The organism is Rothia sp. L_38, from assembly GCF_050689125.1.
GTDB lineage: Bacteria > Actinomycetota > Actinomycetes > Actinomycetales > Micrococcaceae > Rothia.
The window spans coordinates 54,564-110,758 of sequence record NZ_JBOEQD010000005.1; the positions used below are offsets into that span (position 1 = coordinate 54,564).

General features: G+C 60.9%; 56 protein-coding genes, 1 tRNA gene and 1 riboswitch (2 of these 58 cut by a window edge). Of the genes, 31 read left to right on the forward strand and 26 right to left on the reverse strand.

The annotated features are described in order from the left end of the window. From ACRCJM_RS04995 to ACRCJM_RS05020, 6 genes are all read right to left on the reverse strand, one after another. Positions 1-43, reverse strand: partial view of a hypothetical protein gene (locus ACRCJM_RS04995; RefSeq protein WP_431464038.1) — the 5' end (the start) only. It extends 974 nt beyond the left edge of the window; the window shows 43 of its 1,017 coding nt (coding positions 1-43); the start codon lies at positions 41-43; the stop codon falls past the left edge of the window. Continuing rightward, positions 33-1,256 carry an ATP-binding protein gene (locus ACRCJM_RS05000; protein WP_431464039.1) on the reverse strand — a complete coding sequence of 408 codons (1,224 nt, stop codon included), beginning with the start codon at positions 1,254-1,256 and terminating at the stop codon, positions 33-35. The genes ACRCJM_RS04995 and ACRCJM_RS05000 overlap by 11 nt, the downstream gene beginning before the upstream one ends. Positions 1,257-1,403: 147 nt before the next feature. Further along, the gene (locus tag ACRCJM_RS05005) at positions 1,404-2,117 is read right to left on the reverse strand and encodes a response regulator transcription factor (protein ID WP_237196459.1); all 714 of its coding nucleotides are present in this window, start codon (positions 2,115-2,117) and stop codon (positions 1,404-1,406) included. A gap of 180 nt (positions 2,118-2,297) precedes the next feature. Further along, on the reverse strand, positions 2,298-3,161 hold the full coding sequence (locus tag ACRCJM_RS05010) for a hypothetical protein (protein WP_431464040.1): 864 nt from the start codon (positions 3,159-3,161) through the stop codon (positions 2,298-2,300). A 27-nt stretch (positions 3,162-3,188) separates the two neighbouring features. Beyond that, the gene (locus tag ACRCJM_RS05015; protein WP_431464041.1) at positions 3,189-3,830 is read right to left on the reverse strand and encodes a sugar O-acetyltransferase; all 642 of its coding nucleotides are present in this window, start codon (positions 3,828-3,830) and stop codon (positions 3,189-3,191) included. A gap of 1 nt (position 3,831) precedes the next feature. Continuing rightward, positions 3,832-3,981, reverse strand: coding sequence for a hypothetical protein (locus tag ACRCJM_RS05020; RefSeq protein ID WP_237222181.1), 150 nt, complete (start codon positions 3,979-3,981; stop codon positions 3,832-3,834). A 47-nt stretch (positions 3,982-4,028) separates the two neighbouring features. Between ACRCJM_RS05020 and ACRCJM_RS05025 the strand changes: the two genes are divergently transcribed. Further along, a complete protein-coding gene (locus tag ACRCJM_RS05025; RefSeq protein ID WP_431464042.1) occupies positions 4,029-5,750 on the forward strand; it encodes a long-chain-fatty-acid--CoA ligase in 1,722 nt (573 codons plus the stop codon). A gap of 3 nt (positions 5,751-5,753) precedes the next feature. On the opposite strand, the gene ACRCJM_RS05030 is transcribed toward ACRCJM_RS05025, so the two are convergent. Continuing rightward, entirely contained in the window at positions 5,754-6,884 is a 1,131-nt protein-coding gene (locus ACRCJM_RS05030) for an N-acetylglucosamine-6-phosphate deacetylase (RefSeq protein ID WP_431464043.1), read from the reverse strand. Positions 6,885-6,957: 73 nt separating this feature from the next. Between ACRCJM_RS05030 and nagB the strand changes: the two genes are divergently transcribed. Continuing rightward, the gene (gene nagB / locus ACRCJM_RS05035; protein ID WP_431464044.1) at positions 6,958-7,767 is read left to right on the forward strand and encodes a glucosamine-6-phosphate deaminase; all 810 of its coding nucleotides are present in this window, start codon (positions 6,958-6,960) and stop codon (positions 7,765-7,767) included. Positions 7,768-7,904: 137 nt separating this feature from the next. Here nagB and ACRCJM_RS05040 read toward each other — a convergent pair whose 3' ends face one another. From ACRCJM_RS05040 to ACRCJM_RS05070, 7 genes are all read right to left on the reverse strand, one after another. Further along, positions 7,905-8,591: an N-acetylmannosamine-6-phosphate 2-epimerase gene (locus ACRCJM_RS05040; protein WP_431464045.1), complete on the reverse strand. Its 687-nt coding sequence runs from the start codon at positions 8,589-8,591 to the stop codon at positions 7,905-7,907. Between the two features lie 9 nt (positions 8,592-8,600). Then, positions 8,601-9,536, reverse strand: a complete 936-nt coding sequence (locus ACRCJM_RS05045) for an ROK family protein (RefSeq protein WP_431464046.1) — start codon at positions 9,534-9,536, stop codon at positions 8,601-8,603. Between the two features lie 28 nt (positions 9,537-9,564). Continuing rightward, on the reverse strand, positions 9,565-10,485 hold the full coding sequence (locus ACRCJM_RS05050; RefSeq protein WP_431464047.1) for a dihydrodipicolinate synthase family protein: 921 nt from the start codon (positions 10,483-10,485) through the stop codon (positions 9,565-9,567). 71 nt (positions 10,486-10,556) lie between these two features. Continuing rightward, complete coding sequence (locus ACRCJM_RS05055; RefSeq protein ID WP_431464048.1) at positions 10,557-11,423, reverse strand: ATP-binding cassette domain-containing protein; 867 nt, start codon at positions 11,421-11,423, stop codon at positions 10,557-10,559. Continuing rightward, positions 11,420-13,513 carry a dipeptide/oligopeptide/nickel ABC transporter permease/ATP-binding protein gene (locus ACRCJM_RS05060; protein ID WP_431464049.1) on the reverse strand — a complete coding sequence of 698 codons (2,094 nt, stop codon included), beginning with the start codon at positions 13,511-13,513 and terminating at the stop codon, positions 11,420-11,422. Before ACRCJM_RS05060 ends, ACRCJM_RS05055 begins: the two co-directional genes overlap by 4 nt. Positions 13,514-13,515: 2 nt before the next feature. Beyond that, positions 13,516-14,469 carry an ABC transporter permease gene (locus ACRCJM_RS05065; protein WP_431464050.1) on the reverse strand — a complete coding sequence of 318 codons (954 nt, stop codon included), beginning with the start codon at positions 14,467-14,469 and terminating at the stop codon, positions 13,516-13,518. A 226-nt stretch (positions 14,470-14,695) separates the two neighbouring features. Next, complete coding sequence (locus ACRCJM_RS05070) at positions 14,696-16,306, reverse strand: ABC transporter substrate-binding protein (RefSeq protein ID WP_431464051.1); 1,611 nt, start codon at positions 16,304-16,306, stop codon at positions 14,696-14,698. A gap of 146 nt (positions 16,307-16,452) precedes the next feature. On the opposite strand from ACRCJM_RS05070, the gene ACRCJM_RS05075 reads away from it, so the two are divergent. The 4 genes from ACRCJM_RS05075 to ACRCJM_RS05090 all read left to right on the forward strand — a co-directional run bounded on the left by ACRCJM_RS05075 (position 16,453) and on the right by ACRCJM_RS05090 (position 20,246). Then, a complete protein-coding gene (locus ACRCJM_RS05075; RefSeq protein WP_431464052.1) occupies positions 16,453-17,259 on the forward strand; it encodes a FadR/GntR family transcriptional regulator in 807 nt (268 codons plus the stop codon). Positions 17,260-17,490: 231 nt separating this feature from the next. Further along, positions 17,491-18,345, forward strand: a complete 855-nt coding sequence (locus tag ACRCJM_RS05080; protein ID WP_431464053.1) for a MetQ/NlpA family ABC transporter substrate-binding protein — start codon at positions 17,491-17,493, stop codon at positions 18,343-18,345. Positions 18,346-18,534: 189 nt separating this feature from the next. Then, the gene (locus ACRCJM_RS05085; protein ID WP_431464054.1) at positions 18,535-19,587 is read left to right on the forward strand and encodes a methionine ABC transporter ATP-binding protein; all 1,053 of its coding nucleotides are present in this window, start codon (positions 18,535-18,537) and stop codon (positions 19,585-19,587) included. A gap of 59 nt (positions 19,588-19,646) precedes the next feature. Further along, a complete protein-coding gene (locus tag ACRCJM_RS05090; protein ID WP_185174719.1) occupies positions 19,647-20,246 on the forward strand; it encodes a methionine ABC transporter permease in 600 nt (199 codons plus the stop codon). Between the two features lie 190 nt (positions 20,247-20,436). Here ACRCJM_RS05090 and relB read toward each other — a convergent pair whose 3' ends face one another. The 3 genes from relB to ACRCJM_RS05105 all read right to left on the reverse strand — a co-directional run bounded on the left by relB (position 20,437) and on the right by ACRCJM_RS05105 (position 22,126). Further along, positions 20,437-20,673, reverse strand: a complete 237-nt coding sequence (relB, locus tag ACRCJM_RS05095) for a type II toxin-antitoxin system RelB family antitoxin (protein ID WP_237188943.1) — start codon at positions 20,671-20,673, stop codon at positions 20,437-20,439. An 85-nt stretch (positions 20,674-20,758) separates the two neighbouring features. Next, positions 20,759-21,358, reverse strand: coding sequence for a hypothetical protein (locus ACRCJM_RS05100; protein WP_431464055.1), 600 nt, complete (start codon positions 21,356-21,358; stop codon positions 20,759-20,761). Positions 21,359-21,385: 27 nt separating this feature from the next. Further along, complete coding sequence (locus ACRCJM_RS05105) at positions 21,386-22,126, reverse strand: HAD family hydrolase (protein ID WP_431464056.1); 741 nt, start codon at positions 22,124-22,126, stop codon at positions 21,386-21,388. Positions 22,127-22,281: 155 nt separating this feature from the next. Between ACRCJM_RS05105 and ACRCJM_RS05110 the strand changes: the two genes are divergently transcribed. The 11 genes from ACRCJM_RS05110 to ACRCJM_RS05160 all read left to right on the forward strand — a co-directional run bounded on the left by ACRCJM_RS05110 (position 22,282) and on the right by ACRCJM_RS05160 (position 34,872). Further along, complete coding sequence (locus tag ACRCJM_RS05110; protein ID WP_431464057.1) at positions 22,282-23,397, forward strand: histidine phosphatase family protein; 1,116 nt, start codon at positions 22,282-22,284, stop codon at positions 23,395-23,397. Next, entirely contained in the window at positions 23,397-23,837 is a 441-nt protein-coding gene (locus ACRCJM_RS05115; RefSeq protein ID WP_431464058.1) for a VanZ family protein, read from the forward strand. Before ACRCJM_RS05110 ends, ACRCJM_RS05115 begins: the two co-directional genes overlap by 1 nt. 99 nt (positions 23,838-23,936) lie before the next feature. After that, a complete protein-coding gene (locus ACRCJM_RS05120; protein ID WP_237195130.1) occupies positions 23,937-24,728 on the forward strand; it encodes a DeoR/GlpR family DNA-binding transcription regulator in 792 nt (263 codons plus the stop codon). Beyond that, positions 24,725-25,687: a 1-phosphofructokinase family hexose kinase gene (locus tag ACRCJM_RS05125; RefSeq protein ID WP_283490284.1), complete on the forward strand. Its 963-nt coding sequence runs from the start codon at positions 24,725-24,727 to the stop codon at positions 25,685-25,687. The genes ACRCJM_RS05120 and ACRCJM_RS05125 overlap by 4 nt, the downstream gene beginning before the upstream one ends. A gap of 54 nt (positions 25,688-25,741) precedes the next feature. Next, positions 25,742-27,739 carry a PTS fructose transporter subunit IIABC gene (locus ACRCJM_RS05130; RefSeq protein WP_431464059.1) on the forward strand — a complete coding sequence of 666 codons (1,998 nt, stop codon included), beginning with the start codon at positions 25,742-25,744 and terminating at the stop codon, positions 27,737-27,739. A gap of 30 nt (positions 27,740-27,769) precedes the next feature. After that, on the forward strand, positions 27,770-29,467 hold the full coding sequence (gene ptsP, locus ACRCJM_RS05135) for a phosphoenolpyruvate--protein phosphotransferase (RefSeq protein WP_431464060.1): 1,698 nt from the start codon (positions 27,770-27,772) through the stop codon (positions 29,465-29,467). Positions 29,468-29,590: 123 nt separating this feature from the next. Beyond that, complete coding sequence (locus tag ACRCJM_RS05140; protein ID WP_135013272.1) at positions 29,591-29,869, forward strand: HPr family phosphocarrier protein; 279 nt, start codon at positions 29,591-29,593, stop codon at positions 29,867-29,869. A gap of 226 nt (positions 29,870-30,095) precedes the next feature. Next, a complete protein-coding gene (locus tag ACRCJM_RS05145) occupies positions 30,096-31,196 on the forward strand; it encodes a lipid II:glycine glycyltransferase FemX (protein WP_135013271.1) in 1,101 nt (366 codons plus the stop codon). Between the two features lie 82 nt (positions 31,197-31,278). Next, positions 31,279-33,405: a threonine/serine exporter family protein gene (locus tag ACRCJM_RS05150; RefSeq protein ID WP_431464061.1), complete on the forward strand. Its 2,127-nt coding sequence runs from the start codon at positions 31,279-31,281 to the stop codon at positions 33,403-33,405. After that, positions 33,395-33,823 carry a threonine/serine exporter family protein gene (locus tag ACRCJM_RS05155; protein WP_431464062.1) on the forward strand — a complete coding sequence of 143 codons (429 nt, stop codon included), beginning with the start codon at positions 33,395-33,397 and terminating at the stop codon, positions 33,821-33,823. The genes ACRCJM_RS05150 and ACRCJM_RS05155 overlap by 11 nt, the downstream gene beginning before the upstream one ends. Beyond that, complete coding sequence (locus ACRCJM_RS05160; protein ID WP_431464063.1) at positions 33,796-34,872, forward strand: threonine/serine ThrE exporter family protein; 1,077 nt, start codon at positions 33,796-33,798, stop codon at positions 34,870-34,872. Before ACRCJM_RS05155 ends, ACRCJM_RS05160 begins: the two co-directional genes overlap by 28 nt. A 28-nt stretch (positions 34,873-34,900) precedes the next feature. Here ACRCJM_RS05160 and ACRCJM_RS05165 read toward each other — a convergent pair whose 3' ends face one another. Next, on the reverse strand, positions 34,901-35,581 hold the full coding sequence (locus ACRCJM_RS05165; protein ID WP_431464064.1) for a uracil-DNA glycosylase: 681 nt from the start codon (positions 35,579-35,581) through the stop codon (positions 34,901-34,903). A 62-nt stretch (positions 35,582-35,643) separates the two neighbouring features. Here ACRCJM_RS05165 and ACRCJM_RS05170 point away from each other — a divergent pair, with 62 nt between their 5' ends. The 6 genes from ACRCJM_RS05170 (at position 35,644) to ACRCJM_RS05195 (ending at position 41,519) form a co-directional block, all read left to right on the forward strand. Continuing rightward, positions 35,644-35,886 carry a DUF3263 domain-containing protein gene (locus ACRCJM_RS05170; protein ID WP_431464065.1) on the forward strand — a complete coding sequence of 81 codons (243 nt, stop codon included), beginning with the start codon at positions 35,644-35,646 and terminating at the stop codon, positions 35,884-35,886. 99 nt (positions 35,887-35,985) lie between these two features. Next, positions 35,986-36,732: a LytR C-terminal domain-containing protein gene (locus ACRCJM_RS05175; protein ID WP_431464066.1), complete on the forward strand. Its 747-nt coding sequence runs from the start codon at positions 35,986-35,988 to the stop codon at positions 36,730-36,732. Positions 36,733-37,059: 327 nt separating this feature from the next. Next, the gene (gene groL, locus ACRCJM_RS05180) at positions 37,060-38,685 is read left to right on the forward strand and encodes a chaperonin GroEL (protein ID WP_135013265.1); all 1,626 of its coding nucleotides are present in this window, start codon (positions 37,060-37,062) and stop codon (positions 38,683-38,685) included. Positions 38,686-38,915: 230 nt separating this feature from the next. Continuing rightward, positions 38,916-39,077, forward strand: a complete 162-nt coding sequence (locus ACRCJM_RS05185) for a hypothetical protein (protein ID WP_237185134.1) — start codon at positions 38,916-38,918, stop codon at positions 39,075-39,077. Positions 39,078-39,195: 118 nt separating this feature from the next. Further along, complete coding sequence (gene rlmC / locus ACRCJM_RS05190; RefSeq protein ID WP_431464067.1) at positions 39,196-40,332, forward strand: 23S rRNA (uracil(747)-C(5))-methyltransferase RlmC; 1,137 nt, start codon at positions 39,196-39,198, stop codon at positions 40,330-40,332. A 92-nt stretch (positions 40,333-40,424) separates the two neighbouring features. Continuing rightward, positions 40,425-41,519, forward strand: a complete 1,095-nt coding sequence (locus ACRCJM_RS05195) for an isochorismate synthase (protein ID WP_431464068.1) — start codon at positions 40,425-40,427, stop codon at positions 41,517-41,519. Here the strand turns inward: ACRCJM_RS05195 and ACRCJM_RS05200 are convergent. Next, a complete protein-coding gene (locus ACRCJM_RS05200; protein ID WP_431464069.1) occupies positions 41,516-42,325 on the reverse strand; it encodes a 4'-phosphopantetheinyl transferase family protein in 810 nt (269 codons plus the stop codon). The two genes, ACRCJM_RS05195 and ACRCJM_RS05200, sit on opposite strands and share 4 nt — an antisense overlap. Positions 42,326-42,405: 80 nt before the next feature. On the opposite strand from ACRCJM_RS05200, the gene ACRCJM_RS05205 reads away from it, so the two are divergent. Next, positions 42,406-43,326, forward strand: coding sequence for an RNase H family protein (locus ACRCJM_RS05205; protein ID WP_431464070.1), 921 nt, complete (start codon positions 42,406-42,408; stop codon positions 43,324-43,326). On the opposite strand, the gene ACRCJM_RS05210 is transcribed toward ACRCJM_RS05205, so the two are convergent. The 4 genes from ACRCJM_RS05210 to ACRCJM_RS05225 form a co-directional block, all read right to left on the reverse strand. Beyond that, positions 43,323-43,613, reverse strand: a complete 291-nt coding sequence (locus tag ACRCJM_RS05210) for a WXG100 family type VII secretion target (protein ID WP_377126680.1) — start codon at positions 43,611-43,613, stop codon at positions 43,323-43,325. The two genes, ACRCJM_RS05205 and ACRCJM_RS05210, sit on opposite strands and share 4 nt — an antisense overlap. Positions 43,614-43,878: 265 nt before the next feature. Continuing rightward, a complete protein-coding gene (locus tag ACRCJM_RS05215) occupies positions 43,879-45,294 on the reverse strand; it encodes an ATP-binding protein (RefSeq protein ID WP_431464143.1) in 1,416 nt (471 codons plus the stop codon). 84 nt (positions 45,295-45,378) lie between these two features. After that, on the reverse strand, positions 45,379-46,089 hold the full coding sequence (locus ACRCJM_RS05220) for a response regulator transcription factor (RefSeq protein ID WP_431464071.1): 711 nt from the start codon (positions 46,087-46,089) through the stop codon (positions 45,379-45,381). A gap of 126 nt (positions 46,090-46,215) precedes the next feature. Next, positions 46,216-46,461, reverse strand: a complete 246-nt coding sequence (locus ACRCJM_RS05225; protein WP_431464072.1) for a hypothetical protein — start codon at positions 46,459-46,461, stop codon at positions 46,216-46,218. Between the two features lie 106 nt (positions 46,462-46,567). Here ACRCJM_RS05225 and ACRCJM_RS05230 point away from each other — a divergent pair, with 106 nt between their 5' ends. Then, complete coding sequence (locus ACRCJM_RS05230) at positions 46,568-47,143, forward strand: DUF3027 domain-containing protein (RefSeq protein ID WP_431464073.1); 576 nt, start codon at positions 46,568-46,570, stop codon at positions 47,141-47,143. Then, positions 47,140-48,510 (forward strand): MFS transporter, encoded by a 1,371-nt coding sequence (locus ACRCJM_RS05235; RefSeq protein ID WP_431464074.1) that lies wholly within the window; start codon positions 47,140-47,142, stop codon positions 48,508-48,510. The genes ACRCJM_RS05230 and ACRCJM_RS05235 overlap by 4 nt, the downstream gene beginning before the upstream one ends. An 89-nt stretch (positions 48,511-48,599) precedes the next feature. Here the strand turns inward: ACRCJM_RS05235 and serC are convergent, their stop codons facing one another. After that, entirely contained in the window at positions 48,600-49,742 is a 1,143-nt protein-coding gene (serC, locus tag ACRCJM_RS05240) for a phosphoserine transaminase (protein WP_431464075.1), read from the reverse strand. Positions 49,743-50,084: 342 nt separating this feature from the next. On the opposite strand from serC, the gene ACRCJM_RS05245 reads away from it, so the two are divergent. The 3 genes from ACRCJM_RS05245 (at position 50,085) to ACRCJM_RS05255 (ending at position 52,496) form a co-directional block, all read left to right on the forward strand. Then, positions 50,085-50,777 carry a metal-dependent transcriptional regulator gene (locus ACRCJM_RS05245; protein ID WP_237185124.1) on the forward strand — a complete coding sequence of 231 codons (693 nt, stop codon included), beginning with the start codon at positions 50,085-50,087 and terminating at the stop codon, positions 50,775-50,777. A 486-nt stretch (positions 50,778-51,263) separates the two neighbouring features. Further along, a riboswitch (cyclic di-AMP (ydaO/yuaA leader) is annotated at positions 51,264-51,408 on the forward strand. A 4-nt stretch (positions 51,409-51,412) separates the two neighbouring features. Next, entirely contained in the window at positions 51,413-52,027 is a 615-nt protein-coding gene (locus ACRCJM_RS05250) for a C40 family peptidase (protein WP_431464076.1), read from the forward strand. Between the two features lie 229 nt (positions 52,028-52,256). Next, positions 52,257-52,496, forward strand: a complete 240-nt coding sequence (locus ACRCJM_RS05255) for a hypothetical protein (RefSeq protein ID WP_431464077.1) — start codon at positions 52,257-52,259, stop codon at positions 52,494-52,496. A gap of 71 nt (positions 52,497-52,567) precedes the next feature. Here the strand turns inward: ACRCJM_RS05255 and ACRCJM_RS05260 are convergent. Then, a tRNA-Arg gene (locus ACRCJM_RS05260) sits at positions 52,568-52,640 on the reverse strand. A gap of 251 nt (positions 52,641-52,891) precedes the next feature. Here ACRCJM_RS05260 and ACRCJM_RS05265 point away from each other — a divergent pair. Further along, positions 52,892-53,725, forward strand: a complete 834-nt coding sequence (locus ACRCJM_RS05265; protein ID WP_431464078.1) for an endonuclease domain-containing protein — start codon at positions 52,892-52,894, stop codon at positions 53,723-53,725. An 82-nt stretch (positions 53,726-53,807) separates the two neighbouring features. Here ACRCJM_RS05265 and ACRCJM_RS05270 read toward each other — a convergent pair whose 3' ends face one another. Continuing rightward, positions 53,808-54,512 carry a hypothetical protein gene (locus ACRCJM_RS05270; protein ID WP_431464079.1) on the reverse strand — a complete coding sequence of 235 codons (705 nt, stop codon included), beginning with the start codon at positions 54,510-54,512 and terminating at the stop codon, positions 53,808-53,810. 94 nt (positions 54,513-54,606) lie between these two features. Between ACRCJM_RS05270 and pcrA the strand changes: the two genes are divergently transcribed. Further along, positions 54,607-56,195, forward strand: the 5' portion of a protein-coding gene (pcrA, locus tag ACRCJM_RS05275) for a DNA helicase PcrA (protein WP_431464080.1). It continues 1,111 nt past the right edge of the window; 1,589 of the gene's 2,700 nt are visible here — the first part of the coding sequence; the start codon lies at positions 54,607-54,609; its stop codon lies off the right edge, out of view.

Genomic DNA, 56,195 nt, shown 5'->3' on the forward strand with positions numbered 1-56,195 from the left:
GAATGAGGGTGAGGATGCGGGAGCGATAGTACTTAGCCAGCATTGGGTTCCTCATGGGGCCACTGGACGACGACGCGGGTGCCCTTCTCCGGTGCCGAGGTAATGGTGACCATACCACCGGCGTCCTCCATCGATCGAATCATCGACACGCGCACGCCCAGGCGGCGGAAATCGATATCGCTCATCGAGAAGCCCTGGCCCTTGTCTGAGATGGTGCAGAGAATGTAGGGGCGCACCTCGTCGGAGCGGGTGGAGTTGAAGGGGCGGCGCATCTCGGTACGAATCGAGATCTGGGTGGTGCGGGTGCCCGAGTGGCGGGCAGAGTTAGATACCGCCTCGGTGACGGCGTGGGTGAAGGCCCTTGCTGCGGTGTAGGGCAGGGTGGAATCGGGGCTGGCGAGCGGGTGCTTTTCGATGGAGTCGGAGACAAAGCGCAGGCGCTGGTTCCAGGGCTCCACGCCCTCTGCAATCTGCTCGGTTAGAGCCTGGAAGGTGATGGGACGCTGGGGCTGGGACTTGAGAGCCTCTTCTTCGAGCACGCCGATGGCGCGGCGGGCTAGCAGTCGGGTGCGCTGGGGTAGCTCGCCGGGGTTACGGCTGGCGTCGAGCAGGGCTGCCATCACGTTATCGTGGACCAGCTTATCGAAGTCTTGCAGCTCCTTGGCGTAGTCGCGGGAGCGGTTGAGCAGAAGCTGGGCAGAGAGGGTCTCGTAGTAGGTCTTATCTGATTCGCGGACGGCGTTGAGGGCAAAGCGGGCCAGGCCGGCCAGCAGGGCGCAACAGAAGCCTAGATAGGCCACACGAATGAGAAGCTCGGTGGCGTCGAGGGGGGAGCCTTTGATCACGTGGGCAGACACCGAGCTGATGACCAGTAGCACCGGGAAAACGATGCTGTGAATGATGCTCTCTCGCGGGCTTTCTTCGAAGACCGGAACCAGCATGGCATAGATGCCAAAGAGCCAAGACCAGGGAATTGCGGAGTGTTCAGCCCCTACCGTGAAGGGCCACAGAAGGTAAGAGCCGTAGGCGATCGCCAGCATAAAGCTCACAACCTTAGCAGAGACCTCCTTGCGAATGCCGTTGAACATCAGCAGGGCAGCGTGGGCTACTAGTAAGGGAATGATCGCCAGATACCAGTAGGAGTCACCCCCGCGAATCTCAGAGATGTTGGCAAGCGACTGGAATAGCAGACCTACAGCGATGAGGGAGTAGATGATTTCCAGGGTGCAGTAGAGGCCGAAGGAGCTCGGCCCCATGAGTCGCTGCTGCCCTGTGGTGAGGGAGAGTGACTTGAAGGAGAAAGAACGGATGCGGTCTGCCCGCGACGGTTGTAGCGCGTGGGCTAGGTCCCGGGAGGCGCCGCCGGTGGTGGTAGACAGGGTGCGTCCTTAGGTCTTCGCGTCTTAGAGGTTGCGGTCTGCGGTTGAGGTGTCTTCCATGGAATCAACCAGGCCGTCTTCGATGGCACGAATACGCAGGTCAATCTTGGTGGGGGCGGGGCGCCCTACGCGGGCGTACTTCTCGCGGATGCGGTCGATATTGGTCTTAACAGCGGACTGCTTGATGCCCATGCGGCGGGCTACCTGCACCTGGGCGAAGCCCGAGGCGTAGAGGCGCAGGGTTTCCTGCTCACGGGGTGAGAGATTGGCACGGGAGAACTCGTGGTCACCGTCGATTGCTGCCGCTAGTTCCTTAGTGACAACGGCCCTACCTTCGGCGATGTTCTTAGCTTCTGCCAGTGCGTGTTCCAGGGGCTCTGATTTGCGAACCAGACCAAGGGCACCTGCTTTGAGGGCTTCACGAATGAGGCCGGGGTTCTCGCCGATACTGAAGATGAGCACCTTAATACCGGCGCGCTGCAGGATATCGACGTTTTCTGAGGGGCGGGACTTATCTTGCAGGGAGAGGTCGAGCAGCACAACGTCGCAGTCGCGCTTGAGCTTGCCCAGGTCTGCTGAGGAAGGGTCGGAAAGGCTGCGACCCAGTGCAACGAGAAGATCTGCGGCGGTGGGTGCTGCGGCAACCAGTTCGATCTCGCTGGCGCCTGCTGCGACGGCTCGCATGCCCTCACGGACAACTTCGTGGTCATCGACAATGCCTACGCGTACTACGCTCATGTTCCCTACTTACCTCGTGTGCTGGTGCAACCTTCACCTGTGGGTGGTGGCTGCTCGTCGGTTGCCCTGTAACTGGAGTGCGGTGAGCAGACTGGGGTGTTTTTTCTTACGAAAATATTTTACAGGCAAAGTGTGGTTCGTGGGCTGAACTGTGGGCGCTGTGACGCGCCTTCACGTCTGCTAGCTGGCGCGGGCGTCCGCACCGGTCAGAGCACGGTGGTAGCGTAGACCAAGCCCGGCCCCGGCGAGGGCCGCAAGAAGAGCTAGGAGACCGGCCGCCAGGGCTGTGAGGGCACCGATTGCCACATCTGGGGATAGGAGCGGTTGCAGGGCGTAGCTGGGGGCCAGCGGATGGGCTAGCTGGGCCGTGGCCCAGGTGAGAAGCGTGGCGAGCAGGCTGCCGAGGGCGCTGACCGCCAGGACGCCCACAGCCTGCTTACCGGGGGCTAGTGCCGTCATGCGCGTAGCAGCGTAGCCGCCAAGCCCGAAGGCAAGGGAGAGAACAAGCGCAACCGTGATGAGCCAGGGTAAGGCCTGGGCGCGGCTGGCGGGTGTAGTAACAGCTAGAACCGTTTCGGTGAGGCTGCTGTAGGTAGATACTCCCAGCAGCCCCATGAGAGTTCGAGCTAGGGCCAGGCCCCCGGTGGCCAAACCGTAGGCAACCAGCGCACCACAGAAAGCCGGGATGAACTGCACCCGTTTGAGGGCAGCAGCGGGCATCGTCGCACCCAGATTCGCTGCCGGGCGGGCGGACGCCGGTACCGCCTGCAGGGGCTGGGCAGGAGTTGCCGGTTCAGCAGAATAAACCTGCTGCGTGGGCTGGGGCTGCGCCTGGGGCGGTGCGGTCTGCTGGTGGTTCTGCTCTGCGGGCCGGACGCGCTGGTAGCGGGTAGCCGAAACCCCGGCGTCCGCTGGTGTAGAACCCTGGCTGCCGCGGGCGTCCTGCCCAAAGGTACGCGGATCGAGAACCCGGGTGGGGTCGGAGTCTTCAAAGACGGCATCCCACTCATCAAAGTCGCGGCGGTTCTGGGACGGCTCGGTCACCGGTACCCCTTTCTGTAGTGGAAATACTTAGGCTAGCCCCAGAGCCTGGGGGCTGTACTGGTGGGCCGGGTCGGCGGGGCGCTCATCGGCATTCACATACTTAATGACCCGTGCGGGGTTGCCGACAGCCACAGCATTGGCCGGAACATCCTTGGTCACCACAGCGCCAGCGCCAATCACGGCATTCTCGCCCACCGTGACGCCGGGGCAGAGGATAGCCCCGCCGCCAATCCAGACGTTGCGGCCCACCGTAATCGGCAGACCACCTTCCCACAGGGCCTCGCGGTCTACCGGATTCAACGGGTGGGTGGGCGTCAAGAACTGTACATTGGGACCCACCAGGACGGCATCGCCAAAGGTAATGGGGGCAACGTCCAGAAAAACACAGCCAAAGTTAAAGAAACACCCCGCCCCGATATGGGTGTTCACTCCATAGTCAAAGGAGACCGAAGGGCGGATCATCGACCCCTCACCAAGCGACCCCACAATCTGGGCCAGCACCTCCTGTTTGCGCTTATCGCGGGCCCGGTACAGTCGGGTGTACTCCTCAACCAGCTCCACCACCCGGTAATGGGTATCGGCGCACTCCTGGTCGGGGCGGTAGGCAAAGCCCGCCGTCATCTGTTCAAAGACGCTCTTACCGGCGCGCAGTTCATCCCAGTTCGTCATGCTAGCTCCCATACATCAGGGTCATTAGAGCAATAATCGCCAGACCAACCCCGATTGCAATGAGACCGGCAATAATCATGCGCTTGTTAATCTCTCGCATGAGCTCCCGGAATTCTTCGGGGCTAATATCGTCATTTCTACGTCGAGCCATACCCCTAAGTATGTCAGCTCCACCGCCCCTGTGGCACAATCGTGTGTATGCAGTCAGCCGAAAATTCACCCCAGACCGACACCGACTTCCCCTTGGCCCACCGCCCCTGGGTCAAGAACTACAGGCCAGAAAGCAACAGAGACGTTGCCCTACCTGAAACCTCACTGAGCCACCTCATGGCAGAAGCAGTGCGTACCGTACCGCAGAAAATCGCCCTTGAATTCTTCGGCGCTACCACCACCTACGGCGAACTGGGCGACCAGATTCTGCGTGTTGCCGAAGGCCTGCGCAAAGCCGGTATCCAGCACGGCGACCGCGTCGCCCTGGTGCTACCTAACTGCCCCCAGCACATCGTAGCCTTCTACGCGATCCTGCGCCTGGGTGCTGTCGTTGTAGAACACAACCCCCTCTACACCTCCTCCGAACTACGCCACATGTTCGAAGACCACGGCGCGAAGGCCGCCATCGTCTGGGACAAGATTGCAGACAACATCACCTCCCTGCCCACCGATATTCGCCCCAAGAACATCTACGCGGTCAACATGATTGAAGAAATGCCCTTCACCATGCGCACCGCCCTCAAGCTGCCCATCGGCAAGCTCAAGGAATCCCGCGAAAAGCTCGAAGGTACTGCTCGCGGCACCACCCCCTGGCGCCAGTTCATGAAGAACCAGCCCCTGGCCGCCGACCACCACCGTCCTACCGCCCACGACCTGGCGCTACTGCAATACACTTCGGGCACCACCGGCCTGCCCAAGGGCGTCATGCTCACCCACCGCAACCTCGAATCAAACGGCCGCATGGGTGAAGAGTGGATCCAGCCCGGCAACGACGAGGTCATCTACGCCGTCCTGCCCCTCTTCCACGCCTACGGCATGACCCTGGGGCAGACCATCGCGGCAGTATGTAAGGCACGCCTGGTGCTCTTCCCCACCGTAGACATGGACCTGATCTTCCGGGCCATGAAGCGCACCACCCCCACCATTTTGCCCGCAGTTCCCCCGGTCTACCGCCGCATGCTTGAAGAAGCCAAGAAACGCAACGTCTCTTTGCAGGGTATCCGTTATGCGGTCTCTGGTGCTATGCACCTGCCCACCGAACTCGTCGCAGAATGGGAAGAAGCCACCGGGGGCCTGCTCGTAGAGGGCTACGGGCTCTCAGAATGCTCCCCCCTCGTCTCCTGCAACCCCCTGAACTCCACCCGCCGAGCCGGTTCTATTGGCGTGCCCTTCCCCTCAACCGATATCCGCGTCGTTGATCCCGAAACCCTCCAGGACGTCCCCGACGGGGCTGAGGGGGAACTGCTGGTACGCGGCCCCCAGGTCATGCGCGGCTACTGGAAGCGCGGCGAAGACACCAGCAAGACCCTGCTCCCCGGAAGCTGGCTACGCACCGGAGACATTGTGCGCCTGGACCACGACTACTTCATCGAAATCGTCGACCGCATCAAGGAAGTCATTATCACCGGCGGCTTCAACGTCTCACCCACCGAGGTTGAAAACGTGCTCAAACAGCACGACTCGGTAGCGGACTGCGCCGTTGTCGGCCTGCCCGATGGCTCAGGCGGTGAAAAGGTTACCGCAGCAATCATCCCTGCCGAGGGCCACGCCATCGACCCCGAAGAGCTCAAACAGCACTGCTACGAGCGCCTGACCCGCTACAAGGTGCCCAAGAACTACTACGAGGTCGAGGAGCTGCCCCGCTCCATGCTGGGCAAGACCCTGCGCCGTAAGGTACGTGAAAGCCTCGAAGCTAAGTACAGCAAATAAGAACTAACCTCGCAGCACGCCCTGCAGAGAGCCGTCCGGCCCCAGCAGGGCGTAGCTGTGTGTGTCCTGCGCTAGGCCAAGGGCAGCAGCGGGGACGCCGGTGGCAGCCCGGGCTGCTTCTGCTAGGGGAACCCCGAAAGCGACAGCCTGCTCCACTGCCCGCGCCAGGGTGAGCGTACTACCGGCAATCGTCTCGGTGCCCTTGATTCGGGCAACAGAATCCTGCACCTCTACCGCTAAAGAACCCAGCCGGTAGGGGCCGTCCGCGCACCCGGCGGCAGCCATCGCGTCCGTCACCAGGGCTACCCGACCGGGGGCAAGCGAGAAGGCTGCCCGCACCATAGGCCCGTGCACATGAACCCCATCGCAAATAAGCTCCAGGGTCACGTGCGGGCTATCAGCTGCGGCGGCAACCGGGCCAGGCTGACGATGGTGTAGAGGGCGCATGGCGTTGTAGGTGTGGGTCAGCAGAGAGGCACCCTCATCGAAAGCGGCCTTGGCCTGTTCATAGGTGGCGTCCGTATGCCCTACAGCAACCCGGATGCCCAGCTCCACACAGCGCCGCAGAGTAGCTAGACCGGGGTCGGTCTCAGGGGCCAGGGTGATCTGTAGGAGCCTACCTTCAGAGGCCTCCCAGAGCTGCTCAAGGGCGTCGGGCGTGGGCACCCGGAGAGTCTCGGGGGCGTGGGCCCCCTTATGGGCGGGGGAGATAAAGGGCCCCTCAGCGTGAAACCCGTGCAAGGTAGCCTGCCCCGGCACCTGCTGACCCATCAAGGGGAGCAGAGCCTTCATCGTGGCCTGCATCTGCTCCAGGGGGTTAGAGACCAGGGACGCTACCAGGGCGGACGTACCCGCCTGCCCGTGCACGCTCAAGGCGGCAGCTACATCGAGGGCATCCTCAAAAGCTGTGCCGCCCCCGCCATGGCAATGGATATCGGTGAAGCCCGGGGCTAGGAGCCAGCCTCCCGCCTCGCGCACCTCAGCCTGGGCTAGCTGGGCGGCACTTAGCTGCTGCTTCCATGTTGCACCCTCACCGGCAGCCAGCAGGCGCTCGCCTTCTACTAGGGCCCAGCCGGTGGGGCTGGCCGGTGAGGTGAGGCGGGTCAGGGAATGAAAAAGAATAGTGCGCGGCATAGGGACCCCTTATCAATACGTCATATTTTTGTGCTGGTGGGTATTTATACATATATTTTCGTACTATATTCTTATGGAAATAATTATATGTGATTCAAAGGATCAAGCGGGAGCTTATGCTGCCTCCCTTATTGCTATGGTGACCGAGCGAAATAATCAGCGCGAGGCCTCAACCGTGTGGGGGGTGGCAACCGGTTCGTCACCCGAGAGCACCTATGAGCATCTTGCTGCCCGGGTCCAAGCTGGTCTCGATGTGAGCGCAGTGAGCGCTTTTGCTCTCGATGAGTATGTGGGTCTTGACCCTGCCCACCCGGAGTCCTACCACAGTGTCATTGATGACCAGGTGGTGCAGAAGGTGGGCCTGAGTGCCGAACGCGTGCATGTGCTCAATGGTATGGCCGAAGATATTCCGGCTGAGTGCGCCGCCTACGAGGCCGCCATGAAGGACGAAGGTGGAGTTGACGTGCAGATTCTTGGTATAGGCGCTAACGGGCATATAGGCTTTAACGAGCCTGGGTCCTCCCTAGCATCTCGTACCCGCATCAAGACTCTGGCTCCCAAGACCGTGGCAGATAATGCCCGCTTCTTCAATGGTGATACCTCAAAGGTGCCGGTTCACTGCCTCACTCAGGGCATCGGTACCATCATGGAGGCCCGCAAAATCGTGCTGGTAGCGGACGGCGAGAACAAGGCTACGGCAATTGCTGGTATGGCAGAAGGGCCTATTACTGCTTCCTGCCCAGGTTCGATTCTGCAGCTGCACCCCGATGTCACGGTGGTCATCGATGAAGCTGCTGCATCCCAGCTAAAAAATGCAGAATATTATCGTTTTGCTCAAAGTAATATCCCCTTCTTTCAGAAGCCGGAAAATATTGGGGCATAAAAATATATAAAACTGGGGGTGTCGCTATGTAGATAGTCGCACCCCAGTTTTATATTTATTGAGTTATTTTTTTGAGGTTTATGTATAAGAAAGGCGGAGCAGGCTCACAGCGAGCGCGAGTCTGCGAAGCCTTTCTGTTATTGAGTCATCGCGTCCTTAAACCAGCCCGTAATAGAAATGGGGTGGGTGATGGCGGTGCCGACGACGACGGCGTGGGCGCCAGCATCGAGAGCAGCTCGGGCCTGAGCGGGAGTGTGCACACGTCCTTCTGCGATGAGGGGGCGACCAAGGTTACGGGCGGCGATGGCTTCGAGGAGTTCCAGGTCAGGGCCGTCAGTTTTGGGGCGGGCACCGGTGTAGCCTGCCAGGGTGGTTCCGATGAAATCGGCACCGGCCTCTGCCGCGGCAAGAGCAGAATCGAGGGAGTCGCAGTCTGCCATGACCAGGGCATTTGACCCCTCATGAACCCCGCGCACAACCTCAGCCAGGCTCAGACCATCAGGCCGGTCGCGCAGGGTACCGTCGAGGGCGACGATGTGGGCTCCTGCCTGGGCAACGGCGAGGGCGTGGTGCAGGGTGGGGGTGATGAAGATGCCGTCGTGGCCGTCCTTCCAGAGCCCGATGACGGGTACCTCCACGGCAGTGCGGGTGAACTGGATATCTGCTAGGCCTTGCACGCGTACGGCGGCGGCTCCACCGAGGACGGCGGAGGCGGCGACCTGGCCGGTAGTTCGTGGGTCGCGCATGGGTTCGCCGGGGTAGGCCTGGGCAGAGACGATGAGCTGGCCTGCGAGGAGGTCGGTGAGCTGGTTGGGAGTGAACACGGTGTTTTCCTAGCGGGTGACGAAGTCGGGGATGAGGGTGGCGGCTCCGAGTAGGGGTGCGTCGGAGCCGAGGGTGGCGCGGACGATGGTGGTTTCGGCAGCCTGCCCCAGGGCGGCGCCGAGGTAGGCGGCAGCCATGTCGTTCCACCAGCGTTTGCCGAGGTTAACGACACCCCCGGAGACGACGATGAGGTGGGGGTCGAGGATGGTGGCTAGGTCCCCGAGGGCGATACCGGCGGCGCGGGCTCCAAGGGCGATGGCGTCACAGGCGATAGGGTCACCTGCATCGGCCAGGTGTTCGAGGTCGAAGAGGTTGGCGGCGGGGCTTTCGCCGCCGAGGCGGTGGTAGCTGGAGACGATGCCGGTGCCGGAGGCAACGGCTTCTACATGGCCTGTTCCGCCGCAGGTGCAGGTGATGCCGACTGCCCAGGGGGAGGAGAAATGGCCCACGTGCCCGGCTAGGGAATGGGCCCCTCTCATCTGGGTACCACCGCTGATGTAGGAGCCGCCAACGCCGGTACCGAAGGCCACCATGAGGCTGGTTTCGGCGGTGGAGGTGGCACCCTGCCAGGCTTCGCCCAGGGCGTGGGCGTGGACGTCATTGACGGCGAAGGCCGGCAGGCCGGTGCGGTCGGTGACGATGGCTGCCAGCGGGGTGCCACTCCAATCGTGGATGAGGTTGGCCGCGGTAATGACCTGCCCTTCTTCACCGATGACGCCTGCGGATCCGATACCGATGCCGACCGGCTGGTAGCCGCGGCTGCGGGCCAGCTCGGCGAGGTCGGCTAAGGCGGACGCGGTGTGCTCGGCGAGTTTGGTTCCTCCGGCCTGGGCCTGGGTGGGGATTTTATCCCGGTGCAGGACGTCGCCGGTGGGGGAGATGATGCCGAGGGCGGTTTTGGTGCCGCCGAGATCTGCGGTGAGTGCTACGGGCTGGTGGGTCATGAGGGCGTCCCTTTCTCAGGTGGAGGGGCTAGATGAGCCCGACTGATTCGACGATAGAGCGGATACGCTGGGTTTCGGTGTCGCCGAGGGTTTCCATGGGCTGGGACATGGTGTTGGAGTCAAGGACTCCCATGACCTGCAGGGCGGTTTTGAAGGCGCCAAGGCCTGCTGCGCCGCCGGAGACGCTGGGGGTTTCGACAAAGACGATGTCGAAGAGTTTAGCCAGGCGGTCCTGTTCAGTGCGGGCGGTTTCCCAGTCGCCTGCGCGGGCTGCTTCGTAGAGGCGCTTGTAGCCTGCGGGATCAACGTTGCCGAGACCGGGGACCAGGCCTGCGGCGCCTGAGAGCATGGCGCCGTCGCAGACAACTTCGTGGCCGGTGAAAGCGGCGAAGCCGTCGAGGTCGCGGGTAGCGAGGGTGAGCTGGCGGAAGGAGACGTCGTCACCGGATGAATCTTTAACGCCTGCAATGACGCCCTCGCGGGCTAGCTTGGTGAGCAGGGGCAGAGGGAGCTTCTGCTTGGTGCGGACCGGTACGTCGTAGGCGAAAACGGGGACGTCGACGGCATCGGCGATGGCGCGGAAGTGGCGTTCTTCTTCGAAGGCATTGTCGATGGCGTAGAACTGGCTGGTAACGACGATGGCCTCACCGCCGATGGCCAGCAGGCGCTTGGCTTCGTCGATGACGCGGGCGGTGGTCATGTCGTTGATGCCAACGATGAGGGGGACCCTGCCGGCGATGGCGTCCACGCAGGTTTTGAGTACGGTTTCACGTTCTTCGTTGGTCAGGTAGAGCACCTCGGAAGAAGAACCCAGGGCGAAGATGCCGTCTACTCCACCGTCGATGAGGTGGTCAATGAGGCGGCGCAGGGAGGGGATGTCGAGGGCACCGTCTGCGGTGCGGGGAGTGAGCAGGGGCGGGATGACGCCGGAGAAAACGGGAGCGGTCATGGGGTGTTCTCCTTGGTGGGGTTGGGGTGGCGCGGTACTCGGCGGTGAGCTGCGCCGCCCGGGTGGTTAGTTTAGACGTGGAGCAGGGTGGGGGCTGCCCCGAGCAGGGTGCGGGTGTAGTCCTGGCTGGGGGTGTCGAAGACCTGCTCGGCGCTGCCTTCTTCGACAATCTTTCCCTTATTCATTACGCAGATACGGTCGGAGACGTAGCGGACGGTTTGAATATCGTGGGAGATGAAGACCATGCCGAGGAAGAGTTCTTCCTTGAGGTCTGAGAGCAGGTTGAGCACCTGGGCGCGGACGGAGACGTCGAGGGCGCTGGTGGGTTCGTCGGCCACAATCACTTTGGGTTCCAGGGCCAGGGCGCGGGCGATGGCGACGCGCTGGCGCTGGCCGCCAGAGATCTGGGAGGGGAGGGCGTCCGCTGCTGAGGCGGGCAGGCCCACCAGGTGCAGGAGCTCACGGACGCGGCGGTCGCGCCCGGCTTTATCACCGATGCCGTGTACATCCAGGGGGTCCTTGAGGATGTCTTGCACGGTCATACGGGGATTGAGGGCGGTGGAGGGGTCCTGGAAGACGATGGAGACGTCCGAACCGAATTCCTTACGCAGGGCGGCATTGCGTTTGAGGGCGCTCTTGCCCTTGAAGAGCACGTCGCCCCCGGTGGGCTTTTGCAGCCCCACGATGATGGAGGCCAGGGTGGACTTGCCACAGCCCGATTCGCCGACCAGGCCGATGGTTTCGCCGCGGCGGACGGCCAGGTTTACCCCGTCCACAGCTTTGACAATGTTGGGTTTGAAGATACCGCCGGTGCGGGCCCGGTAGTGTACCTGCACGTCTTTGAGCTCGATGATGGGTTCGCTGACGCGGCGGACGGCGGCACGGCCGGTGGTGTTGAGCAGGTTTTCTGCTGCGGGGGTCACAGGCTGGGTGTTCATGCTGTCTCCTGTGAAGTAGTGGCGGGGGCCAGGTGGGAGGCCCAATGGTGGTCGGTATCGCCAGGGACGGGGGTGAAGACCAGCTTCTGCTCGGGGTCAGCATCGGGGCGCTGGGAGCGGGGGGCGAAGCGGTCGCCGGTGGCGAAGTCGGAGGGGGAGGGCACGGTGCCGGGAATCTGGTAGAGACGCTCGGAGCCGGACTCGATGGAGAGCACGGAGCCGAGTAGGCCTCGGGTGTATTCGTGCATGGGGTTGGTCAGAAGCTGGCTGGTGGAGCCTGCCTCTACAATCTGACCGGCGTACATGACCGAGATACGGTGGGCCACTTGGGCTACCAGGGCCAGGTCATGCGATACGAAGATCATGGCGAAGCCCAGCTGTTCCCGCAGTTCGTTGAGGAGTTTGATCACTTCGGCCTGCACGGTGACGTCCAGGGCGGTGGTGGGCTCATCGGCAATAACCAGCTTGGGGGAGCGGGAGAGGGTCATGGCGATCAGGACGCGCTGACGCTGACCACCGGAGAGCTCGTGGGGGTAGGAGGCCAGGGTACGCTCGGGGTCGAGCTTGACCAGGCGCAGGAGCTCTTCGGGGCTCTTGCGGCCGCCACGGCGGGTCAGCTGCTTCATCTGGTCCTTGATGAGCATGGAGGGGTTCAGGGAGCTGAGGGCATCCTGGTAGACCATGGAAATCACGGAGCCACGCAGCTTCTGGAACTCGGCTTCTGAGGCCCCTACCAGTTCCTGGCCTTCAAAGAGTACGGAGCCGGTAATCTTGGCCTTCTTATCGAGCAGGCCGATAATTGCCAGGGAGGTAATGGACTTACCGGAACCCGATTCACCGACCAGGCCCATAGTCTGGCCCTCGGTGACGGTGAAGGAGACACGATCAACCACGGGGGTGTCGCCGAAGCGTTCGGGGAAGTAGATGGAGAGGTCCTTGACTTCCAGAATGACGCGGGCAGACGCGTCCGCCTGTAGGCGGTCGGTACGGCGGGTTTCTGCGCTCTTGAGTTCCTCCAGCACCCCTGCCAGGTTGGCTGCGGCGACAGCGTCCCTCTCGGTTGCCGGGCGGGCGCCGGCGTGCTTGACGGGTTCACCCCAGGGGGCTACGTCCTGCTCCTGGGCCTCGGGGGAGGCAGCTGCGATGGACTTGTCATCTGCGGTAGAGGGTGCTGCGGTGAGGGCACCGGCGGTGGTACCAGCAACCACGGAGGAGTCGTCGATCTTGACCTTGCGGCGCAGCTTGGGGTTAACCATAGCGTCGGTCATGCCCTCAGAGAGTACGTTGAGGGCCAGGACGGTCAGCAGGATGATGGCACCTGCGAAGGTGGTCGCCCACCAGCCCCCTGCCAGTACCAGGGCACGGCCGTCGGCGATGACGTTACCCCAGGAGGGATTAGGCGGGCGCACACCGGCGGAGAGGAAGCTGAGGGAGGCTTCGAGGATGATAGCGTCGGCGACCATGACCGTGGCGAAGACCAGCACGGGGGCGATGGTGTTGCGGACAACGTGCTTGAGCAGGATGTAGAAGCGAGGTGCTCCCATGACGCGCTCAGCACGGACGTAGTCCTCGTCCCAGGCAGCTAGCACCTGGGCACGGACCACACGGGCTAGCTGCGGGGTGTAGACCACGGCGATAGTGAAGATGATGGTGCCGACCGAGTTGCCGAGGGAGGCCAGCAGGACGGCTGCCAGGGCGATACCAGGGAAGGCCATGAGCACGTCCATGACGCGCATAATCAGTTCGGAGACGAACTTGGAGCTGGTGGCTGCCAGGGCGCCGAGAATACCGCCCATGATGAGGGCTAGGGCCACAGCGCCTAGGCCAACCTGTAGGGAGGCGCGGGCACCGTACATGAGGCGGGAGAGGATGTCTCGGCCCTGACGGTCGGTACCGAAGAGGTACTCGGAGTTGGGGGCCCCGATGGGGGCACCGGTGGAGGCCAGCGGGTCGTGGGGTGCTAGCCAGGGGGCAAAAATCGCAACCAGGGCGATGACGGCGATGAAGCTGAGGGCGATTTTAGAGCCGGTGGGGAGCGCCCTGAATCGGATGCCTGGCGCTGAGAGGCGTTCTGCTAGTCCGCTACGCATGGTTAGACGCTCCTGATACGGGGGTTGATGAGTAGGTAGAGCAGGTCAACGATGATGTTGACGAGCACGAAGGTGACGGCGATGGTGAGGACGACGCCCTGAACCAGGTTGATGTCGTTACCGGTGATGCCGATGAAGATGAGGTTGCCCATGCCGTTGAGGGAGAAGATCATTTCGATGACCACAGCACCGCCGAGCAGGTAGCCAATACGCAGGCCGAGCACGGTGACCGGGGTGATGAGGGCGTTGCGGAGCACATTCTTGGTGATGACCTCGCGACGGGGTACACCGTTGCCGATGGCGGTGCGCACGTAGTCCTTGTCGAGTTCTTCAACCATGGAGGTGCGGACGGTGCGGGTCAGGGAGGCGCTCACCGGGATAGCGAGGGCCACGGCGGGCAGGAACATGTGGGAGAGCCAGGTGCCAAAACCGCTGCCGGGAGGGGCTGAGCCGCCGGTGGGGAACCAGCCCAGGGCGAGGGCGAAGTACTGGATCATCAGAATACCCAGCCAGAAGGAGGGGGTAGCGATGGAGGCCATGGAGAGCACACGGATAATCTGATCAGGCCAGCGGTCGCGGTAGAGAGCTGCAATGACGCCGAGAATCAGGGACGCTACCGCAGCAATGAGCACGCCCAGGAAGGTCAGCTGCAAGGTGGTGGGGAAGGCTACCTTAATCTGGTCGATAACGGGCTGAGCCGGAGGAGTGGTCATGCCCAGGTCGAACCGGACAAGCCGGGAAAGGAAGGCGAAGTACTGGACGATGAGCGGGTCGTTGAGGCCCCGTGACTCTCGGTAGGCTTCTTTGGCTTCTTCTGAGGCACCCTCACCCAGGGCGATAGTTGCCGGGTCGCCGGGGGTGAATTGCAGGATGACGAAGACCAAGATGGTGACGCCCAGAATCATGATGGGCAGGGCGATAAGGCGCCTGCCAAGCAGTCTGAGAAAGTTTGACACGGGTCTGGCTCCCTAAAGTTTTTAGGACGGAGCCGGGGCAGCTCGGGGGTGTGATGGGCTGCCCCGGTGGGGTAAGAGGTCTTGTGCGGGCTCGGCACCTGCCCAAGCGTGGGCGGGCAGGTGCCGAGCGGGGTGTGAAAAGGGGATGTGATGTGTGGAAATGGGATTACCTTTTCACGGGGTACCGGGTAAACCAGCTGGGGGAGGCCGGTGCCGGTGGAACCACCTAGGCCTGGGTTGTACCTACGTTCTGGAAGGACAGGCCGGTGGTGGGAATGGGGGCGAAATCGGTAAGGGTATCAGCCGACCAAGCGGTAGGCAGCTTGCGGTGGAAGAGGGGGTAGAGGGGGACGTTCTCTGCCACGATGTCGAAGATGCCCTTCCAATCGGGGCTTTCAGATGAGACAGCCTCAGCCATGGCCTCCTGCAGCTGGGTGTATTCGGCGGTGGTGGACCAGCGGAAGCGCTTCTCGGGCCAGGTGGCACCGCGGTACCACCAGGAGAGCAGCAGGTCGGGGTCGTTACCGAAGACGGAGGGGTCGCCGGGGGCCAAAACGACGTCGAAGTCGCCGGTGTCGACGTAGTCGGAGTAGAGGGAGGAGCTCTGGGAGTCCTGCAGATTGACCTCGATACCGGCGTCCTTCAGGGATTCCTGAACCAGCTGGGAGCACTGCTTGACCCAGTCATGGTCGGTGGTGCGCAGGGTGATGGAGAGGTTTTCGACCCCGGCGTCCTTGAGCAGCTGCTGGGCCTTGGCCTTGTCGTAGCTGTAGACGGTGGAGGCCTCGGTGTAGTCGGGGTGCTCCTTGTGCAGGAAGGAGGTGGCTGCGGTGGCGTTGCCCAGCAGGCCGGTGGAGATAACCTTCTCGATGTCGATGGCGTAGAAGAGGGCCTGGCGAACTTCCTTCTTGTCGAAGGGGGCCTTGGCGCAGTTGAACATCATGAAGAGCAGGCCGAAAGACTGCACCGATTCAACGGTGACGCCGTTGGTGTTCTCCAGAACGGGAAGGCTGTCGTAGGGTACGGACTCGATAGCCTGGACACGCTGGGAGCTCATGGCGGTAACGCGGGCTGAGGACTCTACCAGAATCAGCCACTTCATGTTCTTAGCCAGGGCGGGGCGGGGACCGTTGTAGTCGTCGAATCGCTCAAAGGCGATGTGGTCGCCCTTGGTAGCAGAAACGAACTTGTAGGGGCCTGAGCCGATGGGGTTGGCGCCGAAAGCTTCGATGTCGTCGCTAGCCGAGGCGGGCATGATGTTGACCAGGGCGATACGGTCAGCGAAGAGGGGGAAGGGCTGGTTGAGCTTGAACTCTACGGTGGCATCGTCAACAGCGGTGACGGTGTCAATGAAGTAGAGGAACTGGCTGAAGAGCGATTCTTCTGAAGTGTAGAGCTCGAAGGTGGAGGCAACGTCTGCGGCGGTGACAGCTGCACCGTCGTGGAACTTCGCGCCCTCGCGCAGGGAGACACGGTAGGTGGTTTCGTCCACAACTTCGGGGTCGCCAGTAGCCAGGGCGTTGTAGCGCTCGCGGGTGGCGGGGTCGAGGCCGTAGAGGCCTTCGAAGATGTGCATGTTGGCGGCGAAGGGGGCAGCGCCTGATGCCTGTGAGGGATCGAAAGTGGTGGAGACATCGTAGGCGATGGCGGCGGTGATGGTGCCGTCGTTGTTGGCGCCTGCGGCGCTGCCACTAGCTGACGAGTCGGTGGTGGTTGATGAGTTACCGCAGGCTGCGATGGATGCGGCAAAAGCGGTAGCTGCGCTGATACCGCCGGCAATCTTGAAGAAGCCGCGGCGTGAGGTGTCAAATTCTTTGACGCGGGTGAGCTGTGACATCGATGTCTCACTCCTTTAGGGGCTGCGCTCCTGGGGTGGAGCGGGAGGTTGTCTAACTAAAGTGGAGGTAGGACGTCCTACCTATATCCTGTATAGTAGTGACGGACGTCTAATTTGGTCAAGCAGAAGATGTAAGAATCAGTAGTATGAACCACCACGACTCATTCACCAGCCCCCGATTAGAACAGCCCGTGCCCGCTTTCTTGCACCGGGCGTCCCCCCTCAGTGCCGCCCAAAAACGCCAGCTGCAACTACAACATGACATCATCGACCTGATCTTCCAACGGCAGCTGGGCCAGGGGGACCCCCTCCCTACCGAACAGGAACTGATCGACGAGCTGGGGGTCGGCCGCAATTCAATCCGCGAGGCCCTCAAGGTGCTTGAAGCTCTCGGCATCGTTGAGGTGCGCCACGGCTTTGGCACCTTCGTGGGCGGCAACGCCCTGACCTCGATGGTGCGCGCCCTCGGCTTTCGCGGGCAACTGGCCCTCTATCACGGCGGCCAGGAGGCCCTGGAACTGGTTGAAGTGCGAGAAGCCCTAGAAGTCGGCTTGTTGCGATCGGTTATCCCCCTGATGACCGAGGAACAGCTCACCCGCGTCAAAGAAGCCTACGATGCCATGGAAGCTAGCGTGCACCGGGGTGCCTGGCTAGCAGAGCATGACCAGCGCTTCCACGCAGCCATCTTTGAGCCCCTGGGTAACGAACTGCTCTCCCGACTGCTGGATGTCTTCTGGCAGGTCTACGACACCATCGCCGGGGTGCTGGACACTGTTGCCCCCCTCGATGAGGGGCAAACCTGTACCCTGCTGGAAGCCCACCGTAAGCTCTACGAGGCCATTAGCAAGAAGGACGCGGACGCCGCCACCACGCTCATGCGGGAGCATTTTGTGGGCATTCGGGAGCGCCTTACCTCCTGGCAGGCTAACTGGCTCGCGGAAAATAAGGGCTAAAACCCGACGTCCTTTTATGACGTTTTATGACGCCGTAACTTTTTGTTGCGGTCACACACGTGACATATGACCCAAAAAGAAGCCGCATTGGGGAGCGGTGGCGCCACAGTGTTCTAATAGAAGAGGCGCCTAGCCTGGCCGCCCGAAACCACATCAGCACACAGCGCTAGAGACGGTGCCGCTGAAACGTGGCCGCATACACCACTTTTCTCAACAGAAAGATTCATAGCCGTGAAGAAATTTGTTGCCACCTTGGCTCTCGTACCCCTCGCATTCGGTCTTGCAGCCTGCGGCTCATCATCCAGCGACGACGTCGTCAAAATCGGCGTAGTAGGTACCGACCCCTCCAACGATAAGCTCGTTGAGGTCGCTCAGGCAGAGGGAATCAACATCGAAATCGTTGAATTCTCCGACTACACCCAGCCCAACCCCGCTCTGAGCTCCGGCGAAATCGACCTCAACTGGTTCCAGCACATCGCCTACCTCTCCAACTACAACGTAGAAGCAAACGACGACCTGCAGATCGTAGGCCCCACCGTTATCTACCCCATGGCGCTGTTCTCCAACAAGCATGATTCCATCTCCGCCCTGCCCCAGGGCGCTGAAATCGCCATCCCCAACGACACCGTCAACGAAGCACGCGCCCTGCTGCTGCTTGAAGCTAACGGCCTGGTCTCCTTCACCTCAGAAACCACCAGCCCCACCGTTGACGACCTCGACACCGCAGCCTCCAAGGTCACCGTCACCCCCGTTGATGCAGCCCAGACCGTTCTCGCTCTCGAGTCCGTTGACGGCTCCGTTATCAACAACGACTTCCTCAAGGACGCCGGCCTGAACCCCAAGGACGCCCTGGCTCAGGACGACCCCGCTAACGAGTCAGCCCGCCCCTACGTCAACCTTTTCGTCTCCACTGCCGATAACGCCGACAACGAGACCTACAAGAAGATCGTAGAGCTCTACCACACCGAAGAAGTACAGGCCGTGGTACAGGAAGACACCCAGGGCACCGCAGTTGAAGTTACCACCGAGGTCTCCGAACTGCGCTCCACCCTAGCTACCCTCGAAGAGCAGAAGCGCAACGGCTAAAACACTAGGCAAAGCTCACCCTTGAGCTAGCTCACGCACCCCTAACAGCGGCAGCCAACTGCGGTAGGCTAGACACTTCGGCCCCGTCCGGTGCCAGCTCTAGCCCCGCAGCGGCTGCCGCTTTGTGCACCCACCCCAGCAGGTGCGTCCGCCCACAGTCACAGCAAGACCCCAACCGAAGAAGAAGACATGACCGAACAGCGACTACAGCCAACCGGGCCTCAGCCCATGGTCGTGCTGAACAACGTGACCAAAGAGTTCAAGGTCGGCAAAAAAACCGTCACCGCCGTCAACGGCGTAGACCTCACCATCAACAAGGGTGAAATCTTCGCCATCATCGGCTACTCCGGTGCTGGTAAATCAACCCTGGTTCGCCTGATCAACGGCCTAGAAGCCATCACTCAAGGCTCACTCACCGTCGACGGCTTTGAAGTCGCAGGCAAACGCGAATCCCAGCTGCGCCAGGTCCGCACCAACATCGGCATGATCTTCCAGCAGTTCAACCTCATGAACTCCCGCACCGTTGCCGGCAACGTCGAATTCCCCCTCATCATCGCAGGCTGGGACAAGGCCAAGCGCGCCGAACGCGTAGCCGAGCTGCTGGACTTCGTAGGTCTGGCCGACAAGGCAAAAAACTACCCCGACCAGCTCTCCGGTGGTCAGAAGCAGCGCGTCGGCATCGCCCGAGCCCTTGCCACCTCACCCTCCCTACTGCTGGCCGACGAATCAACCAGCGCCCTGGACCCCGAAACCACCGCTGAAGTGCTCGACCTGCTCAAAAAGGTCAACGCCGAGCTGGGCATCACCGTCATAGTCATTACCCACGAAATGGACGTCGTCTCCACCATCGCCGACCGCGTCGCCGTCATGGAAAACGGCCGTGTGGTTGAAACAGGTAACGTCTACGACGTCTTCTCCAACCCGCAAACCGAAGTCGCCCGCCGCTTCGTCGGCACCACCGTCAAGTCCCTGCCTGTAGGCGACGAAGCTGCCGACCTCAAAGCCCGCCACAAGGGCTACCTCATCAACATCGAAATCACCGAAGGCAACAACGGCATCGGCAAGGTCCTCTCTTACCTGGGCTCCCGCAACGTCTCCTTCAACATCGTGCAGGGCGGCCTCGAAACCCTGCAAGGTAAGAGCTACGGCAACCTCACCCTCGAACTGCTGGGCGACGTCACCAGCCTCGACGCTGTGGTCGCTGAACTCAAGACCGTCACCCGCGTGCAGGAGGTACGCTAACCGTGGACTCAACCTTCGTCACCGACAAACTCATCCCCGCCCTCGGCGACACCCTCTACATGGTCTCACTGACCATGCTGGTCGCCGGTGCCCTAGGCATGATCTTCGGCCTGCTGCTCTACACCACCCGCCAGGGCAACATCCTGGCTAACCGCTTCGTCAACATCCTGCTGAACGTCGTGGTTAACGTAGTACGCCCCATCCCCTTCATCATCCTCCTCGCAGCCCTGGGCCCCCTGACCCAGATGGTGGTCGGCACCCGCCTGGGCGTCAATGCCGCCATCTTCGCCATGGTCTTCGGCGCAACCTTCGCCATTGCCCGCATCGTCGAGCAGAACATGGTGTCAATTGACCCCGGTGTTATTGAGGCCGCCCGCGCCATGGGCGCCTCCAAGATGCGTATTCTCTTCACCGTTATGATCCCCGAAGCTCTCGGGCCCCTGATCCTGGGCTACACCTTCCTGGTCATCGGCGTGGTCGATATGTCAGCTATGGCCGGCTACATCGGCGGTGGCGGCCTGGGTAAGGTCGCCCTGGTGGACGGCTACCAGCGCTTCAACGAGGTCATCACCTGGTCTGTTGTTGCCGTAATCATTATTTTGGTGCAGCTCATTCAGCTGGTGGGCAACATGCTGGCCCGCAAGGTCATGCGCCGATAATGTAACTCGGAGGACGTGCGGATGCGCTTTTGCCGGCTAACCTTCTTGCTGGTTCGCTGACGCTCACGAGCAATTCATGCCAGCCCCAGCCAGCCGGCTCCAAGCGCATCCGCACGTCCTCTTCTGTTATCCCACCGCCTAAAACGGGATAGCTAAGGGTCGGTTCCCCTTCGGGAGCCGGCCCTAAATCTTAGAGACCTAGCTCAGCCCGGATTTCTGCGGTGCTGTAGGTTGCTCTTTCCCCTTTCTGGATAGCCTGGACCTTGGCATGCAGCTGCGCTGCATGTTCAGCTTCAGCGATATGCTCTTCAATGATGCTCCGGGCACAATACGCCACAGAACGGTCAGACTCAGTAGCAAGTTTGCTGAGACGTTCCTTCAAGGAAGAGGGAATGCGGATGGTGAGGACGCTATCGGCAACAGTCATGTATTCATTGTATGACAGTGAATACATGAAAGAAATAGATTTAGCTAAGGGCCGGTTCCCCGTCGGGCGCCGGCCCTTTTGCCGTCTAATCGTTTTTCTTGCCGCTAATCCACGACGAGTCGTAGAGCCCGTCTAGACCCGGCCCGTCCCCGCCCTTCCGGTCGATGCCGCGCTCAAGCTCCTGCTCGTAGAGGCGCTCCGCAAAATCGGTGGGGCGCATGAGCCGCTCGTCGTCCTCATCGTCGTGGTCAGTGAACCGGGAGAGGGCAAAGATTCCGTAGAGCAGGGCAGCAAAGAGTAGGAAGAAGAAGGCCAGCTCCGCCCACATAATTACATAGTTACGGCGTAGTTCCGGGGTCGCGTCGCTGTAAATGGCGGGCACCACCAGAAAAGAGGCCACCGCCAGAATCACCGCCAGGATAGTAAGAGAGTGCGGTAGCCAGTACCAGCGGCTACGGGGTCGTTTGCCCCGCTGGCTGCCGGGGCTCGTCCGCGCTGGGTGGGCGGTGGCGCCTGACCCGAGCGGTGCGGACGCCTGCCCCGGCACCTGCTCTTCAGCGCCCTGCTGCCCGGTCAGGGCCTGGGGCGGGAGGAATTCGCGGTAGTAGGCGCGTTCGTCGTCGCTGAGGTCTTCGAGGCGGCGGCCGTATCGGGAGGGGCACGGGTTCTGCTCGGGGTCTGTCACTGCTCGTCCTTGAGAAGTTAGTGAGGGTTAGCGGTCGCGGTCGGGCAGGTGCCCTACCCAGGCGTCGAGTTGGGCGAGGAAGGCTGGGTCGGTGAAGGAGCTAAACCGACCGATACCTGCCGTCAATAGGGGAGCGGGGGTGGCCGCGTCCGGCTCGACCTGGTAAATCAGGCAGCTGGTGCCAGCTGCGGTTGCGGCAGTCATGCCGGTGACGGAGTCTTCCACGGTGAGGGCCTGCTCGGGGGCAAAGCCCAGACGGCGGGTCGCTTCGAGGTAGATGTCGGGGGCGGGCTTACCTTCTTCGACGTCGTGGAAGGAGACCCAGGTGTCCAGGTAGGGGGCGTAGCCGAAGTGGGTGAGTTTTTTGGTCAGCAGCTTGTCGCCGGAGTTGGACGCCACCGCCACGGGAATCTTGGCTGAGAGCAGCTGAATGGCTCTGAGAGCGCCGTCGATGGCGGTGACGCCGCGGTCGATGATGTCGAATTCGGTGGTGGTGATGGTGGTGTAGACGCTGTCGCGGAAGGCTTCGGGGGAGCCGTCGAATTCGGACGCCAGCGGAGTGAGGACTGAGAGACGGTCGGCAAGATCCCCGGCTGAGATGCCGACGAGGGAGGCTTCGAGTTCGGGGGTGAGCTCTACCCGGTAGTGTTTGAACATTTCGGCCTGGATTTCGCCCCAGAGGGTTTCTGAGTCGAGCAGGACGCCGTCGCAGTCGAAGACGGCGCAGGCGGGGGCAAAGTTCGCGGGGGCTGAGTGAAGTTCAAACATGGTTCTATGCTCTCATACCGAAGCGGGGGAGGTCATACGATATATCACGGGTACTTACCATCTTTTCTGTGACTACCTCGAGCCCTGAGCCTCGGGAGCAAGCTAACACTCCCATCACCCCGCGCTCGGTGGTTTGGGCAGGGATAATAGAACCCATGCCTAGCGTACTCATTCGACACGGACAGACCGACTGGAACCTCGTACACCGCCTGCAGGGCTCCAGTGACATCCCCCTCAACGACACCGGCCGCGCCCAGGCGCTCGCCGCCGCTCATAACGTGCTCGAATACGCCAAAACCCAAGCGGACGCCCACCCCGGCTTCACCTGGCACGGCGTCGTCACTTCCCCCCTCTCCCGCGCCGCAGAAACCGGTGCCATCATCGCCGACGAGCTGGGCCTACCCGTCCTCGGATCCTATCCGGGCCTAGCAGAACGCTCCTTCAAAGACCTCGAAGGCGTGCAGAACAACCCCGCCCTCTGGGAGACGGTAGAAAACGAAACAGCAGACATCGAACCCCTTGCCGATTTCCTTGCCCGCGTTGAAGACGCCCTTGACCAGGTGGAAGCCGACTACCCGGGGCAGAACCTGATTATCGTGGTGCACGGCATGCTGATTTCCCGCCTGCAAACCGCCCGCACCGGCCAGAAAGTGCTGGTGCCCCACAACGGTGAGGTGGTGCCCCTGGCCCCTGCCCGCCGGGCGTCCTCCATCATGTTAATCCGCCACGGACAGACCGACTGGAACAAGGTCCACCTCATGCAGGGCTCCAGCGATATACCCCTCAACGAAACCGGCCGTGCCCAGGCCTACGAGACTGCTGCCTCTCTTAAGGCTCGGGGTTTTGAGTTCGACGTGGTGGTTTCGTCCCCGCTCTCCCGCGCCCACGAGACCGCAGAGATTATTGGCGCAGCCTTCGGTCTGACCGTCGACCGTACCTACGATGACCTGATAGAACGCGGCTACGGCGAAGCTGAGGGGCTTGATATTTCAGCCGAGGCCCGCAAGGAGCCCGACGCCTACTACAGCGGGGTTGAAAGTGAACGCTCCGTCTACTTGCGTGGCATTAGGGTGCTGCGCCAGATTGCCCGCGACTACCCGGGCCAGCGCGTCATTGCCGTCTCCCACGGCTCCCTGATTCGCCGTGCCCTCTCTGCCACCCACGGCCGCGAATTCGGCACTATCGCCAACGCTGAACCCTTCGAAGTTGACCTGCCGGGTCTGGCCCACTGGCTAGAGGTCAAGGAACCCCTGCTGGTAGGTAAGCCCTAGTGGGGCGTATCTTTCTCTGGGGTATCACCTGCCTGTACGTTGCTGCCGTTGCTTTTATCGTCCTCTGGCCCACCCATGTTGACTCCGGAGAATCGGGTGAAACCCTAGCCCGGATTCTTGCGGACGGCCACGCCCGCGGCTGGCTGCCCGGCTGGTTTGGCTACGGGCAGGTGGAATGGCTGTCAAACGTAGTCATGTTTGTGCCCGGTGGCCTGCTCTTTACCTGGTTGCTGCGCCCGGCCCGCACCTGGCTCGTGCCCCTGGGCGGTCTGGCCTGTACCCTGGCGATCGAAACCACCCAGCACTTCATGCCCGGGCGTACCAGCTCACCCCTGGACGTCCTCGCCAACACCCTCGGGTGTGCTATCGGTTGGGTTTTGGCACTGGCCCTAGTGAAAGTGACCGAAAAACCCAACCAAAACACCGAAATACACCGGTAACCGTGGGTTTTACATTGACGTGCCCACAGAAACCCACATAAAATCAACTGTAGATAGGGTCACCCGACCCACCTTCCAGTTGTATAAGGTGATAAACACATGTTCGCTGAAGAACGACGTGCCGAAATAGCGAAGCTTGTAGCTTCTGCACGCCGTGTCAACGGCGCAGACCTGGCTAGACGCTACGAAGTCACGATGGAAACCGTCCGCCGTGACCTAGCAGCCCTCGAAGCTGACGGTAAGCTGCGCCGTGTGCACGGCGGTGCCGTAACCGTAGAGCAGTCGACCTCTGTAGAGTCGTCTATCGCCCTACGTCAAAACATGAACACCCCCGAAAAACAGAAAATCGCCCTGCGTGCCTACGAGCTGCTGCGCGACTCGGACGCCGGTGCGGTAGTTCTCGACGCCGGTACCACCATCGAAATCCTCGCCGACCGCATTGCTGCCGCAGATTTCTCCCTCAAGTCAGGCGCCGACCGCCTCATCATCACCCACGCCCTTCACATCGCCGTGAAGCTGGCCGAGGCCGACGGCGTGGTACTCGATATGGTAGGCGGCCAGTTGCGCAAAATGACCTGGGCTGCTGTTGGTACCCGGGCCGCCGCCCACTTCGAAACCATCCGCCCCGACATCGCCTTTATCGGCGTCAACGGCCTGGATGCCGAGTTTGGGCTCTCCACTCCCGGTCTCAACGAAGCCATCGTTAAGACCGCCATCGTCAAGTCAGCCCGCCGCGTGGTGCTCCTGTGCGACTCCGCCAAGTTCGGCCAGGAGTCCCTGGTGCGTTTTGCCGGGCTTGAAGACATCGATACTCTCATTACCGATAAAGCGCCCGAGGGTGACCTCGCTGCAGCGCTTGAAGAATCCAACGTAGAGGTGCTTATCGCATGATCGTTACCCTAACTGCCAACCCCAGCATGGACCGCACCGTGGAGCTCAACCACGAAATCAAGCGCGGTGCCGTTCAGCGTGCCGTCGCTGCGGCGTCCGACCCCGGTGGCAAGGGCGTCAACATTGCCCGTGCCCTCAATATCTCCGGCTTTGAGACTGTAGCTGTGCTGCCCGGCGACAACGAAGACCCCGTGCTGGCCAGCCTCAAAGAGGCCGAGGTGCCCTTCGTCAACATGCCTATCGGCGCCCCGATTCGCTCCAACATCACCGTTGTTGAGCCCGACGGCACCACCACCAAGATCAACGCCCCCGGTGAGCCCCTGAACGATGTGGCCCAGCAGCAGCTGACCCGCCTCATGATCAAGGAAACCATCGAGGCCTCCTGGCTAGTGCTGGCAGGCTCCCTGCCCGCCGGCGTCCCCTCCGACTACTACGCTGTGGTGGGCCGCTCTATCCGCGAGTCCCTGGGCGAGAAGGCCCCCCGCATCGCCGTCGATACCTCCGGCGCAGCCCTGCGCGACGCCCTGGTTGGCCTGGATGGCATGCCCAACCTCATCAAGCCCAACTCCGAAGAACTGGCTGAATTGGTGGGCAAGATTGAGATGGCGGACGAGCTAGAAGCCAGCCCCGAACTCACCGCAGCTACCGCTAAGGAACTAGTTGACCGCGGTGTTGAAATGGTCCTTGCTACCCTCGGCGGGGGAGGAGCCGTGCTGGTGACAGCAGAAGGCGCCTGGCACGCCGTCCACGCCCCCATCAAGGTGCGCTCCACCGTGGGCGCAGGCGACTGCTCCCTGGCCGGCTTCCTGATTGCCCACGAGCAGGGCAAAACCCTGCCCGAATGCCTGGTGCAGGCGGTAGCCCACGGCTCAGCCGCAGCCTCCCTCCCCGGCACCCAGGTGCCCACCCTAGAATCAACCACGCCCGAAGCAGTCACCCTGCGCGAGCTGGCCCTCTAAACCCCAACCGAACCACATTCTCAAAACCCTAAAACACAATCCGAGGAGGAGCACATGTCTGCTCTCATCACTGCGGATCTCATCAGCCTCGATGAGAACCTCGGCGAGACCCGCTTCGATGTCATCGAGCATCTAGCTGGTGCCGTCGTAGGTGCTGGCCGCGCCACCGACTTTGAGACCCTCTACGCCGCTGCGCGTGCCCGCGAGGAAAAGACCGACACCGGCATCCCCGGTGGTATCGCTATTCCCCACTGCCGCAGTGAAGCAGTCACCGAGCCCACCCTGGCTATGGCCCGCCCCAACCCCGCCGTCGACTTCGGCGCTAAGGACGGCCCCGCCGACCTCATCTTCTTCATCGCAGCTCCCGCAGACGGCGACGAAGCCCACCTGAAGATTCTTTCTCAGATGGCTCGCTCCCTCATGAAGAAGTCCTTCACCGCTGCCCTGCGCGACGCCAAGACCGCTGACGAGGTCGTCGTCCTCGTTGAAGAGGCCCTGGGCCTGCGCGAAAAGGCAGCTGAGGCACCCGCTGCCGCTGCCGCGTCCGGCTCCGTAGCCGCTGCCGAGGCAGAAGCCCCCGCCCGCCGTAAGAAGATCGTGGCTGTGACCAACTGCCCCACCGGCATCGCCCACACCTACATGGCAGCCGATGGCCTCAAGTACGCCGCCGAAGAGCTGGGCTACGACTTCAAGGTTGAGCCCCAGGGCTCATCCGGTGGTGACAAGCTCACCCAGGCCGAAATCGACGAAGCCGATGCCGTCGTCTTTGCCGTTGCCCTGCCCGTCCGCGGCCGCGAACGCTTCGCCGGTAAGCCCTACGTCGAAGCCCCCGTCAAGCGCGGCATCGACGAGCCCAAGGCCATGATCGAAGAAGCCCTTGCCGAAGCTGAGAAGCCCAACGGCAAGCGCGTCGCCGCAGGTGCAGCTGACTCCTCAGAAACCGCTGAAGAAGGCGGCTCCTGGGGCACCCGCATCTACAAGGCCCTGATGACCGGCGTCTCCTACATGATTCCCTTCGTGGCAGCAGGCGGCATCATCCTGGCTATCGGCTTCATGCTCGAAGCGATCACCATGCCCAACCTGGGTGACGTAGACACCGAAGCTATCCTCTCCGGTGCCTCCCTCACCAACCTGGGCGACACCCCGCTCTCCCTCTACCTGGGCGCTGCCCTGCACACCATCGGCGCCTTTGGCCTGGGAGCTATGGTCCCGATTCTGGCAGCCTACATCGCCTACGGCCTGGCCCAGCGCCCCGGCATCGCCCCCGGCTTCATCGCCGGTTCTGTCGCCGTTATGGTGGGTGGTGGCTTCCTCGGCGGTATCGTCGCCGGTCTGCTCGCAGGTCTGTGTGCCTACTGGCTCTCCCTGCTCAAGCTGCCCCGCTGGCTTGCATCCATGATGCCCGTGGTCATCACCCCGCTCGTAGCCACCCTCTTCGCAGGCGGCCTCATGTTCTTCCTGCTCGGTGGCCCCCTCGCCTGGGTTACCACCTCTCTTGAGAACTGGCTCAACTCCATGACCGGTGCCTCAGCCATTCTGCTGGGTATCATCCTGGGCGCCATGATGGGCTTCGACCTCGGCGGCCCCGTCAACAAGGCAGCCTACCTTTTTGCCACCGCAGGCCTCTCCGCCGGTACCCTGGCCTCCCAGCAGGTCATGGCAGCCGTCATCATCTCAGGTATGGTTCCCCCGCTGGCTATGGCCCTGGCCACCGCCGTCCGCCCCAAGCTCTTTAGCGCTCCCGAACGCGAAAACGGCAAGGCAGCCTGGCTGCTGGGTGCCTCCTTCATCTCCGAAGGTGCCATCCCCTTCGCCACCGCCGACCCCCTGCGCGTGATCCCCTCATCCGTTGTCGGCGCAGCCGTTGCCGGTGCTATCTCCATGGGCGCAGGCGTAGCCTCACCCGCTCCCCACGGCGGTGTCTGGATCATCGCCCTGGTTGAGAACCCCCTCATGTTCCTTGTGGCCGCCATCGCAGGTACCGTAGTGGGCGCTCTCATGTATATTGTTCTCAAGTCACTTGCAGGCCGTAAGGCCGAGGCAACCGCCTAAATCACTTCAACCTCTTAGAAGGAAAACACTATGACTATCTACAAGGGTGTCGGCGTCTACGCCGGCCGCGTTATCGGCAAAGTCCTTCAGATGCCCGAGCCCATCAAGGCTCCCTCATCATCCCTGAAGCTCTCAGCCGACGAAACCCCCGAGCAGGCCGCCGAGCGTATCAAGGCCGCAGCCGAAACCGTCAAGAACGGTCTGCTGGAGCGCGCCGAGCACGCTAGCCGCGATGGCAAGGCCGTGCTCAAGTCCACCTCCCAGATGGCAACCGACCGCGCCCTGCTCAAGAGCGCCATCAAGATCGTTGAAAAGCAGGGCAAGGCCCCCGAACTGGCAGTCTGGGAAGCCGCATCAGCCTTCGCCGACCAGATGGCAGCCCTCGGCGGCTACATGGCCGAGCGCGTTACCGACATCCACGACGTCCGCGCCCGCATCGTTGCCGAGCTGACCGGCCAGCAGGCCCCCGGCATCCCCGTCTCAGCTGACCCCTTCATCCTGGCAGCTATCGACCTGGCACCGGCAGACACCGCCACCCTCGACCCCAAGCAGGTCATCGCCCTCATCACCTCAGACGGCGGCCCCCAGGCCCACACCGCGATTCTTGCTCGCGGTCTCGGCCTGCCCGCTATCGTTGCCGCCAAGGGCGTCACCGAGATCGAAAACGGCACCGAAGTCTACATTGACTCCAACGAAGGCACCGTCAACACCGAGGTCACCGACGAGCACCGCGACCTGGCCGAAAAGTACGCCAACCGCAAGGAACTGCCCGACTTCGACGGCACAGGCGCCATGGCAGACGGTACCCTCGTGCCCCTCTACGCCAACGTCGGCGACGGCAAGAGCGCAGAAAAGGCAGCCGGCCTCAAGGCCGAAGGCGTGGGCCTGCTCCGCACCGAATTCGGCTTCCTGGGCCACGACGCTGAACCCTCAGTAGAAACCCAGACCGCCAGCTACAAGGCCGTCTTCGACGCCTTCCCCGGCCAGCACATCGTCGTCCGCACCCTCGACGCAGGCGCCGACAAGCCCCTGCCCTTCCTCAACGTCAAGGAAGAAGAGAACCCCGCCCTCGGCGTCCGCGGCTACCGCACCGACTGGACCGTACCCGGCGTCCTCGAACGCCAGCTTGAAGCCATCAAGGCAGCAGCCGACGGCTCTGACGCCGACATCTGGGTCATGGCCCCCATGATCTCAACCACCAGTGAAGCCCGCCGCTTCAAGGAAATGGTTGATGAAGTAGGCCTGGCAACCCGTGGCGTTATGGTCGAAACCCCCGCAGCAGCCGTCAACGCTGAAGCGATCCTCGGTGAAGTCGACTTCGTCTCCATCGGCACCAACGACCTCACCCAGTACACCATGGCAGCAGACCGCCTGCTCGGCGACCTGGCCCACCTCAACAATCCCTGGCAGCCCGCCGTCCTCAAGATGATCAAGCTGACCGTCGAAGGCGCCAAGCGAGCATCCGCCAAGGCCGGCGTCAAGAAGTACGTCTCCGTCTGTGGTGAAGCAGCAGCCGACCCCGCACTGGCCGTCGTCCTCGTTGGCCTGGGCGTCGACACCCTCTCCATGAACGCTGGCGCCATGGCAGCTGTCTCCGCCGTGCTCAAGTCGGTTACCCCCGAAAAGGCACAGCAGATCGCCAACGACGCCCTCGACCAGATCTCCTCAGCAGAAGCTAAGGAAGCAGCGCGCAAGCACCTGCCCATCCTGGACGAGCTCGGACTCTAACCCCCACCGTCTATTTCTGAATAAATCACACCAAAATAAGCGGTTAACACGCGCGAAACATACGCGCCTGATTTAGACTCAGTAGTGGACAACAAATCCGCACCCCTTTGTAAGGAGAACACCATGGCAGAACGTATTGCCACCATCGCAAGCCGTGTTGGCCTGCACGCCCGCCCCGCAGCGATCTTCGCTGAAGCAGCAGGCGACCTCCCCGTAGAAGTCACCATAGCAGCTGAAGGCGAGCCCGCAGACGAGGCAATGGACGCAGCGTCCATCCTCTCCCTGATGTCACTCGGCGCTAAGCACGGCGACAAGGTCGTTCTGCGCGCAGAGGGCGAAGGCGCTGAAGAAGCACTCGACACCCTGGTCAAGATCCTCGAGACCGACCACGACGCCGAGTAATACGGTTTAGTCGAGCAATCTCAGCCTAACGGTTTGATGATGAAGCCCCCGCTTACCGCAAGCGGGGGCTTCACTGTGCCCGGGTAAGGGGCGACAGAGCCGATACCCAGTTACACCAGACGAAACTCACGGCGCCCACAGGGTGCATAGCCCGCCCACTCTCGATAGACTGGGAAGCTGAAACCTTTCCCGCGCCCACGCGCGCACGAAAAGAAAAAGAGGGACCTTGCGACAGTTCACAGCCCGCTTCGCTACCGACGCCGAAATCGCCTCCTGGGATGACCACGTCATCGCCAGCCCCGGTGGCGGCAACCTGCTGCAGTCAGCGTCCTTCGCTTCCGTCAAAGCCAAGCACGGCTGGAAGCCCCTCTACCTGGTCTACGAAGGCACCACCGTCCTTGACGGCGCAGAGGCCCCTTTTGCCAGCTACAACCTGGTGCTCGAAAAGTCCGTACCTGCCCTCGGCAAAATCTGGTACATGATCAAGGGCCCCGGCGTGAACTCTGTTGAAGAGATCCCCGCGATTCTCGATGCCAACAAGGACTTCATCAAGCGCGAGAAGCTGGGCGTCTTCGCGGTTAAGATTGAGCCCGATATCATTGCAGACGACTCTATCAACGCTTTTATGGCCAAGACCGGCCTGGTCAAGAGCTGGAACATCCAGCCCAATGACTCCACCGCGATTCTTGATACCGACAAGAGCGAAGAAGATGTCCTCAAGTCTCTCTCCTCTCGCGGACGCAACGCCGTGCGTCGCTCCCTGCGCGAGGGCTGCGAGGTTGAGCGCGTGCCGCTGACCGAAGAGAACATGAAGAAGATGTACGCTCTCATGGACACCGTGGGTCAGGGCAACGCCAACGTGCACCTGCGCTCCTACGACTACTATCGTGATTTCTGGACCACCTTTGAGCAGGCTGGCCAGGGCCGCCTCTACTTCACCTACGAGGACGGCGAGCCCTCCGTGGGCGCCTACGTGATCCGCTACGGCGAGAAGGGCACCTACAAGGACGGCGGTTCTAAGCCCCGCCGCAAGCAGTACGGCGACTCCCACCAGGTACAGTGGACAGCCCTGACCGACCTGATGAAGGAATTCGAGATTAAGAGCTACGACTTCTGCGGCACCCCGCCCAAGAGCGAGCTCAAGAATAAGGACCACCACCACTACGGCCTGGGTCTTTTTAAGACCTCCTTCACCAAGGACGTCATCGACTACGTCGGTGTCTGGGACCAGGTGCTCTCACCGGTCAAATACAAGGCCTGGAACCAGGCCGTTGAGAAGGTCATGCGCCAGCTCTGGGTGCGTAAGACCGGCCAGCCCTTCTACTAAACCGACCCCGGCTTAACCCCTGGGCACAGCGGGCGCTGTGCCCGAACATCTTTCACCGTAAGAGGCGGAAGGAGTAATCCCTTTGACCCCCAGCAAGTCCCCCTTGCAGCAAAAGGCTTACCCTTCCGCCTCTGCCTTTGATATGGTTCCCGCCGAGGAGGGCACCGGGGCCGGGGCTTTCGGGCAAACCGCGCTCCTGCCGAGAGCGGTACCGGGGGATAGCCCGGTGGCTGGTCAGGAGAGCGCCGGGCAGCCGCTAGAGAGCAGAGATGCTGGTGGGCAGGACGCCCCCGCCCCCTCGTCCGCGCAGGCCTGGGGGCCCCTGCCGGTTGTGTCGCTTGATGAGGTGCGCGACCCACAGCTGCGTAACCGCCTGGCCCACCTGGGGCAGGGGGAGAGCGCCTTTGATACTCCTGCTGAAACCGTAGACCCTACTGCTACCGGGGTAGCTGAATCGCGGGCGTCCGCTTTTGATCTGGCAACCCCCGCCACCTATCAGGTGCCCTCAGCTTTTGGCCCGGCTACCGACCTGAGCCTGGGGAGAGCCGATAGCGACAGCGACCCTGGCCCGGTAACTGCGGGAACCCCCACCGTTAACGAGGCAACCGGTCTGCAACAGGCCTCCTACCCTTCAGCGGCTGGGCCCCACACCGTTGCCCTGCCCGCCTCGCCCCGTCGTCCTGCTGCTAAACGCCCCTCGCGGGTGCGCTCCTCCCTCAAGTCTTTTGTGAGCACCGACCAGTCGCTCACCAAACCCATGCGAGGCATTGCCCGCCTGGCCCAGCGTCCTTTCAATATCGCTGCAGCCCACCGGGCTGAGTACGTGCGTGAGAAAGAAGAGGCCCGCGAGGTCCTCAACTTCTCCCTGCGTCTGGCTGAGACCATGTTCCACTACGGGGCAGATACCGTCGATGTGGACTCGGCGATTGTGGCCGTGTGTGCAGCCTATGGGCTGGACGATGTTGAAATTGATATCACCAACCAGTCGGTGATTATCAACTACGTCTCCGATATTGACGAGGTCGATGACCGCACCCGGGCTATTAACCTGAGCGAACCCGAAAACTCAGCACCCGGTAAAGAACGCTTTAGCCACACGGTTATGCGCGTGGTGCGCTCCTGGTCAGAGAACTACGCTGCCCTGGACGACATCTACAAGCTCATTAACGACATCACCGCTGGCGGCCTACCCCGCCACCGGGCCGAGCGTCGCCTACACAAAATCAATACCGCTAAAAAGCCCTACTCACCCATGGTCATTATGCTGGCCAACATAGTGGCGGCTTTCTCCCTGGTCCTGGCCCTGGGCGGGTCTCTGGCGGCGGGCGCTGTGGGCGGTATCGTCTTCCTGGCGATTCACTTCGTTAACAGCCTGATTTCTAAGCTCAAGATGCCCGGCTTCTTTAACATGGCAGCGGGTGCCGGTGTGGTTACCTTCGCCGCTATTTATATATCGGATGAGGCATCTATCTTCTCTCAAGTGGGCTTTCACGTCTCAGCACCCCACATTGTGGCGGCCGGGCTCATCATGCTCCTGCCCACCGCCCGGCTAGTCTCGACGGTGCAGGACGCCCTCAACGGCTTCCCGCTCACGGCGGCGGGTAAGTTCGTGTCAACGGGCATGTCCTTCCTAGGTATCGTGGTGGGGCTGGCCTCGGCGGTAGCGGTGCTGTCGGTACTGGGCGTGAGCGAACTCGATATCACCGAAACCCGATTTGTGGGGGCGGGGCTGGGCGTCAGCTATACCTTCTTCATGCTGGCCTCTTTAGCCTTTGCCGTGACTACCCACGCCCGCTGGCGAACCCTGCTGTGGATCTTGCTGATTTCAACCTGCGGCTTCTGGGTCTACCAGGGCTACACCCTTATGTTTGGTGCCGGCGCTGGGCGGGCCAATACAGCTTTTGCCGCTCTAGTAATCGGCCTGATGAGTACCTTCCTGGCCTATCGCCTGCACGCCCCGGCCTCTATCTTCTACGTTCCTGCTCTGACCTTCCTGCTCCCCGGTCTCTCGGTCTTCCGCGGCCTCTACCTGTTTACGGTCGAAGCTAACTCCGATGCCGGTGTACCCGGCATGGTAGCGGCTATCGCCATTATTCTTTCCATGGCCTCTGGAGTGGTGCTGGGGAGCTACCTCATGCAGTACATCATTCAGCGCTATCTGAGCCCCGCCCTTGAGGGCGGCGAGCAGAAAGAAAAGCGTGACCGCTAACGGGGGCTTTCGTTCTTTTGCCCAGCCCCAGCAAGCCCTGACCGTCCCTATTCGCGGCCTTGCCCGCGTGGCCCAGCGCCAGGTGGCGCAGGTGGCCTTAGCCCGCTACCGGCAGCGGATTCGGCAGAAGGAAGAAACCCACGAGATTCTGGCTTTCGCCCTACGTCTGGCCGAGACCATGTTCCATTACGGGGCTGACGCTGCGGACGTAGATACCGCTGTTGTGACCGTATGCGCTATGTACGGTATTCACGATGTAGAGGTTGATATCACCTACCAGTCCATCGTGATTAACTATGTCTCTGAATTTGATGAGGCAGCGGAGCGCGGGCAGCTGCCCGAAGCCGGTGGATTGGGTGTTGAGAAGTTGGGGCGACCCTGGTGCGGGTGGTGCGGTCAACCTCTGAGAATTACCTAGCCCTGCATCAGCTCTACCGCCTGGTACACGATATTGCCCAGGGGAGTGTGAGCCGGGGCCGGGCCGAGCGCCGTCTGGCTCAGGTCAATGCGCAGAAGAAGCTCTATTCACCGGCTGTTTTGCTGGCATGGAACCTGTTGATGGCAGGGGCTTTTACTCTGGGCGTGGGAGGCTCCTGGCGTGCCGCTGTGACTTCTCTGGCGGTGTTTACCGTGGTGAACTTTGTGCTGGTGTGGGCGGGGCGGTTGAGGCTGCCCAGCTACTTCATGATGGCCCTGGGCGCTGCAACGATTACGGTGCTGGCCCTCTTGGTTTCTGACCCCGAGGGTTGGTTTTATGCCAGGGGCTTTTACGTATCTGCCCCGCATATCGTGGCGGCAGGGCTGATGATGCTGCTCCCCACCTTCCGCCTGGTATCAGCGGTTCAGGACGCCCTGCACGGCTTCCCCCTCACCGCGGCCGGTAAGTTTGTTATTACAGGGGCTAACTTCACCGGGATTATCGCGGGAATCGCGGTGGCCGTGACGGTCATGAACTATTTTGATGCCACCAGCCTGGACGTGCAGCAGTCAGTTTTTAGCCCGCCACCCCTGTGGGTTTCTATAGCCGGTATGGCGGTGGGGAGTGCCATGTCGGCAGCTGCTTGGCAAGGCTCTGCCCAGACTATCTGGCTGACCCTGCTGGTATCTTTGCTGGGGCAGGCAGGCTACTACGGGTTGGGTGCCATAACGGGGTTAGAAGGCGGACGCCTGCAGATACTTGCCGGGGCAACCCTGGTGGGTTTGAGTTCGGCCTTCTTGGGTTATCTTTTGCATAGCCCGGCCTCTATTTATTATGTGCCGGGCATGATGTTTATGCTGCCGGGTCTCACTATTTTCCGCTCCTCCTACCTGGTTTTGGGAGGGGAGGACATCTTTGCCGGGGGCCAGGGCCTCACCGCCGCCGGGGTGACGGTTCTGCTGATGGCCACGGGGATTGTGTGCGGCACTTACCTGTGGGATGACATGACAGGGCGTTTACGGTCGAGGAGCTCGCGGAACTTAGTGTGACATGTCTATATGCCCCTATAGCTATGTTTTACTGGGGGAGTGCCCAGTCCACGGGCTGCGCCCCCTGCTGCACCAGGAGCTCATTAACCCGACTAAAGGGCCGCGAGCCGAAGAAGCCCCGCGAGGCCGACAGCGGTGACGGATGGGGTGACTCAACACAGGGGTAGCCGCCGAGCAGGGGCCTGCATTTGCGGGCGTCCGCACCCCAGAGCAACCCCACCAGGGGCATGCCCCGCTGCGCCAGCGCCTCGATGGCAGCGGTTGTGACCTGCTCCCAGCCCAGATTGCGGTGCGACCCCGCCTGACCTGCCCCCACCGAAAGCACCCGGTTCATGAGCATAACCCCCTGGGCGCTCCACGCCGTAAGATCCCCGTGAGCCGGAGGCACCAGCCCGGTGTCGGCCTGGAGCTCCTTATAAATATTCTGTAGCGACCGGGGAATCGGGTGCACCTCGGGACGCACCGAAAAGCTCAGACCCATCGCGTGACCGGGGGTAGGGTAGGGGTCCTGCCCAATCACCAGCACCTTCACCTCGTTCATGGGGTAGGTAAAGGCCCGAAAAATATCGGTTCCAGGGGGAAGGGTTGCCCGCCCGGCCTCGTGCTCTGCGCGCAGGAAGTTCCCCATAGCTCGAATCTGAGGCTCCACCGGGGCGAGGGCTTGAGCCCAGTCAGGGGACATAATCTCATGCAGGGGACGGGCAGGCACAGTACTCCTTGAAAGGGATGCGGTATTCTCCCTACTAAGACTAGACCACTGAAAGTTAAGAGATGAGCAGCGAGACCACCGAACCCGCAGAGGGCTTGAGCGAGCTTGAGGTAGCTATTCTCAATCTCGAGAAAAAACGCTTCAAATACCAGGGCAGCAAAGAACAGGCTATTACCCGTACTCTGGGGCTTACCCCGGTTGCCTACTATCAGCAGCTCAACGCTCTTATCGACAACCCCAAGGCAGTTGCCGCCGAACCCGTGCTCACCCGCCGCCTACGGCTCAAGCGCGATGCCCTAACCTAAGCCTCTTAGCCGGTAGGGAGCGTGAGCCCGCTTCACCGGCACCTAGCGTGTACCCTAGTAACTAAAAGCCCGCCACCGCGCACAATCATGAGGACGCCCGTGAACAGCTACCCCCGCGATGAGTTTGACGACATCGATGAGAACAACGCCCGCCGCGGCGCCTATCGCGGTGCTGTTAACGATACTGCGACGTCCCGCGCTGGTCTGCTCGCTATTATTGTTAGCGGCGTGCTGGCCCTCATCGTGGGTGGCACCATGTACGTGATCTCTCCGCGCACCGCCGCCCCCGAGGCGTCCGGCTCAACCAGTGCCACCGCTACCGCATCGGCAAGCCCGAGCGCTGAAGCTACTCCCACCACTAACCCTTCTAGCGTGACCGTTGAGGTGTATAACTCCAGTGCACCTGCTGGCGCTGCTGCCCAGGCTACCGCAGCCCTCGAAGAGGCCGGCTACACCGTTACCTCTACCGCTAACTGGGCAGGAGCCTACACAGCGGAGTCTTTGGTGTACTTCGCCACCGGGGCCTCCTCAGAAGCTAACGAAATAGCCGACACCCTGGGCCTGCCCACCATCGCCCAGGACTACCAGGCTGAGACCGGTCTCGTCTACGTGGTGCTCGGAGCCGACTTTGACCCCACCAGCCTGCCTGGGGCGCCGTCCTCACCTTCAGCTACTGCCCAAGAAACTGCCGATAGCGGCACCGGAGCGGCAGAGATAGGGCCTAACCCCGGTATACCCACCTCCGTTGATCGCTATAGCTATGACCCGGCCACCGCTACCTTCTACCTAGACCCCACCGGTAACTACATCTACGACTCAGCAACCGGCACCTACCAGCTAGGCTAGGGACGCTTACTCGCGGCCAGCGGACGTCCGCCTACCACCTGCCCGGCACCTCTTGTGCGCTGTGGGCGATTAAGGCTCAGCTGGGGGAGCAATAGGTTTGCGCCCCTAGAGCTCAAGTGCCAAGATTGGTATTAGCACTCAGAGGCTTCGACTGCTAAATCATGTGCTAGGTTTAGCCGCCGAACCGCTCTTGAGTAAAACACCTGAAGCGATGCTCTGGTGAGGCGCACCCTACCCGCCCCGACGGCGAGAGATGGGCTGCGCCGTCCGTCGCGGGCACCGAAGAATCGCGCTCACCCCGAATGTTCCAGAAGGAGCGAAAGCCATATGGCAAAGCTGATTGCTTTTGATGAAGAGGCACGCCGCGGTCTTGAAAAGGGTCTGAACACCCTAGCAGACGCAGTGAAGGTAACCCTCGGCCCCCGCGGTCGCAACGTTGTACTGGAGAAGGCCTGGGGCGCACCCACCATCACCAACGACGGTGTTTCCATCGCCAAGGAAATCGAACTCGAAGACCCCTACGAAAAGATCGGCGCAGAGCTGGTCAAGGAAGTCGCCAAGAAGACCGACGACATCGCCGGTGACGGCACCACCACCGCAACCGTCCTGGCTCAGGCTCTCGTCCGCGAAGGCCTGCGCAACGTCGCCGCTGGCGCCGACCCCCTCTCCCTCAAGCGCGGCATCGAAAAGGCTGTAGAAGCCGTCACCGCCGAACTGCTGGAGTCAGCTAAGGAAGTAGAAACCGAAGAAGAGATCGCTGCAACCGCATCTATCTCAGCCGGCGACCCCGAAATTGGTAAGCTGATTGCCCAGGCCATGGAAAAGGTCGGCAAGGAAGGCGTCATCACCGTCGAAGAGTCCAACACCTTCGGCCTGACCCTGGAACTGACCGAGGGTATGCGCTTCGACAAGGGCTTCCTCTCCGGCTACTTCGTCACCGACGCTGACCGCCAGGAAGCTGTTCTTGAAGACCCCTACATCCTGATCGTTAGCTCCAAGATTTCTAACGTCAAGGACCTCGTCCCCGTCCTCGAAAAGGTCATGCAGTCCGGTAAGCCCCTGCTGATCGTCGCTGAGGACGTCGAGGGCGAAGCTCTGGCTCTGCTGGTACTCAACAAGATGCGCGGTTCCATCAAGTCTGTAGCTGTTAAGGCTCCCGGCTTCGGCGACCGCCGTAAGGCCCAGCTGGCCGACATCGCTATTCTCACCGGCGGCCAGGTCATCACCGAAGAGGTCGGCCTCTCTCTCGACACCGCAACCATCGACCTGCTCGGCCAGGCCCGCAAGGTTGTTGTCACCAAGGACGAGACCACCATCATCGAGGGCGCCGGCGATGCCGACGCTATCGAGGGTCGCGTAGCCCAGATCCGCGGTGAAATCGCTAACTCTGATTCCGACTACGACCGCGAGAAGCTGCAGGAGCGCCTGGCCAAGCTGGCTGGCGGCGTTGCAGTTCTCAAGGCAGGTGCCGCTACCGAGGTTGAACTCAAGGAACGCAAGCACCGCATCGAGGACGCCGTCCGCAACGCTAAGGCAGCCGTTGAAGAGGGCATCGTCCCCGGCGGCGGCGTAGCCCTGATTCAGGCCGGCGTTAAAGCCTTCGAGAAGCTGGAACTTTCCGGCGACGAAGCAACCGGTGCCAACATCGTCCGCGTCGCTATCGATGCCCCCCTTAAGCAGATCGCCTTCAACGCAGGCCTGGAGCCCGGCGTTGTTGTCGACAAGGTCCGCAACCTGCCCGCAGGTACCGGCCTGAACGCTGCAACCGGCGAATACGAAGACCTCATGGCAGCAGGTATCAACGACCCCGTGAAGGTTACCCGCTCTGCCCTGCAGAACGCTGCCTCCATCGCCGGTCTCTTCCTGACCACCGAGGCCGTCGTTGCCGACAAGCCCGAACCTGCAGCAGCAGCTGCTGCCCCCGACATGGGTGGCATGGGCGGCATGATGTAATTACGTCCGCCTGAGAAAACCGGTTCATTTCCGGTTCCTCACGTGCTGTAAGCTCCGCCACTTCTTGCCCCTGGTAAGGAGTGGCGGAGTTTTTACACCCTTCTGAAAATATGACTAAAAATTTTAGATAATAGTATTGCACTTCACGCCAGTCTGTGGGTATGCTTTAAATCACTAAAGAGGTCTTCTCTTACTTTTATTCATCAGTATCAAAGGCGAAACTGAAAGGTGTGAGGCATATGGTTACCATTGTCGATCTTGTTCTCTACGCAATCATCGTGGGGCTCTTGGCAATGTTGCTTGTTGCCTACGCATCCGACGGCTGGACCAAGCTCGAGAAGAAGAGCGCTGAGGCTCTCCATCGCGATCTTGCATTTGGTGCAGGTGGCTAAGAGTTAATAGTGATTGTGTTTTCCTGGAACCGGCGTCTCGGCAACGAGGCGCCGGTTTCTCTATACCCAAAGCTCCATCTATACGACCGGTGGCAGGGAGCTGTAAAATAGTGAAGTTATGCGTTGCCACTACTTCGATGCCGGCCTCTGCCGCTCATGCTCTCTACTTGAAACCCCCTACACCAATCAGTTAGCGGGTAAACAGCATGACGCCCAGACCCTGCTCGAACCCTGGGCGAGCCTCAGCTGGCTCCCACCTGTAGCAAGCGCAGACCAAGCCTTCCGCAACAAGGCCAAGCTGGTTGTAGGAGGAACCTCCCAGCAGCCCACCCTCGGTATTCTCGACAGGCAGGGGCAGGGCATTGACCTCACCGACTGCCAGCTTTATCTGCCCGCAATTAGCCGGGCCATACCCGTCCTTGCTGACCTGATCCAGCGGGCTGACCTTACCCCCTACAGCGTTCAGAAGCGCAAAGGGGAACTTAAAAACATTCTGGTGACCGCTTCCGATAGCGGCGAACTGATGGTCCGCTTCGTTCTGCGTTCCAAGAAACTCATTGTTGCGCTCAAACGAGAACTGCCCTGGCTTCACGAACAGTTACCTCAGCTCGCGGTAGCGAGCGTCAACCTGCTGCGCGAACACGTTGCTCTGGTCGAGGGTGATGAAGAGATTATTCTGACCGAGCGCACCACCCTGCCCATGCAGGTTAACGATATGACCCTGCATCTGCGCCCCCAGAGCTTCTTCCAGACCAACACCCCCATCGCAGCTTCCCTGTACCGTCGGGCTCAGACATGGATCAGCGAAGCTGCACCGGCCAGCCTCTGGGACCTCTACTGCGGGGTAGGGGGCTTCGCCCTGCACGCTGCAGCGGTCATGCCAACGGGGGCTACCGTAACCGGTATTGAAATTAGTAGCGAAGCTATTGCCTCTGCCCGGCGCACCGTCGCTGAACGCGGACTTGCGGGTTTACACTTCATTGCCCAGGATGCGCCCGACTATGCCACCAGTAGCGGCCAGGTACCCGATATGCTGATTGTGAACCCGCCCCGCCGGGGGCTGGAGCCGCAGCTTTCTCACTGGATCGAGGGCAGCGGTATCGACCAGGTGATCTATTCGAGCTGCAACCTGCGCTCTCTCGTCAAAGATCTCAAAAGCATGCCGTCGATGGAGCCCGTGCAGGGGCAGGTAATGGATATGTTCCCGCACAGCAACCACTACGAGACGATTATGCTACTCCAGCGTAGCCGCTAAGTGCGCCACCATTTTTAGGTTCTCATCAGGCCTGTGTACTAGGGTGAAAGAAGCCCAACTCCGCTCCCCGAATAAGTGTGAAAGAAAGTAAAATGCCTCAGCTCCCTGCCCTGCCTTCGCCTTTTATGCTGGCTGAAGGTACTACCGTAGTGCGGGCTGAAGGTGCCCTGACTCCGGTGAGCGAGGCAGACGCTCTGAGCCTGGCCCAGCGCCGGGGCTCGGCGGTGGTGGGACTGATACCTTTTGACCCGGACGCTCCGGCCCAGCTTGCCGTCCCTGACCGCTGGGTGCGAGAAAATATCCCCCTACCCACTGCCGATACGGTGGACCAGCCGGCTCCTGCCCTGGTTGAGGGAATCGACAGCGATGTGTACCGGGCAGCCGTTGCCCATGCCGTGGAGCTGATGAACCGGGGTCAGCTTGATAAAGTCGTCCTGGCCCGCCTGCTACGGGTGCAGTACGAGCAAGAACTGAACCTGCCCCATCTCTTTGATACCCTGCGTGCTCAGCAGCAGCGGGCTACCGTGTTTAGTGCTCAGCTGCCCAATGGAAACTACCTTATGGGTGCTTCTCCCGAGCTGGTGTTTCAGACGGAGGGGAGCGCGTTTCGAACTGTCCCCCTGGCTGGCTCCGCTGCCCGAACTGCTGCCCCGGGGAGTACCGACGATGCCCAAATCGGTGAGGCTCTCATGCGGTCCGCTAAGGACAGGGCTGAACACGCAACGGTGGTCAATGACATCCGCCAGCGGCTAGAGGCCCTTACCGTGCAGATGGATGTGCCCGCCGTACCTTCACTTATTTCTACACCCCAGCTCTGGCACCTCAGTACGCCGGTCACCGGCCAACTGCTGCCCGGTGTCTCGTCGCTGCAGGCAGCCCGAGCCATCCACCCTACCCCGGCTATTTGCGGCACACCTACAGAGGTGGCCCGGGATCTGATTGAAGAGCTAGAGCCCTTCGACCGGGGCTTCTTCGGCGGCCTGGTGGGGTACATGGACGCTCGTGGGCAGGGGAGCTGGTACCTGGTTTTGCGCTGTGCCGAGGTTGCTCCGCTACAGGCTACCCTTTTTGCTGGCGCCGGTATTGTGAAGGATTCAACCCCGGCCGGTGAGCACTCTGAGACCGCAACCAAGCTGGGGACCTTCGCCCGGGCGTTGGGGCTTAATCTGAGCTCCCCAGAGCTCTAGTGCATTTCTTGCTCTAGCGCCCGGCGCACCATGAGCGGCGTCGTAACCCTGTGGCTTGTGAGGGCATGGGGCTGGTCGCTGGCAACAGCTAGTAGGTAGGTGCCCTCGTGGACCTGCCAGGTCACCCAGTAGGTGCGGGGCTGCGCCTCACCGGGTAGCTGTACCGAGGCCCTAGCCGTAAGCCCGTGGGCATCTTCCAGAGCGGCGGGCAGGGGCGGCAGAGCCAGCATAACGGTGCTGGGCGCTAATGCCAGGCCGTAGCCGGTAGCCTTGAGTACCGCTTCTTTGGCGCCCCAGAGTAGGTGCCTTGCCAGGGCTGCCTCCACCGCAGGTAAGGACGCCACCACCCGCTTTTCGTAGTCGGCGAGGGCGATGCGGTCGAAGCTATCATAATAGCTGCCGCGCACAGTAATGAGATCGAGCCCTATACTGAGCCCTGCCGGTCCGGTTACCCCTGCCGCCAGCCCTAGGGCTCTTGCCATACTGAGGTTGACCCCCTCGATACGGGGCTTACCGTGTGGCTGGCCGCTAGTGCATAAGAGGCAGGCGCGGTCCACGGGTATCTCGGAAGCTGAAGTAGCTTTAACACCTAAATGGCTGGCCGCCATACACCGCATGAGGGTGTGTTGGGCGGCAAAGGCGAGTGCCTCGTCCGGATTTTTAAATTCAGCGGCCCGCGCCTGTTCTGCTAGACCAACATAGGCCAGCCAGCTGACGCCGTGGCCCGTTCGCAGGGTTTCTGCAGGCATACAAAAAAGAGTGAGCTGGGCGCTCGCTGCCTCGGCGGTAGCTGAAGGGTGAACCATGATGACCATTCTAGCGGTGACGCTCCAGGTGGGGCGGCGCGTAGAATAAAAGGCGCCTGCAACCTGAAAGTTCGAGGACTATGACCGAAAAAATCATCGCTGCCGCAGATGGCTCTGCCCTGGGTAACCCCGGGCCTGCTGGCTGGGCCTGGTACATCAATGAAGATAACTGGGCAGCTGGCGGGTGGGAGCACGGTACCAACAACATGGGTGAGCTCAAAGCGGTACTTGACCTGTTTGAAGCAACAGCAGACCGGGCAGAGGACCACCTGCACGTCATCTGCGACAGTCAGTACACCATCAATTCCATCACTAAGTGGATGCCCGGTTGGAAGAAAAAGGGCTGGAAGAAAAGCAACGGCAAGCCGGTACTCAACGTTGACCTCATGCAGGCCCTTGATCGAGCTATTCAGGGGCGAACCTATTCCTTTGAGTGGGTGAAAGGGCATACCGGCCACCCTCTGAACGAGGCCGCTGATGAACGGGCCAACCGGGCTGCCCAAGCCTACCGTGACGGTACCCCGGTAGACGCTGGTCCCGGTTTGCGGGCTGCCCAGGGCGAGAGGCCAAGGGACAAGGGCACAACTACCGAAGAGGTCGCTACAGCCCATCAGCAGAAAACCCAGGAACTGGCCGAGCAGCTGGCTAAGAGCACGACAGACCCTGTAGCCGAGGCACGTGCCTACGAAGAGCAGATGCTCAAGCCATCTATCTATGGGTCAGAAAAGCTGTTAGGAGTCCTCCTGCACCCCGAACTGAGCTGGACCGTGCCGACTGGCCAGGTAACAGATAGGGTAACGGTGTTAGCTTACCGCGAGCGGGCCTGTGCAACGACGGGGGAACCTGAGCACCTGTCGTCGGTAGCCCTGGGGCAGGGCGCAGCCCTACTGGTATCCAAGGTTCCCACAGCGCGGGGAACCCTGGTGCGTTCCAGTACCTGGGTGTTCACTAGCGGCAACTGGAAGCTCCGCTACCGCCAGGACACCGCGACGAGAGACTAACCCACGAACATGGCGGCATTAGCCATTTCAGTTTCTGAGTAGTTCACACCAGCTCGTGAGAGCGCCTCATTGATCTGGGCAATCGACTCTTCCACCTGGTGCTGGGTAGCTCGCCAGTTAGCGAGCACGCCCTGGAAATTAGCGGACGCCGAGCCCGTCCACGACCCTTGAAGATCCTGGAGAGAAGCGGTCAGAGCGTTTACCTCTGAAACGATGGTCTCTACCTGGGCGCGAGCCTGGGCTGATTTGCTGGCAATGAGGTCTGCATCGACATTGAACTGGGCCATGGTGGCTCTCCTTTGAACGTTAGATAAACGGGGTGCGCAGGTACCGTTAGGTTGAGGTTCCTGGTGCCTTTGAGCCTAGGGGAGAAGCGCCTGGGGTGGAAGAAAAAGAGAGTCTGTGGAAAACCCCGCCCCACTAGTCAAGCTAGTGGGGCGGGGTTTGGGTCAGTGCTACAAGTGATAAATGGTGCAGTGATGACGTCTCTATGACGGCTTCGAGAGGCTATCCACAGGTCTCCTACACCGGAAGCTGGGGCTGATGAAGACTCTAGGACTGTTCCCCTGCAACTATCGGAATGGGCCCGGTACGGTCGCTGTACTGCGGAAGACGAATCGTGAAGGTAGCACCGCCACCTTCGGTTTCTTCAACCCGCACAGTTCCATCGTGCTGGCCCACAATCGCAGCGACGATTGCTAGCCCCAGGCCGGTGCCGCCTGTCTCCCGGGTGCGTGAAGTATCAGCCCGGTAGAAGCGCTCGAAGACGCGCTCGGCGTCCTCACCGTGAATACCCGGGCCATGGTCGCGAACCTGGAGCACAGACGTCCAGGTTCCATCGATGCCGGGTACTGCCCCCACCGCAATCTCAATCGGGGAACCTGCCGGTGTATAGCGCAGGGCATTGGTCATAAGATTCGCGATAACCTGGCGCAATCTTTGCTCGTCGCCCCAGACCAGGGATGTGAGGGCTTCGGCGCCCTCAAGCCCCACCACCTCAATGGTTCGGTCGGGGGCTGAAGCGAAGGCGTCATTGGCTGCGTCCGTAGCCAGCTTCAGCAGATCTACCCGGGCGTTCTCGGCAACCCGGCGCTCGTCGAGACGAGCCAGAGTCAAGAGGTCTTCTACCAGCTGGCCCATGCGCTTAGACTCTGACTCAATGCGATTCATGGCCATAGCCACTGCCTCGTCATTGGGCAGGCCACCCATACGATAGAGCTCCGAATACCCCCGAATGGAGACCAGAGGGGTACGCAGCTCATGGGAGGCGTCGCCCACGAAACGCCGCATCTTTACCTCGGAGCGTTTTTGGGCGTCAAAGGCCTCTTCAATATGCGAGAGCATGGTGTTCAAAGAGGTAGTCAGGTGCCCAATCTCGTTATAGGGGCTGTAGTTCTCAATGCGCTGGGAGAGGTCGCCTGCTGCAATCTGGGCGGCTGTCTGTTCCACGCGGGCAAGGGGCTCAAAGGCCCTGGTGACAATTACCCAGGTCAGCGCGATAGAGGCAAGAAGGGTGGCAACACCAAAGAGCATAGTTAAGCTGCCCACGATAGCTACCGTCTGATTGATTTGGGTCAGGGGGGCGGCGATGACCAGGGTCTGATTGGTGTCCTCAACCGGGAAAGCAATCAGGCGCCATTCAGTATGGCCGCTGGCTGAACGCACTGTCAGGGCAGCCTTGTTGTAGCGTTTGACGTTATCGGCGGTGAGACCCGAAATGACGGGGGAGGAAGATTCATCAGCCAGAGTTGCTACCGGGCGTACGATATTCCCGTCGCTATCTAGCAAATATGCTTCGTAGGGAATAAAAGTTCCCTGGGTTTGTGATAGCTGTTGATCAGCGTAAACCGCAGTCACCAGGTAGCTGTAACTCGCGGTAATCTCATCGTCGAGTTGGTCCATCATCTTGGCTCGGATCGCTGAAATAGCAACCAGAGACATCACAGAGATAGCCAGGGCTAGCAGCATAGATGTTAAAAGCACGAGCTGGGTTCGCAAGGACAGCGAACCCAGCTGGTGCACAGAGAGACGAGAGCGCAAACTCGTAACCCCTTAGTTTTTGTTGGCGGTACGAAGCAGGTAGCCGACACCGCGCTTGGTATGAATCAGCGGAGGTAGGTTCTGGTCGTTATCGATCTTGCGGCGCAGGTAGGAGATGTAGGACTCCACGATAGAGGCATCGCCGTTGAAGTCGTATTCCCATACGTGATCCAGAATCTGGGCTTTAGACAGCACACGGTTGGGGTTGAGCATCAGGTAGCGCAGGAGCTTGAACTCAGTGGGTGACAGATCAATTTCGCGGTCGCCGCGGAAGACCTCGTGGGCGCCGTCGTCCAACACCAGGTCATCTACGCGCAGGCGGGAATCTTCTTCGATATGGGGCTGGGTACGGCGCAGGACGGCACGGATACGGGCCACAACCTCGTCCAGGCTGAAGGGTTTGGTGACGTAGTCATCGCCGCCGACGGTCAGGCCGGTGACCTTGTCTTCGGTGTCGTCCTTAGCGGTGAGGAAGAGGACGGGGAAGAGACGGCCGGAGCTACGCAGCTTACGGGTGACGGTGAAGCCGTCCATATCGGGCAACATGACATCGAGTACAGCCAGGTCGGGTGACTCGGTTTCAGCCTTCTCAAGGGCTTCACGGCCGTTGGCTGCGGTGACAACCTCAAAGCCCGCAAAACGCAGGGAGGTTGCGAGGAGCTCTAGAATGTTGGGTTCGTCGTCGACGACCAGCAGTTTTGCTTCAGGTTCTTTGGTATTCACGCTTTTAATTGTGCGCTTACTACCTGTGCACTAGCTGTGTGCAGCTGTATGTTCTGCTGAGTTTGCCTTAGCCCTGCTGGGAAAATACGGTAAGTACGCCGTGAGCAAAAGGGCAGAGCCCAGTCTCTAGCTAGCTCGGCGACGAAGCAGAGTGAGAAACAGAGCTCCTAACAAGGCCAAAAAAGCTAGCGGTAGAGTCAGCAGCGGTGTAATGCTCAAGATCTCGGGAGCAGCTCCGGTAGCCCACTTCAGCAACAGCATAGTGACACCGGAGAGGGTACCCACCAGCATCAGGACGCCGGCGGCAAGACCCAGAGCCCGAATAGTACCGCCGTAGGGTAGCTCAGGAATTTCAGTGTGTTCAGAAGACATATTTCTAAGCTATCAAGGCCCGCTATAGCTGCCTAAAGAAGCACGGGTATTACGCCGCGAGGAAGAGCAGCGGCCACAGCCTCCACCGGCCTGCTTTAATAGGAGTATGACTGAAGAGGTAAAAGATGAGCTAACAGCCCCCGGCGCTTTGAGCGCAGAAAGCTATGAGCAGGCCGGCCCCGAAGCCGCTGAGCAGGTACCGGCGTCCGCCCCTGAACCAACCCTGGGCGAGCCCACTCGCCGTCGTCGTACCAGCAAGGTCGACGCCGTCCTTGCCGCAGCTAAAGACGTAGCCCTCGCAGGCCTAGCCGACATCGCCCCGGAAAACGCTATCGGCCCCGTCCACCACCTGCGCGGTGAAGAAGAACGCCTCACCACCCACCTTTTTGAATGTACCCTTCCCGGCTACCGCGGCTGGTTCTGGTTTGCCACCCTCTCGCGTGCTCCCCGGTCAAAGGTCGCAACCGTCTGCGAAATTGGCCTCCTGCCCGGCGATGACGCCCTGCTTGCCCCGGCTTGGGTACCCTGGGCCGACCGCCTGCTCCCCGAAGACCAGGAAGAGCAAGACTACGACCACGACGGCGCAGACTACGGCGACGCCCCCGCAGAGAGCGAGGACAGCACTGAAGCTGCCGAAGAGAACTCCGCTGAAGATACCCAGGACGGTGCCAGCGCTGAATGACCTCCACCCAGAGACGAGAACCCCAGCCCATGAACGGGAGGAATAAAACCTTCCGCTCACTGTGGATTTTTAACTACCGTCTCTGGTTCATTGGTGCCCTTGTCTCTAACATCGGCACCTGGATGCAGCGCACCGCCCAGGACTGGCTGGTCTTCAACGACCTCTCAAGCCACGACTCTACCCAGATGGGTATCGTCATCGCTCTGCAGTTCGCCCCGCCCCTCTTCCTAGCCCCCTATGCCGGGGCGCTTGCCGATAGGGGCGATCGGCGAAAAATTCTCCTATGGACTCAGAGCATCATGGGCCTGCTGGCCCTCGGGCTGGGGCTTTTAGTGCTATCGGGCCATGTTGCTATCTGGCATGTCTACCTCTTCGCGCTAGCCCTGGGCGTCATCTCAGCCCTGGACTCCCCGGTGCGGTCAACCTTCGTCTCAGAACTTGTCTCAGACGCAGACCTGCCTAATGCCGTAGCGCTCAACTCCATGTCCTTCAACGTCGCCCGCATGATCGGGCCGGCGGTTGCAGGCCTGCTGGTGGTGGTCATAGGCACAGGGCCGGTTTTCCTGCTCAACACGGTGACCTTCATCGCCATGATTCTGGCAATCCTCGCTATCCGTGACAGCGAGCTGCGGCAGTTGCCTCGGTCGTCCGCCGCTCACAACCGGGTCCGGGACGGCCTGGCATACCTCAAACACCGCCCCGACATTATCGTGGTGATGGTTGCAGCCTTCCTCATTGGTACCTTCGGCCTGAATACCGCTCTCAACATTGCTGCTATGACTACCACCGAATTTGGTCAGGGCGCGGGTGAATTCGGGCTGCTGAACTCCGTTGTTGCCATCGGCTCGGTGACAGGCACCCTGCTAGCTGCTCGGCGGGATACCCCACGCATGCGGTTCATGTTTGCCTCCTGCCTGGGATTTGGCGTGGCAACCCTACTGGCGGCGCTCGCCCCCAACCTCTGGCTGTTTGCCCTGGCCCTGATTCCGCTCGGGCTCATGGCGCTGACCATCATCACCTCAGCAAACGCCTACGTGCAGGTAACAACCGAGCCTGCCATGCGAGGGCGGGTTATGAGCGTGTATATGGCAGTATTCATCGGCGGAACCCCTATCGGCTCACCCCTGGTTGGGCTGGTCAACGACGTCTTCGGCGCTCGCTGGGGCCTGGGTGTTGCCTCTGCCTCCGGTTTTCTGGCGGCCCTGATCGGGCTGATCTGGATTATGAAATATAAGCACCTGCACCTGCACTACGACAGGCAGGCCCGCACCCGCCTGGTGCTGCGTCCGCGCCCTGAAACCGCTGAGAGCCCTGACCGGGAGCCGCCCCCGGTCACAGCAGCAATCGACCTGCAAGAACCCCGCTAAAGATTAAGAAAAGAAGGACGCCGCCCCCGCCTTCCTGCCCGGTGGCAGGTTGGCGGGGGAGCGGCGTCCTTATCTTTGCCTAGCTACAACTACTTGAGCTTTTCGACCACGTAGTCGATGCAGGTAAGCAGAGCCGAGACGTCCTCGGGGCCAATAGCGGTGAAGGTGGCAATACGCAGCTGGTTGCGGCCCAGCTTGCGGTAGGGCTCGGTATCGACGATGCCGTTAGCACGCAGGGCTTTGGCAATAGCAGCTGCATCGATGCTCTCATCGAAATCAACGGTAGCGATGACGTTGGAGCGCTCAGCAGGGTTAGCCACAAAGGGGGTGGCATACTCGCTAGCCTCAGCCCAGGCATAGACACGACCCGCAGAATCAGCGGTACGGGCTGCTGCAAAAGCCAGGCCGCCCTGCTCGTTCATCCACTTAATCTGCTCATTGAGCATAATCATGGTGGCCAGAGTCGGGGTGTTATAGGTCTGGTTGAGACGGGAGTTGCTAATAGCAGTAACCAGGTTCAGGGAATCGGGAATCCAGCGGTCAGAAGCGGCGATACGCTCAGCGCGCTCAACCGCTGCCGGTGACCAGAGCCCCAGCCACAGGCCGCCGTCGGAGGCAAAGTTCTTCTGGGGTGAGAAGTAGTAGACGTCGGACTCGGCCACGTTAACATCCAGGCCGCCAGCAGCACTGGTAGCGTCAATCAGCACCAGGGCATCATCGGCGATACCGGCAGGGCGGGTCACCGGGGCAAAAACACCGGTTGAGGTTTCGTTGTGGGGCCAGGCGTAAACGTCTACGCCCTCTTCAGCACGGGCCTCGGGCCGGGTACCGGCTTCAGAAGAAATAACGGTGGAATCAGCCAGGAAAGGGGCCGCCTTGGTGGCTGAAGCAAACTTAGAGCCAAACTCACCGAAGGTCAGGTGCTGAGCCTTGTTCTCAACCAGGCCGAAGGTTGCGGCATCCCAGAACGCGGTGGCGCCACCGTTGCCCAGAATCACCTCGTAGCCATCGGGGGCAGAGTAGAAAGCGCGCAGGCCCTCGCGAATCTCACCGACCAGGTTCTTGACTGGAGCCTGGCGGTGGGAGGTACCCAGCAGGGTAGTGGCGGCAGCTGATACGGCGGCAACCTGCTCGGGGCGGACCTTAGAGGGGCCAGCGCCGAAACGGCCATCGGCAGGTAGCATCTCGGTGGGAATCACGGGAAAAGTGGTCACTGAATATCTCCTAGACATGAGCAGCACATGTGCCGGGGCGGCTTTGCGTTGATGTGAGGGAGGAAGGTGCCGCGGGCGTCCTGCTGTTTCCATTGTGCAACCTGCGCGGGCCCCGCGGCCCTCAAGTACCCCGTACCGGCCCAAAATGTGGGGAATAAATTTATATAGTGAGATGGCTTCGGCGTAGGGCTGGGGCGGATGGCGCCGCAAACCGAAGGGGCGCGGTGCGGGCGCAACAATTTCAGCTCTTGAAGAGAGTAAACGCCTACTCAAGCTGGTAGCGCATACAATTAAGGGCAAAACCACTGCACCTAACAACCCGCGCACCGTGCGGGCTGGCCCAAGGAGATCCGAGAAGGCATGACTGACCTCATTGATACCACCGAAATGTATCTGCGCACCGTGCTGGAGCTTGAGGAAGAGGGCATCACTCCCATGCGCGCCCGTATTGCAGAGCGCCTTGAGCACTCCGGCCCCACCGTTTCTCAGACCGTCGCCCGCATGGAGCGCCACGGTCTGCTCACCGTTGCCAGCGACCGTTCCCTTCAGCTCACCGAAGAGGGGCGCCAGAAGGCAGTGGAGGTGATGCGCAAGCATCGCCTGGCTGAGCGCCTGCTCGCCGACGTCATTGGTCTTGACCTGGAATATATACACGAAGAGGCCTGCCGCTGGGAACACGTCATGAGTGAACGCGTGGAGCGCCGTCTTCTAGAGCTGCTCAACGAGCCCAAGTTCTCCCCCTACGGCAACGCGATTCCCGGTCTGGAAGAGCTGGGTGCCGAGAGCGAGGAGAACGACGGACGCACCGTCACCATGTCGATTGCGGGCCGCGACTCATCTGAAGATGACCGCTTTACCGTGTCTCGCCTACCCGAGTTTATTCAGACCGACGTGCAGCTGCTGAAGCGCCTGGGTGATGCGGGCATCGTCTATGGTGCAACGGTGTCGATTCTGGGTAATAAGGACGGCTCCGTGCTGGTTCACGCGGACGGCGAGGACGAATCACTCACTCTCAGCGCCGAAGTAGCAGAAGCGATTATCGTTAAAAGATAACAATTTGGTAACAAAATTAGAGCTCTACTAGCCAGTGGGGCTCTTTTTTGTTATCAAATCGTGATGTTTTTGTGGGTGAAGGGTGCCTGCTAGATCTGCCGTAGAGGGCTTGATGGGTGAATTTAAGGCTCTGCAGAGGTCGACTTTGCCCCAACAACCCTTAAGTGGTGGGGTTCTCAGTTAAATTAATGCTGGCAAAACCCTGATAGTGGGAAGTTGTGCTGGGGTTTTTGAGACGCGACAGAACCCCTTTATATCCCCTTGTCAAAACCAACTCTATGTGCCACATAAGCCCCAGCTGGACGCGTCCTGAAAGCCAAAAAATCAATCACCCTGCTTTGCATTCCGGGGGTCTTGCAACAAAATCGTGACCAAAGCGTGACAAACCAGCCCAGGCTGTGTAATGTTCTATTTCGTGCTCATCACTGGTCGGATCAGCACCCTACGAACAGCACCGCCTAGTTCTGCCACTGTTCACAGGAAAACAAACAAAATAACATTACGGCAGAAGCGGGGGACCCACCTTTCGGGCTCTCCACCGAGAACCCTAGGGGTTAAGTCGCAGACTCTGCGGCCGAGCGAACTTCATGCTCGAACCCGACAGCTCACCTCGTTCGGCAATGGAGGAAAACAAAATGGCTAAGTCAACCATCGTACGTACCGCAGGTATCGTTGCAGCATCAGGCGCCATGCTCGCCGCAACTGTTGCACCCGCAAACGCATTCGCAGTAGCTGAAGTATCAGCACCCGCTCACTCAGCACCTTCACTGGCTTCACACTCTTACAACTACAACACCTGGGGCTACGAAGCTACCTCAACCACCACCGTTGAGACCACCTCAACCGTCGCTCCCCAGGCAACCGCAACCGCTGCAGCTTCCAGCAACGTTGACCTGTCAACCGCTCGCGAAACCGTTCTGGCAGCTGCCTACGACGGCATCGGCGGCTCCTACGTTTGGGGCGGCAAGTCCTACAAGGCTTGGGACTGCTCAGGCTTCGTCTCCTACGTTTACGCACAGGCTGGCATCAACCTGACCGCCTACACCTACACCATGGCAACCGAGCTGACCCCCACCTCAAACCCCCAGCCCGGTGACATCGTCTTCACCAACGGCTACGCACACGTCGGCATCTACGTTGGTAACGGCCAGATGATCTCAGCTCTCAACCCCTCACAGGGCACCCAGCTGACCGCAGTTGACGGCGGCGGCTTCATGCCCGTTGACGGTTACTACACCGCTGGCATCTAAGACTTCTCACACGGTACGGGGCAGCCAAAACTGCCCCAGCCGGTGACGTTCATTCAGTAGCTGGTCAACTTCCTGCTGAAGAACGAAAATAAGAATTCCTACCACACATCACACGGTAAGGATCCCCCGCAAACACTACGTTTGCGCATGCGCACCAGACGACCAGCTGGGGCGCATTTTTTATACCCACTTTTCGACTCCGGCAGAAGGCACAGCTAGGATTGGAACTATGTCGCAGAAGTTAAACAGCCCCCAATTCGAAAGCCCAGCCGGTTCATCCGACCAAGAATTCACCTACATGGCCATCGGAATGGTAGCCGGAGCCGTACCCGGCATCGTCCTCGGCCTCATCATCGCCATCTTCGTCGGGCATGCAGCCATGTGGGTCTCCATCACCGGCGGCATCGGCATCGTCCTCGGGCTTGTCATCTCTCGGCTAGCCTACCGAAAAAAGAAAACCCGCAACTAACGCCCCCAGGCGGGCACAAAAAGAGAGGGTATGCCAGCGCTTCGCGCAGTATGGCATACCCTCTCTTTTTGTGCCCCCGAGACGATTCGAACGTCCGACACCCGCTTTAGGAGAGCGGTGCTCTATCCCCTGAGCTACGAGGGCGCAACTCCACCAGTTTACACGAAAACCTGTACGCCACCCGAAAAGTGCAAGTACCTGTGGATAAGTCGACGGCATATGCACTTTTCCTGCGGCGTTAAGACGCGCTAACCGGCCCCTGCGTCCACAGGGCTAGCGTCAACGCCCCTGATTCAGTCACCCTGTACACCATGAGCCAGCACCTATATAACTCAGTACTTCTTACCGGTGACCTACGACTACAGGGACTGACCAGTCGCAAAATTAGTGACGCAGTGCGGTCCAAAGAGCTTGTCCGTCTCAGACAGGGTGCCTATATCAAAACCCAGACTCTCGCCCAGGCAACCCCTACCGAGCGTGCCCTGATACACCACATAGCGGTGAGCAAAACCCGCTCACACGCCGTCCTTACACGCACGTCCGCTGCTCTTGCCTGGGGAGCGCCCCTCCTTGAACTCCCCTCTCATATCTACCTCGCGAGTTCCTGGCGCGATCGCGGCAAACAGCAGGGCATTCGCCGCTGCGTCACTCCTGCTGAAGCAATAAATAGGGCGCAAGAGTACCAGGGCCTTATGGTTCTCTCACCTATAGACACTGTCCTGAGCTGTATCGGTCACCAGCGGGCGCTTACCACGGTGACGGTTGCACACTATTTTCTCCACCAGAACCTTTGCAACCAGTACCTGTTGCACGATGCGCTACTAGCCGTCTCCGACCGTGGTGCGAAGCAAGCTCGTACCCTGGCACGGAGCCTGACGACCGAGCTCGAATCACCGCTAGAATCTCAGGCGTATTTTCTGATGGTGCTTGAAAATCTTGAGCTACCCGCTGTGCAGCGGTGGGTGGTTACGAGCAGTGGCCGCCGCTATCGTCCTGATTTTATGTGGCGGCGCCTCAGGCTTATCCTCGAGGTCGACGGCCGTATCAAGTACACCGGGGCTTATCGGTCTTTTGACGAACAGCGGCAACAAGATCTCTTCCGGCAGCGCGAGTTAGAGAACGAGGGCTGGAAGGTCTTGCGAATCACCTATGAAGACCTCGCCCACCGCCCGCAGCACGTGGTTCGTCTGTTGCTACGGCACGGGGTGCGGCGACTAGATGCCGCTTAAAAAGTGCAAGTGCCTGTCACTTTTGCACAGGCACTTGCACTTTTCGGGGGCGGACGCGGGCTGGCGGGACGCTAGCCCAACTTCACTGCCCGGGCAGCTCGCCGCGGGCGAAGGCGTCCATCTTGCTTCTGACCAGGCGCAGTGCCAGGTAGCCCAGCTGCGCCAGGCAGAGCACGAACAGGGCCCAGCGAGCGGTCATGAGAAGAGAAGCAAGCCCGGTAGTGCCGCCCAGCGGGTCGGCGAGGGCAGAGTCAACGGCGAAACCACCGGCGATAAAGACCAGAGCGTAGGCCACCGGCAGAGTCAGCATGAGCCTGCCGACCAAGAGCTCAAACTTCGAAGCCCGCACCATATTCCACCAGGTGAAAGCAAAAATGAGGGGCAGAATCAGGCCCGTTGAGCGGTGGAGCACCTGGTAGGCCTGCAAGCCCTCTACACCCAGGCCCGCCGTTACAGTCTGTAGGTGCTGGGCATCGAAGCGCAGCATGAGTTCCGGGGCAGTCGCACCGGCAGCCGCCGATACCCCCGGCAGCAACATGAGGTAGTAGTAGAGCAAGAACAGGACGGTCACGACAAAGGCAACACCCAAGAAAATATAGGAGCCCCCGCCCTTCTCCGGTTGGGCGGCGAGTTCTGCCCGGCTGTAGTCGGTGACCACGCGCGGCCCTGCACCTTGGCTGCGAGGGGGCGCGGACGTCCGCCCCGCCTTGGCTGCTGACGGTGCGGGGGAGTGCGCTTGCGTGTTCTCGCCGTAGAGGCGTTTCTTCTGACCTTTTGAAAGACCCATGCTGTCTATCTTATCTGTCAGCTCAATCGGGTGTAGGCAGGTGCCCGCTCGCCTAAAATGGGGAGTTGACGGTTGATTTCTGGAAGGTTCTCTTATGTTTGATGACGACGATTTTATGCCCGCCCCTGCCCCCAAACGGTCAGCAGAACCTGAGGGCGATCCCTTCTTTGACGAACCTCCCTTCGATCCTTTCTACGACGCGGCCCCTCCGGCTGATGATTTTGTGCCCCCTGCCTACCAGGTGGGCGGGTTTATGCCTGATGTTGAGGACGCCCGCCCCGCTCCCAGCGTCAACCCCGAGACGCTGGTGGCAGGGCTGAATGAGCACCAGGCTGAAGCGGTGAAGCATGCCGGTAGCCCCCTGCTGATTGTGGCGGGTGCCGGGTCGGGTAAGACCCGCGTCCTGACTCACCGTATCGCCTACCTACTGGCAACAGGGCGCGCCCACCAGGGGCAGATTCTGGCGATTACCTTCACCAATAAAGCTGCCGCCGAGATGAGAGAGCGCATCACCGCCCTGGTGGGGCCGCGGGCGCAGAGCATGTGGATTTCAACCTTCCACTCCTTCTGCGTGCGCGTACTGCGCCGCGAGGCGAAAGCCCTGGGCCTCAAATCAACCTTCTCCATCTACGATTCGGCTGATTCCCAGCGCCTGCTGACGCTCATCATCAAGCAGATGAATCTCGATACCAAGAAGTTCACCGCTAAGGTTGTAGGTAACCGTATCTCTAACCTCAAGAACGAACTGGTCAGCGCCAAACAGTTCGCAGCTGAAACCAGCCCCACCGACCCCTGGGAAGGCGTGATTTCGAAGGTCTACACGGCCTACACCGAGCGCCTGCGGGCCGCTAACTCCCTGGACTTCGACGACCTCATCTTCGAAACCGTCAACCTTCTGAAGAACCACCCCCAGGTAGCCGAGTACTACCGCCGTCGCTTCCGCCATATTCTGGTGGACGAATACCAGGACACCAACCACGCCCAGTACCAGTTGGTGCGACAGCTGGTGGGGGGCGCGGCGTCCTTGCGCCCTGAGACCGGCTCCGTCGATAATGGCCCCTACCCCGACGCCTACCCGCCCGCTGAGCTGACGGTGGTGGGTGACTCTGACCAGTCCATCTATGCCTTCCGCGGGGCTGATATTCGCAATATCACCGACTTTGAGCAAGACTACCCGGCGGCCCGCACGATTCTGCTGGAGCAGAACTACCGCTCTACCCAGAACATCCTCTCGGCAGCCAACGCCGTGATTGAGCGCAACAAGGGCCGCCGCCCCAAGAAGCTCTGGACGGCCAGCGGCGACGGCGCCAAAATCACCGGCTACGTGGCAGAGTCCGAGCACGCTGAGGCCCGCTACATTGCCCAGGAAATTGACCGCCTGCGTGATGAGCACGGTACCGCCCCCGGCGATGTGGCTATCTTCTACCGCACCAATGCCCAGTCCCGCACCCTTGAAGAGATGCTCATGCGCGTGGGGCTGCCCTACCGCGTGGTCGGTGGTACCCGCTTCTACGAGCGCAAGGAAATCAAGGACGCCCTGGCCTACCTGCGCGTGCTGGTGAACCCCGATGACGACATCAACGTGCGCCGCGTGCTTAACGAGCCTAAGCGGGGTATCGGAGCTAAGTCCGAGAGCGTGGTGGCCGACCACGCCCGCGCTACCGGTATCTCCTTCATGGCTGC

Coding starts and splice junctions, on each gene's coding strand:
- ACRCJM_RS05000 (WP_431464039.1), bottom strand. CDS start 1,256: ATGGGGCCGAGCTCCTTCGGCCTCTACTGCACCCTGGAAATCATCTAC.
- ACRCJM_RS05005 (WP_237196459.1), bottom strand. CDS start 2,117: ATGAGCGTAGTACGCGTAGGCATTGTCGATGACCACGAAGTTGTCCGT.
- ACRCJM_RS05015 (WP_431464041.1), bottom strand. CDS start 3,830: ATGACGAACTGGGATGAACTGCGCGCCGGTAAGAGCGTCTTTGAACAG.
- ACRCJM_RS05020 (WP_237222181.1), bottom strand. CDS start 3,981: ATGGCTCGACGTAGAAATGACGATATTAGCCCCGAAGAATTCCGGGAG.
- ACRCJM_RS05025 (WP_431464042.1), top strand. CDS start 4,029: ATGCAGTCAGCCGAAAATTCACCCCAGACCGACACCGACTTCCCCTTG.
- ACRCJM_RS05030 (WP_431464043.1), bottom strand. CDS start 6,884: ATGCCGCGCACTATTCTTTTTCATTCCCTGACCCGCCTCACCTCACCG.
- nagB (WP_431464044.1), top strand. CDS start 6,958: ATGGAAATAATTATATGTGATTCAAAGGATCAAGCGGGAGCTTATGCT.
- ACRCJM_RS05045 (WP_431464046.1), bottom strand. CDS start 9,536: ATGACCCACCAGCCCGTAGCACTCACCGCAGATCTCGGCGGCACCAAA.
- ACRCJM_RS05050 (WP_431464047.1), bottom strand. CDS start 10,485: ATGACCGCTCCCGTTTTCTCCGGCGTCATCCCGCCCCTGCTCACTCCC.
- ACRCJM_RS05055 (WP_431464048.1), bottom strand. CDS start 11,423: ATGAACACCCAGCCTGTGACCCCCGCAGCAGAAAACCTGCTCAACACC.
- ACRCJM_RS05060 (WP_431464049.1), bottom strand. CDS start 13,513: ATGCGTAGCGGACTAGCAGAACGCCTCTCAGCGCCAGGCATCCGATTC.
- ACRCJM_RS05070 (WP_431464051.1), bottom strand. CDS start 16,306: ATGTCACAGCTCACCCGCGTCAAAGAATTTGACACCTCACGCCGCGGC.
- ACRCJM_RS05075 (WP_431464052.1), top strand. CDS start 16,453: ATGAACCACCACGACTCATTCACCAGCCCCCGATTAGAACAGCCCGTG.
- ACRCJM_RS05085 (WP_431464054.1), top strand. CDS start 18,535: ATGACCGAACAGCGACTACAGCCAACCGGGCCTCAGCCCATGGTCGTG.
- ACRCJM_RS05090 (WP_185174719.1), top strand. CDS start 19,647: ATGGTCTCACTGACCATGCTGGTCGCCGGTGCCCTAGGCATGATCTTC.
- relB (WP_237188943.1), bottom strand. CDS start 20,673: ATGACTGTTGCCGATAGCGTCCTCACCATCCGCATTCCCTCTTCCTTG.
- ACRCJM_RS05105 (WP_431464056.1), bottom strand. CDS start 22,126: ATGTTTGAACTTCACTCAGCCCCCGCGAACTTTGCCCCCGCCTGCGCC.
- ACRCJM_RS05110 (WP_431464057.1), top strand. CDS start 22,282: ATGCCTAGCGTACTCATTCGACACGGACAGACCGACTGGAACCTCGTA.
- ACRCJM_RS05120 (WP_237195130.1), top strand. CDS start 23,937: ATGTTCGCTGAAGAACGACGTGCCGAAATAGCGAAGCTTGTAGCTTCT.
- ACRCJM_RS05125 (WP_283490284.1), top strand. CDS start 24,725: ATGATCGTTACCCTAACTGCCAACCCCAGCATGGACCGCACCGTGGAG.
- ACRCJM_RS05130 (WP_431464059.1), top strand. CDS start 25,742: ATGTCTGCTCTCATCACTGCGGATCTCATCAGCCTCGATGAGAACCTC.
- ptsP (WP_431464060.1), top strand. CDS start 27,770: ATGACTATCTACAAGGGTGTCGGCGTCTACGCCGGCCGCGTTATCGGC.
- ACRCJM_RS05140 (WP_135013272.1), top strand. CDS start 29,591: ATGGCAGAACGTATTGCCACCATCGCAAGCCGTGTTGGCCTGCACGCC.
- ACRCJM_RS05170 (WP_431464065.1), top strand. CDS start 35,644: ATGAGCAGCGAGACCACCGAACCCGCAGAGGGCTTGAGCGAGCTTGAG.
- groL (WP_135013265.1), top strand. CDS start 37,060: ATGGCAAAGCTGATTGCTTTTGATGAAGAGGCACGCCGCGGTCTTGAA.
- rlmC (WP_431464067.1), top strand. CDS start 39,196: ATGCGTTGCCACTACTTCGATGCCGGCCTCTGCCGCTCATGCTCTCTA.
- ACRCJM_RS05195 (WP_431464068.1), top strand. CDS start 40,425: ATGCCTCAGCTCCCTGCCCTGCCTTCGCCTTTTATGCTGGCTGAAGGT.
- ACRCJM_RS05200 (WP_431464069.1), bottom strand. CDS start 42,325: ATGGTTCACCCTTCAGCTACCGCCGAGGCAGCGAGCGCCCAGCTCACT.
- ACRCJM_RS05205 (WP_431464070.1), top strand. CDS start 42,406: ATGACCGAAAAAATCATCGCTGCCGCAGATGGCTCTGCCCTGGGTAAC.
- ACRCJM_RS05210 (WP_377126680.1), bottom strand. CDS start 43,613: ATGGCCCAGTTCAATGTCGATGCAGACCTCATTGCCAGCAAATCAGCC.
- ACRCJM_RS05215 (WP_431464143.1), bottom strand. CDS start 45,294: ATGCTGCTAGCCCTGGCTATCTCTGTGATGTCTCTGGTTGCTATTTCA.
- ACRCJM_RS05225 (WP_431464072.1), bottom strand. CDS start 46,461: ATGTCTTCTGAACACACTGAAATTCCTGAGCTACCCTACGGCGGTACT.
- ACRCJM_RS05230 (WP_431464073.1), top strand. CDS start 46,568: ATGACTGAAGAGGTAAAAGATGAGCTAACAGCCCCCGGCGCTTTGAGC.
- ACRCJM_RS05235 (WP_431464074.1), top strand. CDS start 47,140: ATGACCTCCACCCAGAGACGAGAACCCCAGCCCATGAACGGGAGGAAT.
- serC (WP_431464075.1), bottom strand. CDS start 49,742: ATGTCTAGGAGATATTCAGTGACCACTTTTCCCGTGATTCCCACCGAG.
- ACRCJM_RS05245 (WP_237185124.1), top strand. CDS start 50,085: ATGACTGACCTCATTGATACCACCGAAATGTATCTGCGCACCGTGCTG.
- ACRCJM_RS05250 (WP_431464076.1), top strand. CDS start 51,413: ATGGCTAAGTCAACCATCGTACGTACCGCAGGTATCGTTGCAGCATCA.
- ACRCJM_RS05255 (WP_431464077.1), top strand. CDS start 52,257: ATGTCGCAGAAGTTAAACAGCCCCCAATTCGAAAGCCCAGCCGGTTCA.
- ACRCJM_RS05270 (WP_431464079.1), bottom strand. CDS start 54,512: ATGGGTCTTTCAAAAGGTCAGAAGAAACGCCTCTACGGCGAGAACACG.